Raw genomic sequence first — 55,793 nt, forward strand, 5'->3', positions numbered from 1 at the left:
GGCCGTGCGCCCGCCGCCCGGCTGCATCGCGAACTCCGTCACGACACCACCCGGCTGGACCGCCGTCACCCGGATCCCCTGGCGGAACAACTCCCGGTCCAGACCCTGAGCCAGCCCCATCTGCGCATGCTTCGTCGCCGCGTAGACCGCCTCGTTGCCACGCGCAGTCGTCCCCGCCACCGAGCTCACGATGACCACATCCCCACTCCCCTGCGGCAGCATCCGGCGCACCGCCGCCCGCACCGGCCACACCGTCCCCGCCACATTGGTGTCCAACATCACGTCCAGCGTCTCATCGTCATGATCCAGGATGCTGCCGTAATACCCGATCCCCGCATTCGCGATCAGCCCGTCCACCCTCCCGAACCGATCCACAGCCGTCCGAACCAGATTCTCCGCATCAGCGGGAACCCTGACGTCCGTACGGACCGCGACGGCGACATCCTCACCGAGCTCCGCGACCAGCACCTCCAACGCCTCCACCCGGCGCGCGCCGAGCACGACCCGCGCCCCTCTGCTCACCAACGCCCTCGCCGTGGCCTGCCCGATTCCCGCACTCGCGCCGGTGACGACGGCGACATATCCATCCTGCATGACTACTCCCTCACTTCTTCGTGGACTCGGGGCACGCGATGTGCGGCGGCCCCGTGGCTCAGGCCGCCTCGACGACGACCGCGATGCCCTGGCCCATGCCGATGCACAGGGCCGCGAGCCCCCAGCGTCCGCCGGTGCGACGCAGGTTGTGCACGAGCGTGGTGAGCAGGCGCGAGCCCGAGCTGCCCAGCGCGTGCCCGAGGGCGATCGCGCCGCCCGAGACGTTGACGATCTCGGGATCGAGCTCCGGCCACAGCTGCAGGCAGGCCAGCGACTGCGAGGCAAAGGCCTCGTTCAGCTCGACGAGGTCCACGTCGCCCCAGCCGATGCCTGCTCGAGCGAGCGCGGTGTTCGCGGCCTCCACCGGACCGATGCCGAAGATGTCGGGGTCGATGCCGGACACTCCGCGACCGGCGATGCGCGCGAGCGGGTCACGCCCGATCGACGCGGCCGCGCGCTCGGATCCCAGGAGCACGGCCGAGGCGCCGTCGTTGAGCGGCGAGGAGTTGCCGCCGGTGACCGAGCCGTCCTTCTTGAAGGCCGGCTTCAGCCGTGCAAGACGCTCCGGCGACGTGTCCGGCCGGATCGGCTCGTCCCTCTCCAGGGTGACACCATCGAGGTCGATGACCTCCCCGTCGAAGAAGCCGGCCGCCCAGGCCGCCTCGGCCTTGCGATGACTCGCCAGCGCGAAGGCATCCTGAGCCTCCCGGCCGATGCTGTAGCGCTCCGCGAGGATCTCGGCGCTGTCCCCGAGAGAGATCTGCCATTCGCCGGGCATCTTCGGATTGGGGAAGCGCCACCCGAGCGAGGTGGAGTACATCGTCGGGCTGCTGTGCGGGAACGCCCGTGACGGCTTCTCCACCACCCAGGGCGCGCGCGTCATCGACTCGACGCCGCCGCCGATCGCGACCTCCGCATCGCCCGTGGCGATGGCGCGGCTCGCCTGCACGACGGCCTCGAGGCCGGAGCCGCACAGCCTGTTGACCGTGGACCCGGGGACCGAGGTCGGGAAGCCGGCCAGCAGCACGCCCATCCTGGCGACGTTGCGGTTCTCCTCGCCGGCGCCGTTGGCGTTGCCGAGGATCACGTCGTCGACGCGCGCGACGTCCAGCTGCGGCGAGCGCTCGGCCACCGCCGAGAGGACCGCGGCGGCCATGTCGTCCGGACGGACCTCGGACAGGGCGCCGCCGAAGCGCCCCGTCCTGGTCCGCAGAGCGTCGTAGACGAAGACGTCCGTGAGCTCGCCCATGATGTCAGCCCTGGACGACGGCCGCGGCGTCGCCGACGGTCAGCTCGGTGCCATCAGGGTCCTCGACCCAGACCTTCAGCTCGTAGCGCACCCCGTCCTCCGTCTCGACGCGGTCCGTCACGACCGCCTTCGGGGTGAGGGGAACGTCCAGGAGCGTCGGCTTGACGTACCGCGTGCGCAGACGGCCGCGGGAGACGTAGTGCTCGCCGAACTCTCGGCCCAGCAGGGCGTTGAGCCAGTTCGTGGAGTGCATGCCGTCCGCGATCGCGGCGGGCAGGCCCTGGCTGCGGGCGTACTCGTGATCCGTGTGGATGTTCTTCTGGATCTCGTGCGGCGCACCGGTCGCGGCTGAGAAGATCCCGATGCTGTACCAGCCGGCCCGCTGCAGCGAGATGGGCCGGGTCGGGCCGGTGAGGACGTCGCCGACCTCGAATGTGGGGGTGCTCATGCTTTCTTCGCCTCCGCGATCGGCTTGTAGGACAGCAGGGTCAGGTCGTTGTACGTGGTCACGAGGCGCCCGTCCGAGGTCTCGACCGTGAGCTCGTAGTGCAGGTACTCCCCGCCGCGACGGGTGTACTTGTCGACGATGCGCCCGCTGACGACGAGCTCCTCGCCGACATAGGCGGGGCTGTGCTGCTGGGCGTGGTACTCGTAGTGGATGCGCGCGTCGTCGGTGTGCTGGCCGGAGATGCGCTTCTCCTCGGTGCAGTTCGCCTCGAGGATGCGCATCTTGTCGGCGTGGATCATCGTCGGCGGGCGCAGCTGCCGGTCGAACGGCGCGGCGGCCGAGTAGTACCACTCGACGGCGTCCTCGTTGGCGTGCGCGTATTCCGCGCAGATGAACTCGGTGAGCACGTAGCGGATGGGCTCGAAGACGTCGCCCGCCTCCAGATCCGCGATGGTTTTTCCTAGCATCTCCCTCTCTCTTCTCCTTGTTCTCACGAGCCGGCGGCGGGGGCGGACACCCGGAGGGGTGCGCCTGTCGCCGCCTGGAGCTCTTCGATGGTGATCCCCGGCGCGATCTCGCCGACGACCAGTCCGTCCTCGGTGACGGCGATCACCGCCCTGTCGGTCACGATGTGGTCGACCCCCCTCGCGACCGTGAGCGGATAGTCGCACCGTTCGACGATCTTGGGGTTTCCGTCGCGGTCGACGTGGCGCATCATGACGATGACCTGACGCGCTCCCACGGCGAGGTCCATGGCGCCGCCGACGCCGGCGACCCGTGCGCCGGGAGCCTTCCAGTTCGCCAGGTCGCCCTGCTGCGAGACCTGGAAGGCTCCGAGCACCGTGGCGTCGAGCCTGCCCCCGCGCGCGATCGCGAACGAGATGTCGTGGGCGACGACGGCCGCGCCTTCGATCAGGGCCACGGGCGCGCTCGCGGCGTCGATGACGTCCGCGTCCGGCGCCTCGTCCTCATCGAGGGCACGGTAGCCGATGATGCCGTTCTCGCAGTGGAACACGATCCCCTGCTCGGGGGTCACGGCGGCCGCGACGCTGCCCGGCATCCCGATCCCGAGGTTGACGTATCCGTAGTCGGGCAGGAGCGCGGCGACGCGCGCGGCCTGCTCCTGGACGCTCCAGCCGCTCATCGTGCGCCTCCCTGCACCACGGCGTCGACGAAGATGCCCGGCAGATGGACGTCGTCCGGAGCGATGGCGCCGACCGGGACGATCTCGTCCGCCTGGACCACGGTGCGCCGGCCCGCCATCGCCATGATGGGGCTGAAGGCACGGCTGGCGTAACGGAAGCGCAGGTTGCCCGCGGCGTCCGCCTGCGCGGCGCGGATGATCGCGAGATCGCCGTGCAGGGCGCTCTCGTACACGTGCTCACGGCCCTCGATCACTCTGGTCTCGCGATCGCCGGCGAGCTCCGTGCCCGCCCCCGTCGGCGTGAAGAAGCCGCCGATCCCCGCGCCTGCGGCGCGCAGGCGCTCGGCCAGGGTGCCCTGCGGCACGATCTCGAGCTCGAGCTCGCCGTTGTCGTACCTCTCACGGAACGCGGTCGCTCCAGGGCTGACGGGATAGGTCGCGATCGCCTTGGACACCACGCCGGCGGCGAAGAGGTCGCCGATGTCGCCGGGGATGCCGACGCCGCAGTTGTTCGAGACGACGGTGATCCCGGGCTCGGCGTGCGCGGCGACGTAGGGGATGAGCTGCGTCGGGATGCCGATGCGCCCCCATCCGCCGACGAGGACCGTCGCTCCCGCGGGGATCGCGCCGACCGCGGCGACGAGGGATTCGGCGATCTTGTTCCGGCCGGTGAAGTCGGTCACCTGCGCCTCCCTGTGCCTCGTAGCAGCGGGGGCATCGACGTCATCATCGACCTCTCTCGTCTTAAATGTTTGCGATGCGAACAAGCGTACACTATCCGCGCACAAATAGTTGCACGCGATCCCGGGGGCTGTCAAGAAGACGCTTGCGCCGAGCCGTCCCCGCCCCGAGAGGGCGGGCTCCCGGAGCGTCCGGAACGGGCGAGGCTCTCATCGCTCACGCTCCGAACGGAGCGTGAGCGATGAGAGCGAGGTCATGGCTCGGGATCACCGCGCACCCCAGCCCCTCGATCCGTCGAGCGCTCGCAGCCCACTCCGCCGGGCTGTGGATCAGGGCGGGAGGCGTGTGCCCGCCCGCGCCGTCGCCCTCCCAGTCCTCGAAGCGATTCACCGTGTCGCCGGCGATGAGGAAGCGTCCTGCACGGGTCTCCACCAGCACGCCCTGCGACCCCGGCGAATGCCCCGGCAGCGCGATGAGCGATATCCCGGGAGCGAGATCGTGATCGCCGTCGACGGCGCGGATGCGGTCCCAGGCGTCCAGCCACGCGGGCCGGATCCCGGGAAGCTTTTCGTAGAAGGGCAGATGGCTCTCGATCGGCGAGACCGCATGGGCGACCTCTGCACGCTGGACATAGATCGTGGCCGCGGGGAAGAGGTCGTTCCCGGAGCAGTGGTCCCAGTGCAGGTGGGTGTTCACGACGATCCGGACGTCTTCAGGCTCCACCCCGTGCGCACGGAGAACGGCGAGCGGCTCCATCTCGGGCGGTCGGTGCAGCAGTCGCCTCTGCCGAGCGCGAGCCGCAGCGGGGTCCAGGGTCCCGGTGTCGACGAGGACCGGCGATGCGCCCCCCTCGATGAGGAACATGAACATCGCGGAGAGATACTCCGGCTCGCCCGGCCCCCTGCGCCGGTCGAGAGGACCGCCGAAGAGGCCGACGCACAGGGGACGGATCACGAGGGGTGGGAGCGCGTGGATCATGCCGTCAGCCTCGCACCCCTCGCGGTCACTGTGCCCGCCCAGTCCGCTATCCCCCGCCAGGCGATCGCCCGCGTGCCCGCCATGTTGTGGCAGTGGGCGGAGCGCGGGAGCACCGCGAACTCGACCCGCGGCGATGCGGGGTACGCGCCCGGCTCGTCCGAATCCGGAAGCCGGAGATCCCGCTCGCCGGCGACCAGGTGCACCGGCACGTCGATGGAGGCCGCGTGCGCCGCCGCGATCCCCGGCTCGTTCATCGATCCGGCGCACGGCGGGAACTCCACCGCCGCGAGATCATCGGCCTCGATGACATCGGGCGGCACGTCGCCCCAGTGGTACCAGTAGTGCTGGACCGAGCCCCTGCTCACCCTGGCGTAGCCGGGGTGACGGGGCGGCGGAGGCTCCGGCGCCAGCATCCGCGGCTCCGGCGGCAGCCCCGTCAGCGCGCTCATCCGCGCAGAGGTCGGCATGCTCACGGCGCTCCAGCCCATCATCGCGATGCCGTCGAAGTCGGCGAACAGCGACTGCTGGATCGTCAGCAGCCCGCCGCCCATGGAGTGCGCGATCCCGATGAGGGCGAGCCCGGCCTGCGCCGGCAGTTCCTGCGCCAGCGTTCCGTTCGCGATCCGGGCGGCGAGCTCGCGCACGACACGGGAGTTCGCCGCGGCGAGATCGACCGGGCGGATGCGCTCCGGGCGTTCCGGGTGGCTGCTGCCGCCCACGCCCAGATGGTCGCAGCGCACCACGAGGAATCCCTCATCGACGAGGGCCTCGGCCATGCTGTACCCCGTACGGCCGGGGAAGCTCAGATCGAAGTAGTCCCTGGAGTAGCCGCCGCCCGGATAGCAGAACAGGGCTGCGCGCGGCGGCACGACCGGGACGTGCACCGTCACGGCGCACTCCAGGTCGGCGCCGAGCGCGAAATCCGCTCCGAGCCCTACCCGGAGATCCCTCGGCTTCGTGCCGACGGACCACCGGGCGGGCGTCCGATATCCGGTCATGATGTCCTGACGGCGCTCCGGCTCATCGGGCCGCCGGCACGTCCTCCGAGATGTCCTCGAGGCTGCGGCCCTTCGTCTCAGGAGCCATGAAGATCGACACGAGCAGCCCGAGACCGGCGAGAGTCACGAAGAGCCAGAGAGCGTTGCCCAGTCCCCACGCGGCGATCAGCGTCGGGAAGACGAGCACGCCGAGGATGGAGCCGATCCGGCTGACCGCCGTTCCCAGCCCGACCGCCCTCGCGCGCAGCGCGGTCGGGAAGAGCTCGCTGGGGTAGAGGAGGTTGAGCGTGCCAGGGCCGACCTGCCCGCCGATCATCGTCACGCCGACGAGGACGATGACGATACCGAGCGGCGCCTGACCGCCGAGGAGGGTGAGGATCAGCAGGGCGACCAGCATGACGGCGAAGCCGGTGATGATGCCGGTGCGCCGGCCCCAGATCTCGACGAGATAGGCGCCGAGGAGCGCGCCGCAGACACCGAGCAGCGCGATGAGCCCCGAGCCGACATAGGTCAGCACCTGGTCGGTGCCGGCGATCGACTGGACGATCTGCGGTGAGAAGAGGGAGATGCCGTAATACGCGGCGCCGAACAGGAACCAGAAGGAGCACACGAAGATCGTCCGCCGGAGGAAGCGACCGGAGAAGAGCCTGCTCCACGGCTCCTTGGGCGTCGTCGGCGGGACGATGGTCGCGGGATCGATCTCCTCGCCCGTGATCTCCCGCATGATCCGCGCGGCATCCTCCGTCCGCCCCTGCTGGACCAGCCAGCGAGGCGACTCGGGGATGGTGCGCCGGAGGTAGGCGACGATCAGGGCGAGTCCCGCCCCGACGAGGAGCATCCAGCGCCAGGCGTCTCCGCCGGTCCCCATCAGGACGATGGCGGTGATGTAGGCGGCGACGTTGCCCAGGTTGGTGGCCGCGCTCATGCCGACGACCAGCCGGCCGCGATCGCTCTTGCCCGCGAACTCGGCGGTGAGCACCGCTGCGATCGCGTAGTCCGCTCCGATGCACATTCCCAGCAGCACGCGGCCGCCCACGAGCTGCCACACCTCCTGGGAGGCCGCCGTCAGCACGGCGAAGGCGACGAAGCCGACGAGAACGATCGTGTACATCTTCTTCCGGCCGAGGCGGTCGGTCAGCCAGCCGCCGACGAGCGCACCGAGGAACATGCCGATCAGGGCCGAGGCGTTGACGAGGCCCAGCAGCGGTCCCTCCAGGCTGAAGTGGCTGGCGATCAGCAGGCCGGCCGCCGCGATGATCGTGAGGTCGAACCCGTCGAGGAACAGACCCATGCTGGAGAGGACGGCGACCTTCCGCCGGAACCCCTTGAGCTTCGGCGCGTCGAGTCCGGCGCCGACTCCGGCGCTCACGCGCCGACCCGCCTGGACTGCGGTGGCCTCATGCCACGACAAGAGATCATCATTGACATCCTCCTTGATGTTCGCTGTGCGCACGAATGTGCGCTGACTGTAATCAGCGTAGCGGATCGGGACCTTCAGGGGAATGTCCTGCCGCGCCGACGACATCGCGGGGAGCCGAGGCGCGACCGCCCTCGGGTCGGCGCCGGTGCCACCCCGTCCTCACCTGGACGGCCTGCGCGAGCCTCAGCAGCAGGTGCTCCCGCCACGGCGCGGCGGTGAGCTGAGCCCCCACCGGCATCCCCGAGACCGGATGGAACCCGCAGGGGATGGAGAGGGTGGGCCCGCTGAACATCGCCCAGACGTGCGCGAACCGATCGATGTCCCCCGCCTCCTCCACAGCCAGCGGGACATCGCACGGCATCGTCGGGGTCAGCACGACGTCGACCGTGTCGAGAAGCGTCTCGATCCGCCGCTGCCAGCCATGCCGCCAGGAGATCGCACGCACCACATCGGCCGCCCCCACTCCCGCACCGCGACGGAGCCGTTCGGGCGTACCGGAGACGAGAAGGTCGTCATCCTCGCCCGCCAGCCTTCCAGCGTGCACGACGGCCGACTCCGCGAACAGGATGCTGGACAGATGCCGCCTGGCCTCCTCCGCACCTCCGATCTCCACGGGCACGATCGTGCAGCCGGCCTCGTCGAGGATGGGCAAGAGTCCGGCCAGCGCCTCGGCGGCCCCGGCATCCACCCGATCCGCGAAGTACCCCGTGGCGAGGCCGATCCTCATCCCTGCGACCCCGCGGGACAGCCCGGGGGCGAGCGGCACCCGCGGTCCGTCGACGCTCAGCGGATCCCGGCGATCGAAGCGGTCGATCGCATCGAACACGCGCGCCAGCGTCCCGGCGTCCCTCGCCAGCGGTCCGACGGTGTCGAGAGACGGGCTCAGAGGCAGGATGCCCCGCACCGAGATCCGCCCGCGCGTCGGGCGCAGACCGAGCACGCCGTTGGCCGCGGCGGGCACCCGGATCGATCCGCCGGTGTCGGTCGCGAGGCTGGCATCGACCATCCCCGTCGCCACCGCCGCGCCCGATCCGCCGCTGGAGCCGCCGGGGATGCGACGGGGATCCCACGGATTGCGGCAGGCGCCCCACGGCGTGTTCTGCGTCGTTCCCCCCAGCGCGAACTCGCCCATGTTGAGCTTCGCGACGATGATCCCGTCCTCCGCGCGGATCCGCTCGACGGCGAAGGCGTCCACCGCCGGCACGTTGCCCGCGAAGACGCGGGACCCGGCGGTGGTCCGGATGCCGGCCGTGTCGATGTTGTCCTTGACGCCGATCGTCATGCCCCGGAGCGCACCGGCACGATCGGGATCGCGGTCGAGAGCCGCCGCGGACGCGGACGCGCTCGACTCGGCACGGGTCACGACGGCATTCAGGTCCGCCCCCTCGACCATGCGCCGGAACCGCTCGCGCACCCGCGTCGCGATGAGCTCCTCCTCCAGGTGTTCGCCCATCCTTCACAGGCCGACGGCGGCGAGGAACGGGATGGGCGAGGGCGGAAGCGTCACCCCGAGTCCCTGCACGAAGAGGAGATGCGCGCCGACGCTGACGGCGAGCGACACGAGGACGTTCACCCACCACCGTCCCCGCGTCCTGCCGACGGTGAAGGTCAGGAACAGCATGAAGGCGAGACTCGAGATCACGTAGCCGAGAGGGATCAGGAGCACGACGAAGGCGATGAGCGCCAGCAGGAACCGCGCGCTGCGCAGCCATCCGCGCGGATCCAGATCCTGCTCGATCTGCGCCGACAGCGGCGCGCGCAGCTCGGAGATCCCCCAGGCGATCGCGAGGACGACGAGGAGCAGACCCACCCAGCGCGGGAAGAAGCCGGGGCCGGGCGCTCCCGTCCTGTCGAGATAGCCCAGACCTTCCGCTGCGATCACCAGGTATCCGCCGACTCCTGCGAGGAGCGCCGCGAAGATCGCCCTGAGCGCCTTCACCCACCCTCTGCCCTGCTGATCCACAGCATCCACGGCAGCCGCCTGCGTCTCACTCATCTTCTCTCCTCCGTTCGGAGCGCCCGTCGCGACTGCGACTCAGCCGAGCTGGTCGATGATCGGCTCGAACCGGTCATAGGCCGCCTGGGCGTACTCCTTGGCTTCGGCCCCCGTCCGGAATTGGATCAGTTCAGCGGTCGCCGCCATCCGCTCGAACACCGTCTCGTCCTCGAGCGCGACGCGCACCGCATCCTCCAGGGTGCTCCGGATGTTCTCCGGCGTCCCGGGCGGGAGCAGGAGCGACGACGGATTGACCGTCGAATAGCCGTAGAGCTCCTCGGAGGTGGGAACGCCCATCTCCTCCAGGAGGGGCCATGATCCGGACTCGATGAGCAGCGGCCGAAGCTCACCGGTCTCGATGTACTGCACGGTGGTGGCCGCGGAGTTCTGTCCCATGTCGCCGTCGCCCGCGAGGAGCCGGAGCACCGCCTCCGCACCGCCGTCGGTCGCCAGCGGGCGGTAGTCGAGCCCGCCGACGGCGTCGCTGAGCATCGCCGTGCCGATGTCGGGCAGGCCGAAGCCGCCACTGGTGATGTCCACGAGGTCCGTGCCGCTCGTGCCCGCCTCGACGAGGTCCTCGATGGTCTCGTACGGACTGTCCGCGCGGACGAAACGCGCCGCGACCGACTCGTGGGTGGAGCCGATGAACTCCATGTCGAAGATGTCGTAGCCGAGCTCGGTGGTGTGCGGGACGATCGTCTGGATGGAGCCGGAGGCCATCGCGATGGTGTATCCGTCCGGGGCCGCGTTGTACACGGACTGCACGCCGACGGCTCCGACTCCGCCCGCCATGTTCTCGACGACCACGGGCACACCGAGGGTGTCCTCCATGTGATCTGCGAGGATCCGGCCGATGGTGTCCGTTGCGCCGCCGGCGCCATAGGGGATGACCAGCGTGATCGGCTCCGTCGGCTCCCACGGCCCGTCGTCCCCCTCCGGCGCCGGAGCCGGCGAGGCGTTGCCGGCGCAGCCGGCCATCAGGAGGGTCGTCGCGGTGCCGATGGCCGCGAGCTTGAGCAGGTGCTTCATGTGCGTCTTCTCTCTCGTCACTGAGGGATGCGGTCCGCCTGGCGTGCCGCGGATCGGAACAGCTTCGTGGAGACCGGTGCGATGAGCCGGCTCCACAGGGGGAACGTGACCACGAGCAGGGCGATCACGAGAAAGGTCGTCGAGATGGGCCCGCGGAAGAACACGGCGGGGTCGCCGCCGGAGTACTGGATGGACTGCCGGAGCGACTTCTCCAGCAGCGGCCCGAGGATGAGCGTCAGAGCGATGGGGACGATCGGGAAGTCGATGAGCTTCGCGAAGTACCCGAACAGGCCGAAGGCGATGAGGACTCCGATGTCCCAGAGGCTCTTGTTGACCGAGTACGAGCCGATCACCATGAACGCGATGATCAGCGGGAAGAGGAGGTTGTAGGGGATCCGCACGATCTGCACCCAGATCCGGATGAGCGGGAGGTTCATGATCAGGAGGATCGCGTTGCCGACGAAGAGGCTCGCGATGATGCCCCAGACCAGCACCGGGTTCGACTCGAAGAGCTTCGGTCCAGGCGTGAGCCCGTTGATGAGGAAGGCGCCCATGAGGACCGCGATCGTCGGCGAGGCCGGGATGCCGAGGGTGAACAGCGGGATCATCGCCGAGTTGGCATAGGCGTTGTTGGTCGTCTCCGGCCCCGCGACCCCCTGGATCGCGCCCTTGCCGAACGCCTCCGGATGCTTGGAGACCTTCTTCTCGAGCGCGTAGGACATCAGGGTCGGCGCGACGGTCCCGATGCCGGGGATGATCCCGAGGACGGAGCCGAGCACCGAACCGCGGGCGATCGCGCCGGACGACTCCTTCAGGTCCTGCCGCGTGACGCGAGCCGACGCCTTCGCGTGGGCGTATGCCGGGGCATACCGGAGATGGGCGTTGTACAGGATCTCGCCGAGCCCGAACAGCCCCATGATGATCGGGACGAAGTCGAGACCGCTCAGCAGTTCCAGATGGCCGAACGTGAGACGCGGCATGCCGGTGAAGAGGTCGGTCCCCGGGAGCACGAGGACAAGGCCGACGGCGCCGGAGACGAGGCTCAGCAGCACCGATCGGCTTCCGAGGCCCACCAGCAGGCAGATCGCGAAGACGAGGAGGGCGAACATCTCCGGCGGACCGAACGAGAGCGCGAGGCCGGCGAGCGTGGGAGCTGCCAGCACGAGCAGGACGGTCGCGACCGTGCCCCCGATGAACGAGCCGATCGCGGCGATGCCGAGGGCGGATCCCGCCCGGCCCTGTTTCGCCATCTGATAGCCGTCGATCGCGGTGATGGCCGACGAGCCCTCGCCGGGGACGTTGAGGAGGACCGTCGTGATCGTCCCGCCGTACATCGCACCGTAGTAGATCGCCGCGAGCATGATGATCGAGCCCGTCGCGTCGAGGTAGAAGCTCAGCGGCAGCAGGATCGAGATGCCGGCGATCGGTCCCACTCCGGGAAGGATGCCCACCATCATGCCGAGCGCGCATCCGACGAGGGCGAACAGCAGGTTCTGCGGTTGAAGCGCCGTGGAGAAGCCGTCCAGCAGCAATGCCCAGGTGTCCAACGCGCCTCCTCATCGAGTCAAACGTTCGGATAGCGAACGTTTGTGCGCTTTACATTCAATCAGCGCCTCTGGGGACTGTCAACCCTCAGAGGCGCGCGAACCGGATCGGCTCGCGCGCGGCAGGGCGGATCACCGACGCGATCGTCCAGGGACGGACCCGACGACGAAAGCGAGGGGTGCGCGCTCTGCGACGGAACGCGCCCCCCGCGGCGCGACGGAACGCTCGGTCCCGCGGCGGGGCATCCGTCCGGGAGCACGGCGAGCGCGGCGGACGATCGGCGCATCAGCGGACGGACGGCCTCACGGCATCCGCACCCGCCTCATGACCGGTCGACGACCCTGAAGTCCTCCTCGATCGCCTGCGCATGCCGCTGCAGCGGCTCGAGGAAGCGCTCGACGACCTCGTCCGCGGTGACGGTGACGGCGGGAGCGGACAGGTTCATCGCCGCGACCGTCTTGCCCTGGGCGTCGCGGATCGGGACGGCGATGGCGCGCAGTCCGAGCTCCAGCTCCTGATCGACCATCGCCCAGCCGGCCTCCCTGACCTCCGCGATGACGCCGCGGAGGGCGGCTCGGTCGACGACGGTCGAGGCGGTGTGCGCGATGAGGGCGGCCCTGTCCAGGAACTCGTCCAGCTCGGCCTCGTCGAGGCCGGCCAGCAGCACGCGGCCCATCGACGTGGACGCCGCGGGAAGCCGGGTGCCGACGTTGATGTTCACCGACATGATCCGCCTCGTCATGACCCGGGCGACATAGATGATGTCCTGATCGTCCAGCACGGAGACGGAGGAGGACAGCTGCACCTCGGCGACCACCTGCTCCAGGTGCGGCATCGCGACCTCGGGAAGGCCGAGTGACGAGAGATAGGCGTATCCGAGCTCGAGCACGCGAGGGCGAAGCGAGAAGTGCTTGCGATCGCTGCGGACATACCCGAGGCGCTGGAGGGTGAGGAGGAAACGCCGAGCCGCGGCGCGGGTCAGATCGGTGCGCTGCGCCACCTCGCTCAGGGTGAGATGAGGATTGTCGACGTCGAAGGCGCGAATCACGCTGAGCCCCCGCTCGAGCGACTGGACGAAGTCGGTCGACTTTGGTTCCATGCGATCTCTCCTCATCCGGCCGGCATCGGCCGCGCGATCCTGCCCCCGACACTACGGCACGACGGGGAACGTCCGCGTCAGCAGCACGCGGGGAGCCCGCCGCCCCCGGCCCTCAGAGCGATCGCGCGAACTCGCCGAGCTCCCGGTTGAACCTCTCGGGGAACTCCAGGAAGGGCGAGTGCCCTGCACCGTCGTAGAGCGATATCCGACAGTCCGCGACGTTACGCCGGATGTACTCCGCGGCGGCCGGCAGCGCGACGTCGTCCTGCGCGCCCTGGGTCGACAGCACCGGGACCGTCAGGGCGCGCAGCTCCGGCGTGTTGTCGCTGTCGGGACGGGTCGTCATCGCCCACCGTACGAAGGGCGTCACCGTCATGTTGAACGCGAGGATCTCCTCCACCCGATCCGTGCTCAGGGGGACGGCGGTGCAGGCGCGGACGAAACCGCGCATCGCGGCGATGTTCTCGCCGAGGTCATCCGAGACCGCGCCGTCGTAGTAGTCGAAGAAGCCGCCGCCGATGAGACCGGCCTCGCCGCCGGATGCTCCCATGATGACCGCCCAGTCCACGAAGTTGACGCCCGCGATCGCCGCATCCCCGTAGCGACGCAGATAGTCGCCGATCACGAAACCGCCGTACGACCAGCCGACGAGGACCGGCGGTGCGCTCGTGAACGCCCCGATCACGCCATCCAGGTCCTGCGCCCAGATCTCGCTCGCCCGATAGACCTCCGGATCGCCGAGAGGCGCGTCCGAGGTCCCGTGCCCGCGCAGATCGACCGCGATCAGCGAGAACTCATCCGCCAGCTGCGGGTCGCGGATCTGCTCGATCCAGGAGAGATGGCTCTGCGACCAGCCGTGCACGAAGACGATCGGACGCCCGTCCGGGTTCCCGGAGACGTCGGCGTGCAGCCGCAGCCCGTCATGGCTGCGGACGTACTGCGCCGTCATCGCGAGGCGTCCTCGCGGACCAGGGCGAGCGGACGGACCGGCGCCCCTGTCGCACCCACGAGCGGCAGCGGGGAGAGGACGAAGGCGAACTCCGCCACGCCGGCGGCGGCGATCGTCTCCAGGTCCATGGTCTCGATGATGTGGATGCCCTCGTCGACGATGAGCAGCTTGTGCGCGGGGAGCCCGCCGGCCGAGGAGGGCCCCAGGTGCTCGAAGGCGATCGTGTCCGAGCCGACGGCCCGGGGCCGACGATCCGCGAGCCATCGCGCACCGGGGACTCCGACACCGGGCATCCCCGACTCGCCGCCTTCGAAGAGGGCCCTGTCGTCGAAGACCGCGCCCCATCCCGTGCGGACGAGGACGACGTCACCCTGCCCGATCTCGACGCCTGCGCGCGCGAGAGCCGCGTCCAGATCCTCCGGACGCACCTCGTCGTCACCGTCCAGGCGCTCTCTGCCGAGCGCGCGCGGGATGTCCAGGAGCACTCCCCTGCACACCCAGGGGCCGACCTCCTCGGCGCCGTGACGCACGAATCGCCCGCCCTGCATCGCGTCCGACACCGCGATCCCGCCGTGGAGCATCCCCTCGAAGGAGATGTGCGACAGCGCATCGATGTGGGTGCCGACATGCCCGCCGGTGAAGAGGATCTCGTTCGCGCCGGTGGACCCGTCCGCCCTCATCAGGTCTCCATGACGACGGCTCACGCTCATCCGGAACTGCGGGTGGTCGGGGGACTGCGGAATGCCGTTCGCCAGAGGACGGCCGAGGTCGTAGATCTCGACGCCCTTCGTGATCGCCTCGATGAACGCGTCACTGCTCATGTGCAGTCCTTTCGCTGTGCGGAGTCGTCCCGGTCACGATGACACCAGTCTCCGGCGGATGTTGGCGTCGAGCAGGAGGGCGCCGAGGACGACCAGCCCCTGCACGATGTAGATGAGGTAGTTGGCGAGGGCCATGAGGTTCAACCCGTTCTGCACCGCGGCCAGGAGGATCGCCCCGCAGAACGCTCCCCACACCGACCCACGACCGCCGAGGAGGCTGATGCCGCCGATCACCGCCGCGCCGATGCCGGAGAGCAGGAGCGACCCCGTGCCGGTGGTGCTGTCCGCGCCGGAGGTGTACGAGGCGAGGGCGAGGCCTGCCAGGCCCGCGAGCCCCCCGGCGACGAGGAACCCCGTCCATCGGACGAGGCCGGTGCGGATGCCGTTCTCCCGCGCAGCCTTCGGGTTCCCCCCGACGGCGTAGAGGTGACGTCCTCCCACGGTCTGGGTGAGGACGAACCACACCACGACGATGAGGATGACGAGGATCGCGAACTGCAGCGGGAACCCGCCGGACTGCTCCAGGTAGAGCGCCACGACGACACCGGCCAGCAGAGCGACGACCGGGGCGATGAGGCGCAGCAGCAGATGCGGGAGGGCCTCGGCGTGATGGCGCCAGCGTGAGACCGCCTGGTACGCCAGCAGTGCGGTGAGCAGCACGACGATCGTGAGGGCGACCCACAGCGGCAGCTTCGCGAACGCGAGGTTCGACAGTGGAGAGGTGGGCAGCGCGACGCGGGAGCTCGGTCCGAGCAGGGCGAGCTGGACGCCGTAGAAGACGAGGTAGCCGGCGAGGGTCAGCACGAAGGACCGGATCTTGCCCAGCACCACGATCAGGCCCTGCAGGGCTCCGACCGCGACGCCGGCGACGACGAAGACGAGGAGTCCCGCCTGCCAGGACCAGCCGAGGTTCGCCATCGACGACACCCCGAGCGCAGCCGTGAATCCCGCGACGGACCCGAGTGAGAGGTCGATCTCGCCCATCAGGATCATGATCGCCGAGGCGATGGCGATGAGCGCGAGCGGAACCATCTCGACGAGCAGGTTGGAGATGTTCTGCGCCCGCAGGAAGTACCCGGTGGCGAGCTGGAAGAACAGCACGACGACGATCAGCGCGAGGATCATCGGAGCCTGCGGCAGCCGCAGCACCCTGACGAAGGGGTTCGTCCTGTCCGCCCGGCGCCGCGGCTCGACGCCGGAAGCGGCGACGGCGGTCACGACCGCGCCCCTTCCGCGCCCATGATCGCCGCGACGACCTCTTCCTCTGTGACCGTGCTGGTCTCGTAGATCGCCCTCAGGCGACCGAGCCTCATGACCGCCACCTGATCGCTCACTTCGAACACCTCCCTCAGATTGTGCGAGATCACCATGACGGCGGTCCCCTCCTCCCGCAGGCGGGCGATGAGATTGAGCACCTGCCTCGACTGCTCGACCCCGAGCGCCGCGGTCGGCTCGTCGAGGATCACCACCTTCGCCTCCTCGAGGACGGCCCTGGCGATCGCGATGCTCTGCCGCTGCCCGCCGGAGAGCGACTCGACCTTGGCGTGGATGTCCTGGATGGTCGTCGTGCCGAGCCGCCGCAGGGACCCGCTGGCCAGCCGCTCCATCCGCGTGCGATCCAGCACGGGAGTCGGGATGCCGAAGGCGTGGATCCTCAGCTCGGAGCAGAGGTACATGTTCTCGATGATGCTGAGGCTCTCGACCAGGGCGAGATCCTGGAAGACGGACTGGATGCCGTGCCTGCGCGCCGCGCGGGGGTCGCGGAACTCCACGTCCTGGCCGTCCACGCGCAGCACGCCGTGATCGGGCTGGATGACGCCTGTCATGCACTTCACGAACGTGGACTTCCCGGCGCCGTTGTCGCCCACCAGTGCCGTCACGACGCCGGGACGAAGGGCGAGGGTGACCTCCTCCAGAGCGGTGATCCCTCCGAAGCTCTTCGCGATTCCTCTCGCTTCGAACACCGGCGGGCGATCGAGTACGGATTCGGTCACCTTCGACCCTTCTTCCTGTTGTCGGTTCTCGGTTCTGCGGGACGGGGGCTGCGCCGGCTCAGGAGCAGAAGTCCCCGCCCTCCTCCGGCGACAGGCCGTCGCACACCTCGTCCTTCGTGACGTTGCCGAACTCGATCGGAAGATCGATGCTCTCGGGCGTCACGAGGTGGAAGGGGATGTTCACGAAGGGGATCTCGGGCGTCTTGTAGGAGTACGTGCCGTCGAACACCGGCGGCTCCTCGCCGGCGAGCGTGTAGGCGATGATCTGCGCCGCGGCGTCGGCCTGGTCGTCGAAGGAGCGGGCGACGGTCGCCGTGAGCGTGCCCCGCAGCATGTTCTGCAGACCGGACTGCAGGCCGTCCAGGCCGATCACCTTGACGGTCCCGGCCTTGCCGACGTTCTCGAGCGCGTTGATGACGCCGACGCTCATGTCGTCGTTCGCCACGATGAAGGCGGCGATGTCCGGGTGCGCGACGAGCGCCGCCGCGGCGATCTTCTGCGCGTTGGCCGGATCGAAGTTGACCGCTCCGTCGTCGACCACGACGTCGATGGTGCCGTCGTCGATCGCCGACTGCAGTCCCTCGATCACGCCCTGCCGCTCCCGCTGCGCGTAGACGGTCGCGAGGTCGCCGCTGATGACGCCGATCTCCGCCCCTTCGGGGAGGTTGTCCAGCGCCCACTCGGCCTGGATCTGGCCGACGGCGAGGTCGCCATCGCCCACGAGACCCACGACATCCTCCGCGGGGACGTCCTGCGGCGGGTTCAGGTAGAGGCCGACGGGCACATCGTTCTGCTTCGCGGCATTGAGGATGGCCGTCGGCGTGACCTCCACGGGCGTGATCAGCAGGAAGTCGAGCCCCTTCACGAGGGCCGCGTTGACCTGCTGCAGCTGCGTGGCCGCGTTGCCCTTGGGGTCGTACGCCTCCAGCGTCACGTTGGGCGCGTACTCGGCGAGGTGCTTCTCGATGTTGGGGATGTCGTACTTGTACCAGCGCGTGACGTCGCCGTTGTACATCGCGAAGCCGACGGTCGCCTCCCCGTCGAAGACCACGCCTTCCCCGCTCGCGCCTCCCCCGTCTCCCGAGGGAGCCTCTTCCTCTGGAGCGGTGCCGGCGCAGGCGGCCAGGACGACCGCGATCGTCGCCAGGCCCGCCCCCAGCATGAGCCTGCGGGCGTTCCGGGGCTTTCCGGAGTGTGCTGTGAACATGTGGACTCCTTCGTCAATGAACATTATGTGCACACAAGTGCGTTACGCGAACAAACTGTGGCACCGCGTCGATCCGTTGTCAAGGCCGGACGCAGAACCGGTCAGCGAGCGGCGGTCGGGGTGTCGGCGACGATCGATCTCGCGACCAGATCCGCGAACTCCGCGGGGCTGAGACCCAGTTCTCCGACGAGGACCTCCTCGTTGTGCTCCCCGAAGCACGGGGCGGCACGGCGCACCCGATGCGGAACGCCGTCGATGTGCACGGGGAGGATCGGATACCGATGCGTTCCGGCCTCGCGGTGCGTCACCGCCTGGATGACGCCGCGGCTGTCGAGATAGGTGCTGCGGGCGAGGTCGCCGGCCTTGAGCACCGCGGCGGCCGGCACTCCGGCGTCCTGGAGGATCTGCGCCGCCGTGCTCTTGTCGAGTCCGGCGGCCCATCCACCGACGACCGCGTCGATCTCGTCGACCGCCGCCCTCCTCGCCGCGAGGGACGACAGTCGAGGAAGGTCTGCGAGATCCCCGCCGACCGCACGCCACAGCGCCGCGAACTCCTCCTCGTCGAAGGCGGCGACGGCGAGCCACTCGTCGTCGCCCGCCGTCCGGTAGGCGCGATGGGGCGCGGCATCCGCACGCCAGTTGCCCCGCGGCACGGGCTGCCGCCCGGTGACGACGGCGGCGATGATCTCCTCGCCGATCCAGTGCATGGCCGCATCGCGCTGGGCGATCTCGACGTGCTGGCCCCGGCCGGTGGCCTGCCTGGCGACGAGGGCGGTCACGACCGCAGCGGCGCCATGGAGTCCCCCGATCGGATCGTTGTACGCCGGTCCCGTCACGGTCGGCCGCCCGTCGCCGTAGCCCACGAGCCCCGCGATCCCCGCCATGAGCTCCATGCTCGGCCCGTACGCGATCCAGGAGGCCATCGGCCCCGTCGAGCCGTAGGCGGGCATCTCGAGGAGGATCGTGCGGGGATCGGCCGCGCGCAGCGCCTCCCATCCGAGGCCCATCCGGTCGAGAGCGCCGGTGCTGAAGTTCGCCATCACGATGTCGTGCTGTGCGGCGAGACGCTGCGCGATGTCCCGCCCCTCCGACGATTTGAGGTCCAGGACGATGCCCCGCTTGTCCTGGTTCTGCGTGTTGAACTGGAAATGACGATCGTAGGGCCGCGCATCGGGCTCGAAGTCCGGGTACCGGTCCAGGTCGCCGCCGCGGGCCGCACCGCGCCAGTCGTCGATGCGACCCGGACCCTCGACCTTCAGAACATCGGCGCCGAGCGCGCCCAGCAGCCGGGCCGCCATCGGACCCGCCCACGCGCTGGAGAGATCCAGCACCCGGACGCCGGACAGCGGGGCTCCGGGCTCGCCGCCCTCTCGGGCGAAGCCTCGGCCGGCGCGCTGCCGCGCGAGGGGCTGCGGATCGCCACCGCCGATCTCCGGCGCCGAGCGCCCCCTGACCTGTTCGGTCTCTCCGAAGGAGAACATCGGGCCCAGCTGCGGAAGCGCTCCGGTGTCGGCGTCGTCCCAGAAGCCCCGTTGCACCAGCTGCGGCGACTCGCGAAGCAGGGGAAGCGGCATCGACCGGGCGACGACGGCACGCGCCTCCTGCCCCCGCTCGACGAGGTCGTCGACCAGGCTGTCGGAGAGCCGATCCTCGAGGACCTGCCGGAACAGCGGCCAGTTCTCCCGGCGATCCTCATGGCGTGCGAACCGCGGATCGGCGATGAGATCCTCGACGCCGAGCGCGGTGCACGTCGCCTCCCACCTGCTCACGTTCACGAAGAGGCCGAGGTAGCCGTCCTTGACCTTCACCACGGCGCGCTGGGTCTCCTTGGCATCCCGACCCAACTCGGAGCCGTTGTACTCGTAGTGCGCGATGCGGCAGAAGTTCATGCTCGCCGCGATCTCTGCGACGGCGACGTCCACGAGGTGGTCGCCGTCACCGCCGCCGTAGAGCGTCGCGAGGCCCGTCGTGTACGCGGCGGTGCCCGCGGCGTACGACGCGCGGTGTCCCACGCCGTAGAGCGGCTCGGCGCCGGGATCCCCGTTCTCGTGCATCGTGCCGGACAGCGCCTGGTAGACGAGCTCCTCGCCCCTCCAACCGGAGAGCTCGTTCTCCGCGCCGAACGGACTGATACGGATCACGACGCGTCGATCCGCGGCGCTCGGCGCCAGCGGCCGGTCGTCCTCGACGATCACGACGTCCGCGTTCGCGAGGAGCTCCTCGAGGCCTTCCGCATCCTCGAGGATGCTGTGCTTGCCGAGCGCGAGATGCCAGAACAGGGTCGATCTCTCCACGCCGTCCGCTCCCGTGACCCGTGGCCCGGTGCGGCGGAGCCGATGCCCCTCGTGCGGTTCGACGAGCGCGACCGTCGCGCCGTTGTCCGCGAACAGCCGACTGCAGAACTGACCGGCCACCGAGGTGGTCAGGTCGACCACGACGATGCCTCCGAGGGCGGCGCCACCAGTCCGCGACTCCACGTCCACCACGAGTTCTCCTTCTCTCTTCTCCTGCTCCGCCGGCCCGCGCCCTGCGACCAAGGCGCGGCACTGGCGCCTTCGATGCGCCGTGAGCGAGGGTACGCCGCGTCGTGCCGGGTCCCGCGGACCCGGCACGACGGCCGATGCGATCCTTACAGCCCCAGCGCCTCGTTGATCTCGGCACGGACGTCGTCCGTCAGATCCGGGAAGTAGTCGGCGATCAGCGCCAGCCCGTCCGGGACGATGGGGCAGTCCGGGATGTCGTCGTAGGCGACCGGGAAGTTGTCGCCCGCCATGCAGGTGATCTGAGCCGCCTCCTTGGACATCATGAAGTTCAGGAACAGCGCACCGGCGTTGGGAGAGCCGCCGGCCGAGTCGGGGATCGCCCAGATGTGCGAGGTTCCGATCACCGGGTCGGTGGTCTGACGCTCGATGGGAGCGCCCTGCGTGACCGCGGCCGTGGTGAGCTCCTTCACCGAGGGGAAGACGACGGGCACCTCGCCGGCGGCGACCTGCTGAGCGGCGGTCGCCGAGCTCTCGAACATGCCGCCGACGTTGTCCGCGAACTGCGTGAGCAGCTCGTCGCCGAACTCATCGCGGATGAACATCGCCCAGCCCATGAAGGACGCCGAGGAGTTCGGGTTCGCCATCAGCGCGTCCCCGAGTCCGTCCCAGTTCGCCAGCTCCTCCCAGTCGGTGGGGACATCGCTCGCCTGGTCCGAGTTGTAGGCGACGATGAACTCGTTCGCCTGCTGGTGGACGTAGGTGCCGTCGCCGCCGATGAAGCGATCCGGCCAGACCTCGACGTTCGGGACGATGTCCGGCGTGATCGTGCGGAACCACTCCGGGTTGTCGTCGTAGAGCACGTTGTCGACCAGCTGCATGACGTCGGCCGTCGGGCTCCCGGCCTCCATCTCCGAGGCGACGCGCGCCGTGAGGGGTCCGGAGTCGAGCCGGATCATGTTGACGACGATCTCCGGGTACTCGGCCTGGAACTCGTCGACGAGGGCGTTGCGGACGGTCTCGTTGCCGATGCTCGTGTAGACGGTGACCTGGCCCTCCTGCTTCGCGGCCTCGACGACGGCGTCGAAGTCCGCGGGCGGGGCGGCGTCGTCGCCTCCGGGCTCCTCGGCGCCGCCGCAGCCGCTGAGGGCGAGCGTGCCGATCAGGCCCATCGCCGCGATCGCGGTGGCCATTCTCCTGCGTGGGATTCTCATATCACTCCTTAGTGTTCGAATCGTGCTGTGGTGGTGCTGGTCGGGCTCGCGCTCAGTTGCGACGCGCGTATCGCGGACGTCCGAGCCAGAGGAGGATCCCGACCACGACGGAGGCGATCACCGTCATCAGGACCGAGAGCACCGCGACGTTCGTGAACGACCCCTGCTCCCAGTAGTCCCTCAGCTGCAGGCCCACGACCGGCGTGCGCGGTGTCGACAGGAGCACGGCGAGGGAGAGCTCACCCGTCATGAGGACGAAGAGCAGCGCCCAGGTGGCGAAGATGCCGGGGATCATGAGCGGGAGGACGACAGTGCGTACCGTGCGCCAGCGCGTGGCGCCGTTGACCTCGGCCGCCTCGGTGAGCGAGCCGTGGATCTGCGCCCGGGAGCTCTCCAGGTTGATCACGGCGTGCGGCAGGAAGACGATGAGATAGGCGATCACCAGGATCCACACCGTGGAGCCGAGGGAGAACGGCGGGCCGGCGAACGCGAGGATGAACGCCACGCCGAGGACCGTGCTGGAGACGACGCCGGCGATCTTCGCCACGCCGTCGACGGCCGCCGACACGAACCGGTTCTTCGTCGCCTCCCGGAACAGCAGGATCGCCATCCCGGAGATGATCGTGGCGATGCCGACCAGGATGCCGAGCACGAGGCTGTTGAGCAGCGACTGCTGCGCGACGCGGTTCCCCAGCACCGAGGCGTAGTTGGCGAGGGTGTACTCGGCGCCGAGGATCGACGGGTTCCAGTACGTCTGGAAGCTGACGAGCACCAGGGCGAGGACGGGGAGGACGGAGGAGGCGATGACGTATCCGATCACCATCGCCCGTGCCAGCCACTTCCAGCCGCCCAGGCGCGTCTTCGACGCTCCCTCGGTGCGCTCCCCCACCCTGGTGAAGCGCCCGCCGCTCAGCACCCGCTGCTGCGCGATCCACAGGAGCACCAGCGCGATGAACATGAACAGGCTCAGTCCGAGCGCGGTGTCGAGGTCGGCGGGGTACACCTGGGTGACGGCACGGACGAGGCGCACGGAGACGATGTCGATGTCGGCCCTGGTCGCGATGACGACGGGGACGGAGTACAGCGCGAAGGCGACGATCGCGACCACGACGAACGCACCGGCCACGGCCGGGGCCACGCTGCGCAGCGCGATGTTGAAGAAGACGCGGACGCTGCCGGCGCCGTTCACCCTCGCCGCCTCCTCGCGGGACAGGTCGATGGTGCGGAAGGCGGCGCTGATCGGCAGATAGGCATAGGGCACGAGCGTCAGCGTGTACACGAACACGAGCCCCGGGGCCGAGTAGATGTCGAGCTGAGCGCTCTCCGGGAGCCACGGCATCAGGCCGTTGAGGAACCCCGTCTTGGGCGCGGCGAGCATCACCCATCCGATGGCCATGGCCACGGAGGGGAGGAACAGCGGGATGAGCGGCAGGACGCCGCCGATGCTGCCCAGCGTCGCGTCGGTCCGCTCGTTGATCCAGGCGAGGAGCGTCGCCACGATGACCGCGCAGACGGAGGCGACGACGGTGACCCCGACGGTGTCCCTCAGCAGCGTGGGGAACCATGGCTGGTTCACGAGCTCGACGATCCCGCTCGCGCCCGTCTCCTGGACTCCGCGGACGATCATCCGCACCAGCGGGTAGACGACGAGGAACGCCACCAGCGCGGTGAGGGCGAGGACGATCCCGGGGAAGAAGGGCAGGCTGCGCGTCTCGGCCAGGCGCGAGCTCTTGCCCTGCGCCACGGCGTCGAGCGCGGTCAGCGCCCCGCCGGCGCTCTGGGACTTCTCCGACATGGCGGTCAGCTCGCGATCAGTCGGACGGCGGACCGCGGGACGGAGAGCCGCACCCGATCGCCGGGCGCGAAGGCCGCGAGCGAGTCGAGGCCGGGGAGCCACGCCTGCACGTCCCGCCCCGACGCGGTGGACACGACGAATTCGCTGTGCGGTCCTGCATAGACGGCGCTCGCGACAGTGCCCTCGATGCCGAAGCATCCGTCCTCCACCGGGGCGGCGCTCGAGGTGATCCTCGCATTCTCGGGACGCCACATCAGCGCGACGGCGGCACCGTCCAGCTCAGGGGCGAGCGGCTCGTCGAGCGCGATCTCCCCCACGGCGGCGGCGCGGATCGTCGTGGCGGTCTCCGTCGCCGACACCACCTCGGCGTCGATGATGTTGGCGGATCCGAGGAACTCCGCTGCGAAGCGCGAGGACGGCCGGGCGTACAGCTCGGTCGGGGCCGCGAACTCCTCGATCCTGCCCGAGTTCATGACGGCGACGCGGTCGCCGAGCGCCATCGCCTCGGCCTGGTCGTGCGTCACGTAGAGCGCGGCGAACCCGAGCTCGCGGTGAAGCCGGCTGATCTCGGCGCGCAGCTGGATGCGCACCTTCGCGTCCACGTTCGACAGCGGCTCGTCGAAGAGGACGAGAGCGGGCTCCGCGACGAGGGTCCGCGCCAGCGCGACGCGCTGCTGCTGACCGCCGGAGACCTGGGATGCATACTGCTTGCCGAGATGCGGGAGTCCGACGAGCTCGAGGTATTCGAGCGCCTTCGCGCGCGCGGCCGCGCGACTCACCCCCATGACCCGCAAGGGGTATGCCACGTTGTCGACGAGGGTCATGTGGGGCCACAGCGCATAGGTCTGGAACATCATGTTGATGTCGCGCTTGTTCGGGGGGAGCGCGATGCCCGCGGCGCGGTCGTAGACCTTGCGCCCGTCGAGATGCATGAGTCCCTCGTCGGGGAACTCCAGGCCTGCGACGCAGCGCAGCAGCGTCGTCTTCCCGCAGCCGGAAGGGCCGAGCAGCACGATCATCTCGCCGTTCCCGATGGTCAGCGACACGTCGTCGAGGGCATCCACCCATTGCCCGTCCGCGCGCTGGAACCGCTTCCGCACATTCGCCACCTCGAGGGGTGCCGCGTTGCCGACGTTCTGCTCGGCCACCGCTGACTGACTGCTCACTTGTTCACCTCGGTGTGATTGTTCGCTATACGTACATACGTTCTTATGCCGTTTCGAAGCAAGAGACTAGCACGCGGCGCCCCGCGCCGCGACACATGATCGGGGCAATGTTCTTGATATGTACATTCGTGCGCTAGATGAACTAGCCTGTTCGGCAGTGATGAGACTCTTCCGCGCGCTGACGATCCGCAACTACCGTGTGATGTTCTTCGGGTCCTTCATCGCGCACACCGGGACGTGGATGCACCGCGTCGCCCAGGACTGGCTCGTCGTCGAGCTGAGCGATGGATCGCCGGAGGCGCTGGGCCTCGTCGCAGCCGTCCAGTTCCTCCCCCTGCCGCTCGTCGGGCTCTTCGCCGGCCTCCTCGTCGACCGCGTCGACAAGCGGTACGTGCTCGCGGCCGCGGTCGCCGTCCAGTTGCTGGTGACCATCGCGATCAGCGTCCTGGTGCTGACCGCGACCATGACGCTGGCAGCGCTCGCCGCGCTCTCCTTCGTCTTCGGGGTCGCGACGGCCTTCGAGCTGCCGAGCCGCCAGTCGTTCGTGACCGAGCTGGTCCCGAATCCCCTCGTCTCCAACGCCGTGTCGCTGAACTCGCTGAGCTTCAACATCGGCCGGTCTGTGGGACCGGCGGTCGCCGGCTTCCTGCTCGCGACCGTGTGGAACGAGGTCGGTCCGCTGTATCTCGTCTTCTGCGCGAGCACGCTGGCCACCTTCGTCAGCCTCCTCCTGCTGCGCGCGCGCGACTTCGTGGACAGGGTGGTCGCACCCCGCGGGAGCAGCATCGGACAGGCGCTTCGCTACGTACGGGAACGACCCGACCTGTCGCTCGCGGTCGTCGTCATCCTCTTCGCCGGGCTGTTCTGCCTGAACTTCCAGGTGCTCATCGCCATGCTCGCCCGGCACGACCTCGCCATCGGCGCCGGCACGTTCGGTGTCCTGAGCTCCGTGCTCGCGGTCGGCGCGATGGCCGGGGCGGTGACCGCGGCGTCCCTCCCCCGCCCTCGACTCCGGCTGCTCACCATCAGCTCGGCCGTGCTCGGGATGCTCGTCGCCACCGCTGCCCTCTCGCCCACTCCGCTGGTCCTCGGGATCGTCCTGGTACCGCTGGGCTTCACCGCGCTCCTGGTGCTCACCTCGTCCAACGCGGTGATGCAGCTCGCTGCGCCGCCCACGATGCGCGGGCGGTTGATGAGCGTCTACGTCGTCGTGATGTTCTCCGGCACGCCGCTGGGCGCTCCTGTCGTCGGCTACCTCGGCGGACTGATCGGCGCACGATGGGCGATCGCCTCCGGCGGCATCGCCCTGACGATCGCGACGATCGTCGCCGCGCTCGTCTGCCTGAAGCGCCTCGAACGCCGCCCGCCGACGACGGAGACCGACTGACGGCGGGACTCACCCCGACACGCAGCGAACCAGAGCCGCATCGCACCACGAGGAGACCTCATGCACACGGAGAAGACGAACGACGGGCCGGACGTCGTGCGATGGGGGATCCTCGGCACGGGGAGGATCGCCCGCGAGGAGCTGGCGCCCGCCATCCGCGAAGCCGAGAAGGCACGTCTCATCGCCATCGGCAGCCGCAGCGGCGCATCCGCGACGACCTTCGCCGACGGGTTCCGGCTCCCCCGTGCCCACGGCGACTACCGTGATCTCCTTGCCGACCCCGAGGTGGACGCCGTGTTCATCGCCGTGCCGAACGCCATGCACGAGGAGTGGACGATCGCCGCGCTCGAGGCCGGCAAGCACGTCCTCTGCGAGAAGCCCCTCGGGATGTCCGCGGACGAGGTGCGGAGGATGGCCGAGGCCGCCCGACGAAGCGACCGCGTGCTCATGGAAGGATTCATGTGGCGCTTCCATCCTCGGATCCAGCGCGTCATGGAGCTGCTGGCAGACGGAGCGATCGGCGAGGTCAGGCTGATCCGGGTGACCTACGCGCTGCGCAATCCGATCCTGGACGACGCGGCACTCGCCGCCGCCAGCATCCGCCTCAGGCCCGATCTCGGCGGGGGCGCTCTCGCCGATCTCGGAAGCTACTGCGCGGATGCGCTGCGTCTCTTCGCCGGGGCGGATCCGGTCCGCGTGCGCAGCAGCGCATCGGCACCCGGCGGGCATCCGGTCGAGACGAGCGTCACGGGAGAGATCGACTTCGCCAACGGCGCGACCGGGCAGCTGTACGCCTCCATGGAGACTCCCGCGGGCGCGCATCTCGAGATCTTCGGCACCGCCGGCAGCATCCGGATGTCGCCCGCCTTCCGCCTCCGCGAATCGGGAGGCGACGTCGCCATCAGGCTCCGCACGTCGGCCGGGAAGAGCGTGGAGACGCTCCCTTTCCAGAACCAGTACCGCCTCGAGGTGGAGCACTTCGGACGCGTCGTGCGCGGTGACGAGGCGCCGCGCATCCCACTCGACGACTCGCTCGGCACCGCGCGGCTCACCGACGCGATCCGCCGCTCCTGGACCGAGGGGACGATCGAGCTCGGGCCCCGCTGACCCACCGTCGCGCCGGTCCCAGGCGCCGCACGCGAGGGGCCGACGCCGCGACAGAGGCGGTCCGCAGGCCTGCCGGGACCGCCTCAGCTGCGGACCGCCTCCAGCGCGACAGAGAGGCGGTCGACGGTCCCGTCGACGTCGCCGAGCTTGTCGAGGCCGAACAGTCCCACGCGGAACGTGGAGAATGCCGCCCCCTCCCCGCAGTGCAGCGGCACCCCGGCGGCGACCTGCAGGCCGGCGGCCTTGAACGCCGCTCCGGATCTCAGCGCGGCGTCGTCCGTGTGCACGACGACGACGCCCGGGGCGGCGAAATCGGGAGCCGCGACCGAGGAGAGTCCCTGCTCGGCGAGCAGGGAGCGGACCTGCGAGCCCAGCTCGAGCTGGGCCGTCCGGAGCGCCCCGAAGCCGCGGTCGCGGGTCTCGACCATGGCCGCGAGATTGTGCGCGAGCGGATCGGTGGGCATCGTGGCGTGGTATGCGGGCCGGCCCGCACGGTACTCGTCCGCGATCGCGAGCCAGGCGCGGAGGTCGAGGGAGAAGCTCGACGTCGGGCGGGTGCGGACCGCATCCGCGCCCGCCTCGCCGAGCATCACGAACCCGGCGCACGGAGAGCCGCTCCATCCCTTCTGCGGCGCGCTGAGCAGGACGTCCACGCCGAGATCCTGCATGTCGACCCACATCGCGCCCGAGGCGATGCAGTCGAGCACGAGGAGCCCGCCGACCTCGTGCACGGCCTCGGCGAGCGCGCGCACGTAGTCATCGGGAAGGATCATGCCGGCGGCGGTCTCGACATGCGGCGCGAAGACCACCTCCGGCCGACGGCCGCGGATCGCCGCCGTGACCTCGCCGATCGGCGCGGGCGCCCAGGCCGCCTGGACCCCCTCCGATTCCGGACGCGCCGTGAGGACGGTGACGTCGTCGCTGATGCCGCCTGCCTCGAGGATCTGCGACCAGCGATACGAGAAGAGCCCGTTGCGCACGACGAGGGTGCGGCGGCCGCCGGTGAGCTGGCGGGCGACCGCTTCCATCGCGTAGGTGCCGCCGCCGGGCACGATCGCAGCGGTGTGGGCGCCATAGGCGCTCTCCAGGATCTCCAGCGTCTGCTGCATCACGCCGACGAAGCGGGCGGACATGTGGTTCAGGGAGCGATCGGTGAAGACGACGGAGTACTCCAGCAGGCCATCCGGATCGATCTCAGGGCGCGGCAGGGTCATGCGCCCCAGCATCCCATACGCGGACGCCGTCGGCGGAGCGCGCACCGGAAGCCGATTTCCGAAAGAATCGATCCATGGCTCAGTTCGACATGCCCCTCGACCGGCTCCGCTCCTACCGCCCCGAGCGGGAGGAGCCGCACGACTTCGACGACTTCTGGCGCGAGACGCTGTCCTTCTCGCGCGGCCACGGCGAGGCCCTCTTCGCCCGGGTCGACTCCCCGCTCACGAACCTCCTCGTCGAGGACGTCACCTTCCCCGGGTTCGCCGGGCACCCCGTCAAGGGATGGTTCCTCCGTCCCCAGGGCGAGATCCGCGGCACCGTCGTGCAGTTCATCGGCTACAGCGGCGGGCGCGGCGTCCCGGAGCAGTGGACCATGCTCCCCAGCGCCGGATACGCGCACTTCATCATGGACAGCCGCGGACAGGGATCGGGATCGAGCGCCTCGGCGACCGCGGATCCGGTGGGGACGGGCCCGCGCATCGCCGGCCAGATGTCCAGCGGCATCGAGGAGGCGCATTCGTACTACTACCGCCGGATCTTCACGGACGCCGCTCTCGCGGTGGACGCCGTGCGCAGCCACCCCGCCGTCGACGCCGCGAAGGTCGTGGTCTCCGGCATCAGCCAGGGCGGGGGGATCGCGGTCGCCGCGGCGGCCCTCAGCGAAGGTCTGGCCGGGGCGATGATCGACGTGCCGTTCCTCAGCCACTTCCGCAGGGCACTGCAGATCACGGACGCGAGCCCGTACAACGAACTGGCCCGCTACCTTCAGACCCGCCGCGGCGAGGAGGAGGACGTCTTCCGCGTGCTCAGCTACTTCGACGGCCTGAACTTCGCCGCCAGGGCGACGACGAGGGCGCTCTACTCGGTCGCCCTCTGCGACGCCGTGTGCCCGCCGTCGACCGTGTTCGCGCAGTTCAACCACTACGCCGGAGCCGGCAAGCAGATCGAGGTCTACCCGTACAACGGCCACGAAGGCGGGCAGTGGGTCCAGCAGCGCAGGCAGTTCGCCTTCCTGGACGAGCTCCTCGGCGCCGTCTGAGAGCCGGATCGTGACCGCCTCGCCATCCGCCCTGCCGGAGGAGCTGACGGAGTACTCGCTCCCGGAGCTGCTCACGCCGCCGCCCGCGCTCGCGGAGCCGGACGACTTCGACGCCTTCTGGCGGGACACGTTCTCCGAGCTCGGCGCCGGGCCCGTCGCCTGGCGGACCGTCTCGGCCGAGCCCCCGACGGCGACCCACCGCGTGGACCGGATCCTGTTCGCCTCGTCGACGGGCGAGCAGGTCGTCGCCTGGCTGGCGATCCCTCGGGGCGCCGTCGAGCGCGGCCTCGTCGTCGGGCACGGCTACGGCGGGCGCATCGAACCGGACCTCGCCGTGCTCACCGCGGGGACCGCGGCGATCTACCCCGTCGCACCAGGGCAGGAGGCGAACCCGCCCGGTCGCTTCCCCGCCCTCGCCGCACGGCACGTCGTCGCCGGCATCCGGCGCCGCGAGACCTATGCGCACCGCTACTCTGCGGCGGACCTCTGGCGCGCCGCGACCGTGCTGATCGACGCCGTGCCGGAGACCGCCGCCGCCCTCGACTATGTCGGGGGCAGCTTCGGCGGAGGCATGGGAGCGCTCGCGCTCGGCTGGGACCACCGGTTCCGGCGGGCGTCCCTGGACGTGCCGAGCTTCGGCCACCACCCGATCCGGTTGAGTCGACGGGGCACGGGCAGCGGCGAGTCCGTCCGCCAGTACCTGCGCTCCCATCCCGAGGCCCGCCCCGTCCTCGACTACTTCGATGCGGCCATCGCCGCGCGGCGCATCCGCATCCCCGTGCATGTCGGCGCCGCAGTCCTGGATCCCGCCGTCGACCCGCGAGGGCAGTTCGCCGTGTTCCACTCGCTGGGCGGCCCGAAGCGTCTGACGGTGCGCGGATCCGGGCATCTGGAGGGCGCCGTCGAGGAGCTCTCCGCCGCGCAGTTCCTCACGAACACCCTCGACTTCTTCGCCCTGCCGGACGACCGGCTCGCCTGAGCCGTATCGATCAGGAATCGAGAAGCAGAGCCAGGCGGAGCATCCCTAGGCTGAGGGCACGTCCTGAGGAGGAGCATGATGTCCGACACGAAGAACTTCACCGCCGAGGAGCGCGAGGCCATGCAGGCCAAGGTGAAGGAGGCCAAGGCCGCCCGATCCCGTGCGAAGAGGACCCCCGAGCAGATCCGCGCGGAGGGGGAGGCCGAGGTCCTGGCCAAGATCGCGGAGCTGGCGGAGCCCGACAGGTCCCTCGCGGCGCGACTGCACGCGCTCGTGACCGAGAACGCCCCGCATCTCGTGCCCCGCACCTACTACGGGATGCCGGCGTGGGGGAAGGACGGCAAGGTGCTGTGCTTCTTCCAGCCCGCCACCAAGTTCAAGGTCCGCTACGCCACCTTCGGCTTCGAGACGATCGCGAACCTCGACGAGGGGACCGTGTGGCCGACCGCCTATGCGGTGACCGAGCTGACGGACGCCGATCTGGCGTTCCTCGCCGAGCGGGTCCGGCGCGCCGCCTCCTGAGACGTCGCGGGGTCGAGGCGATCGGTCTCCACGCGAGGTGCGACCTTCCGGCGCACCGAACACGGAAGAGTCGTGCACGGCCGATCCGTCCCACCCGGGATAATGGGCGTGCCGCCCGGAGGAGATCATGAACGCACACGACGCGCAGTCCCCCGCTCGGGCGACACTGGCCCAGGTCGCGGAGCGGGCCGGGGTGAGCCTGAAGACGGCCTCGCGCGCGCTCGGCGGCGAGTCCTACGTCAGCGACGAGACACGAGCGCGGGTCGTGGCCGCGGCATCCGCACTGGACTACCAGCGCAATGCGGCGGCGAGCCTGCTCGCCAGCGGACGGCTCGCCGCCTCCATCGGCCTCGTGACCGGAGACTTCACGAACCCGTTCTACTCCGCCCTCGCCCAGGCCATCGAGGACGAGATCCGCCTGCACGGCATCCATCTCTCCGTGGCGAACTCGCGGGAGTCGGCCGATCAGGAGTGGCGGCTGAGCCAGGACCTCGCCGATCGTCAGACGACGGCCCTCATCGTGGTCTCCGCGATGCCCGACCACTCCGGCTACGCGCAGCTCCAGGCGCGCGGGCTTCCGATCGTGTTCGTCGACCGCCCCGCCGAGAACCTCTCGGCGGACTCGGTCGTGTTCGACAACAGGTCGGGGGGGCGCATCGCCGCGCAGCATCTGAGGGATGCCGGCCACCGGCGGATCGCGTTCATCGGCGACTACAGCTGGCTGCCCACCTATCGCGAGCGTCTGAGCGGGATGGGAGACGTCCTGGACGCCGACGGCCCGGAATGGCGCTCGCTCCTGCGCACCGACGCGCACGATGCGGCCTCGGCCCGTGCCCAGACGGCGCAGCTGCTCGCGCAGGAGGATCCGCCGACCGCGATCGTGGCGGGCAACAACCGCATCCTGCTCGGCGTGAGGGAGCAGGTCGGCGCGCTCGCACCGGCGGACCGGCCCGCCGTGATCGGCTTCGACGACGTGGAGTGGGCCAGGATGCTGGGGATCACCGTGGTCACCGGGGACATCGAGGCGCTTGGCAGGCAGGCCGCGCGCCTCGCGATGGCCCGGCTGTCGGATCGCACGCGTCCCGCCGAGCGCGTGGTGCTCCCCATGCACCTCGTCCCCCGGGCGTCCACGGAGCGCTGACCCCCTCTTCCTCGCCGCCGTCTCCCGTCCCTGTCCGATATCCCGCCGCCCTGTCCTTGTCGGATCTCCAGGATCGATCTCGCCCCGCACGGCGGGTCGGCGCCCGACACGCCGCGTGCCCTCGCGACGACCTCCGTTTTCCGACGACATGCCGCCCGCGGGCATGGGGTAGGGTCGTCTTCATGACCAACCGTTGGTATGCGTATTTCGAGTCGGCTCTGGAGGAGCCGTCGCGACACTGACGCGCACCGACATCCTTCAGAGCCGACAAGCCAGAGCATTCGCTCTGGCTTTCGCCGTTTCGGCGGGCTCTGCGCGGGTCCGCCCCTCACCAGGACAGGACCCATGGACACCATCGACGCCACCGCCGACCTGCACGTCGCGGGCTTCACCACCCTCCCCTCGCCCGGCGAGGTCGCGGCCGAGCTCCCGGTCGGCGATGAACGAGCGACCCTCGTCTCCCGCACGCGCGACGAGGTCCGCGCGATCATGACCGGTGAGGACGACCGGCTGCTCGTCATCGCCGGCCCGTGCTCGATCCACGACGTGGAGGCGGGACTCGAGTACGCCGGACGCCTGACCCTCGAGGCGGAGCGCCACCGCGACGATCTGCTCATCCTCATGCGCACCTACTTCGAGAAGCCGCGCACCACGGTCGGCTGGAAGGGGCTCATCAACGACCCGCACCTCGACGGCAGCCACGACATCGCGGCCGGCCTCCGGATGGCGCGGGCGTTCCTGCGGGACGTCACGGCACTGGGGATGCCGTGCGCCACGGAGTTCCTCGAACCGATCAGCCCGCAGTACACCGCCGACCTCGTCACGTGGGGGGCCATCGGGGCGCGCACGACCGAGAGCCAGATCCATCGGCAGCTCGCGTCCGGCCTCTCGATGCCCATCGGGTTCAAGAACGGCACGGACGGCGGCCTGCAGGTGGCGCTGGATGCCGCATCGGCCGCCTCCGCGCCGCAGGCGTTCCTCGGCATCGGCGCCGACGGCAGGGCGAGCCTGGTCACCACGACCGGCAACCCGGACACCTCGGTCATCCTGCGCGGCGGCTCGGACGGGCCGAACTACGCCGCGGACCATGTGGAGCGGGCGGCGGAGCGGCTGGCGGCCGCCGGCCTCGCGGCCCGGCTCGTCGTCGACGCGAGCCACGGCAACAGCGGCAAGGATCATCTGCGCCAGGCGGAGGTGGCTCGGGAGCTGGCCGCGCAGATCGCCGCCGACGGCCGCGCCGTCGCCGGGGTCATGCTGGAGAGCAACCTCGTCCCGGGCGCGCAGCGGCTCGACGTCGCTCAGGGACCGGGCGGGCTCGTGTACGGACAGAGCGTCACGGACGCGTGCATGGGATGGGATGCCTCCGCCACCGCGCTGGCCGAGCTCGCGGAGGGTGTGCGCAGGCGACGCACGGCCCGGCGCTAGGTCCCCGACGACCGTTCCGGAGGCTTTCGCATGATCGGGAGGCGCAGATGGGCGCCTTCCTCCTCCCGATCGCGCGATCTCCTCCCGTTCGGAAGTGCGGCGAACGCGGGGCGCGACCCGTTCGAGGAGGCAGAACGCGGGGCGGACGGTCACGCAGAGCGGACGTTCAGCAGCTGCCAGCCCTCCGGGACCTTGGCGTGCAGCGCGTCCATGTCGTCCGCCTGGATCTCGGTGACGTGATCCCGGCGGGCGAACGTCCCGACCGCCTTGAGGACGGCGGCGCCCTTGATCATCTCGACCGGCGCGGAGATGAGGTCGAACCCCTCGGGACGGTGCCCGGCCAGCTGGATCTGCACGTCGGCGAGGTCGGTGGCCTCGATCGCGACGGAGGTGGTTTCCACGGGACGCATGAGACCGATCAGCACCCTCCGATCCTACGAGGGCGCGACGCCCCATCCCGGGAGGCGAGGCCCTCAGGAGCGTTCGCGTCCGGCGACGATGGCGACGAACGCGGACCCGATCGCCCCGGCCACGGAGGAGGACTCGCCGAGGTAGCCGTTCACCATCGCCCCGTCGCGCACGATCATGAGCTGGCGCGCGGCGGAGCCGACGTCCTCTGCGCGCGCCTCGGCGGCGATGTCCGCGAACTCCTCGAGCATCCATCGACGGTGCGCGTCGACCGCGAGCCGGACCGGATCCTCCTCGTCCGAGAACTCCGCCGCCGCGTTGATGAAGGCGCACCCCCGGAAGCCCGGCGTGCAGCTCGCGGCGCCGATCCCCTCGGCGAGCGCGCGCAGCGAGCCCACCGGATCGCCGGCGCGACGCACGCTCTGCATCCAGGCGCGCTCCGTGGCCGCCTGCTCCTGGAGATAGGCGACGACGAGGTCGCTCTTCGTGCGGAAGTGACGGTAGAAGGTGACCTTCGTGATGCCGACCTGCTCGATGACGCGATCGGCGCTCGTGGCGCGGATGCCGTGGGCGTAGAACAGCTCGTTCGCCGCGGCGAGGATGCGCGCGCGCGTCGCCGACCCCGAAGTGCTGCGGGTAGCGGACGCGGTGGTCTCGGCGTGCATGGACTCTGCTCCGATCGTCGGGCTGGTTGCGCCAGCGCTGAAAACAGTCTAGGTTCCTCTATGTAGACGTACTAGTAACTCTACATCACGACATCCAAGGAGACACCATGTCCGCACCCCTGTACACCACGACGGCGACCTCGACCGGCGACGGCCGCGCCGGAGGCCGCGCCGTGACCGACGACGGCCTGCTCGACGTCACCCTCGCCATCCCCGCCTCGATGGGAGGTCCCGGCGGCGCGACCAATCCGGAGCAGCTGTTCGCGGCCGGATGGTCGTCCTGCTTCCACTCGGCGCTCAAGCTCGTCGCCTCGCAGCGGAAGATCCGGCTGACCGACTCCGCCGTCGCCGCCGAGGTCTCGATCGTCCCGAACCAGGCGGGCGGCTTCGCTCTCGAAGCCGCCCTGCACGTGCACGTCGGCAGCGGCCTCGACCTCGAGACTGCCGAGGGCCTGACGTCCGCCGCACACGAGGTGTGCCCCTACTCGGTCGCCACCCGCGGCAACGTGCCCGTGACCCTCGAGACCACCGTCTCCTGACGCGGCCAGCACAGAGAAGAGAGAACACATCATGACCTCGTCCGAGACGATCCCCTCGTCCACCTACCGCAGGGCGCTCCGCCGCCTCTACTTCATCCGCTTCGCCTTCGCCGTCGTCTGGGCCGGACTCGTGTTCGCCACCGCGTCCATGGGCGGCCCGCTCCTGACCGTGCTGCTGGTGATCTACCCGCTGTTCGACGCAGGCGCCGTGCTCTGGCAGCTGCGCGCCGATCCCGATTCGAGCCGCTCGAAGGCCTCGGAGTGGATCAACGTCGTCGTCAGCATCGCCGTCGCGATCGCGCTCGGCATCGCGTCGACGGTCTCGATCGCCGCGGTGCTCGTCGTGTGGGGCGTCTGGGCCATCGGCTCCGGCATCCCGCAGTTGATCACCGCCATCCGCAACCGTCGCTCCGGCGGCCAGGTGCCCCAGATGCTCAGCGGCGGGATCTCGGTGCTCGCCGGATCCGCCTTCCTGGTCCAAGGGCTGCAGGGCGCCGGGGAGATCACCGGGCCGGCGGGCTACGCGACCCTGGGCGGTGTCTTCTTCCTGATCTCCGCGATCCGGTTGAGCCTCGTGCTGCGGAAGAGGACGGCATGACCACCGACGAGACGAGGGAGCACGACTACGACCTCATCGTGATCGGCGGCGGACCCGTCGGCGAGAACGTCGCGGACTACGCGACCAAGCGCGGCGTCCGGGTGGCCATCGTGGAGTCCGAGCTGGTCGGAGGCGAATGCTCGTACTGGGCGTGCATGCCCTCCAAGGCGCTCCTGCGCAGCGGGCACGCCATCGGCGCGGCGCGGCGCCTCGCCGGCGCGCGGGAGGCGGTGACGGGTGCGATCGACGCCGCCGCCGTCCTCAGCCGCCGGACGGGGTTCACCGACGGCTGGAAGGACGACGGACAGGTCGCCTGGCTCGACTCCGCCGGCATCGACCTGATCCGAGGCCGCGGCCGCCTCGTCGGAGCCCACCGGGTGCAGGTCGGGGAGCGCGTCTTCTCGGCGAAGGCGGTCGTCCTGGCGACCGGCTCCGTCCCCACACTGCCAGGGATCCCCGGCCTCGTCGACGCCGCGCCCTGGGGGACGCGGGAGGCCACGGCCGCGGACCACGTCCCCGGGCGGCTCATCGTCCTCGGCGGCGGCGTGGCGGGGACGGAGCTCGCCTTCGCGTTCTCCTCGCTCGGTTCGCAGGTCACCGTGCTCTCGCGCGGCCGGCTGCTGGATCGCGAAGAGCCCTTTGTCGGAGAGCACCTCGCCGCCGCGCTCGCGGAGGAGGGCGTCGACGTCCGCATCGGCGCATCGCCCGCGCGGGTCGACCGTGACGAGAAGGGGATCGTCACGGTCGTTCTCGACGACGGTTCGGAGCTGCATGCGGAGGAGCTGCTGGTCTCCACGGGACGGCGTCCGAACACCGACGGCCTGGACCTCGAGGACGTCGGCCTCGAGGGACCGCTGACGGTGGACGACACGATGCTCGCCGAGGGCACGGACTGGCTCTACGCTGTCGGCGACGTGAACGGGCGGGCGCTGCTCACGCACCAGGGCAAGTACCAGGCGCGCGCGGCGGGCGAGGCGATCGCCGCGCGGCACAACGGGTCGATCGTCGACGGCGGGCTGTGGGGACAGCACGCGGCCTCGGCCGATCACGGTGCGGTGCCCCGCGTCGTGTTCTCCGACCCGGAGGTCGCCGCCGTGGGACTCACGGAGTCCGCGGCGCGCGAACAGGGGATCGACGTCCGGGCCGTGGAATACGACCTCGGATGGGTCGCCGGGGCGAAGCTCCACGCCGACGGGTACACGGGACGCGCCAAGCTCGTCGTCGACGAGGCCCGCGGCGTGATCGTCGGCGCCACGTTCGTCGGCCAGGACGTCGCCGAGCTCCTGCACTCGGCGACCATCGCGATCGTCGGCGAGGTGTCGATGGACCGGCTCTGGCATGCCGTGCCCGCGTATCCGACGATCAGCGAGATCTGGCTCCGGCTCCTCGAGGCCTACGGCCGTCCGAGCTGAGGTTCACGGGCAGGAGGGGGGACGGCCCCGGGCGCATGCAGGCGGCCCGGGGCCGTCCCTCGTAACCCGGTCCGATCCGAGGCGCCGGGCGTTCAGTCCCACACCAGGAACAGGATGCGGTGATCGACCGGCACCTCGGGGATCGCGCAGAGCCCGTCCAGTTCCTCCGGACCTCGTCCCTTGGAGACCACTCCGTCGCTGCGCAGCTCCTCCGCGCCGACACGCGACTCCAGCTCCGCGACCGATGCCTTCGTGCAGATCGCGATGGACTCAGCCCACACCCGGCCGTCTGGCTCATCGACTGCCGTGTCGAAGTGCAGTTCGACACGGACCCACGCGACGTCGGCATCCTCCTCCAAGAGGCGCAGACGCACCGCGATCTCGGCGAGCGGCGGACGACCGAGCCCCCACTGGTTCGGGGCGAGCGAATCCTCCTCGGCGTTGTCGTCGAAGAATTCGGAGAGCGTGAGCAGCGGGAGCCTGTCGCCCTGCATCCGCTCGGCGATCCGGCCGGTGGTGATCATGATCCGACCCTATGCCGATGCGGGTCGGGCCCTTCTCCCCTCGTCGCCGTGTGCGCCGGGAGAAGGACGGCTCCCGGGAGAGGACGGCGTCACTCATGCGACGCGCTCACGCAGCGGCGCCGGGTCGCCGTCGGCTGGACGGCGATCGCCCGGAACCCCGTCCTCATCGACGGCGGCGAAGCGGCGATCGCGCCTGCCGCGCTCAGTCGCGGACGGCCACGAACCTGCCGACGACGCCGCCCCGCTCGAGCTGCGCGACCGCTTCCCCGATCTCCTCGAAGCCGATGGGGTTGAGGATGGAGGAGGCCTTGCCTGCGGCGATCAGATCGAGCACGGCGGCGCAGTCCTCGTGGGTGCCGGCCGAGGATCCCAGGACGGTCAGCTCCTTGAACACGATGTTCTGGGCGGAGATGTCGGCGCGCTCCTTGCCGAGCCCGACCTGGACGACGATGCCCTTCGGGGCGATCACGTCGATGGCGCCGGCGAGCGTCGTGCCGAATCCGGCGTAGTCGACGATCACGTCGAGTCCGGCCTCCGCGAACTCCGTGATGTCCTTGGCGACGGCCGCGGCGCCGTACTCCTTGGCGGCGCTCCAGACGGCCTCGTTGATCTCGGCGACGTGGACCTCGGCGCCCAGTCCGACGGCGAACTGGATCGCGAGCGAGCCGAGGCCCCCGGCACCGATGATGCCGAGCTTGGTGCCACGGCCGACCTTTCCGAGCTTGAGCGCGTGATAGGCCGTCATGCCGGCATCGGTCGCGGGTGCCGCCTGCTCGAAGGGCACTGCAGCGGGCAGCGGGAGCACCCAGTCGGCGCCGACCTTGACCTTCTCCGCGAAGCCGCCGTCGATCGCCTGGCCGGGCCCGCCGAACGCGGTCGGCACGCCGACCCGGTCGCCGACCGCGACGCCGGTGACCCCCTCGCCGACTTCCGAGATCACTCCGGCGATCTCATGACCCAGCGTGATGGGCGTGAAGCCGAGGATTCCGGTCAGCGTGCCGTCGAGGAACCCGACATCGCTGTGGCACAGGCTCGCGGCCTTGACGTCGATGACGACCTCGCCGGGGCCCGCCTCGGGCTCCGGCACGTCGGTGAGCACGAGCGGCTCGTGAGCGGCGGTGAGGCGCCAGGCTTTCATGGTCGTTCTCCTTCGATCTCGGGCTCGCCGCGTCTCGGCGAGACGTAGGTGCCGCTGGCGGGAATCAGCCAGTTGCTGTAGACGAGACCGATCGCGCGCTCCAGCCGGGAGCGGTCGCGCGGCTCGGGCTCGGCCAGCCATGTGGCGATGGCTCCCACCACACCGAATCCGACGAAGGCGGCGAGATAGCGCCGCTCATCCGGGTCGCCCGGGTCGCCGAGATGGTCGATGACATGCGCCAAGGCGGTGCGGGTGTGCTCGCTGAGCGCCGTGTACAACGCCGAGTTGATCCGGCCGTCGCCGCGGTCTGCGTAGATCGCCGCGTGCCGCTCGACGTGGTCGACCAGGCGGGCATTGAGCTGCGCGCCGACGACGGCCAGCGTTCCCGGCGCCTCATCGAGCGTCCGCTCGACAGCCTCGCGCAACGGATCGAGCTCCTCGCTCAGGAGACCGATGAGCAGCTCGGTCGGCGAAGCCGCGTGCGCGTAGAAGGTGGTGCGCTCTATGCCGGCGGCGCGGGTCAGCTCGGCGACGCTGATCGACGCGACGTCCTTCACGGCGGCGAGGCCGAGGATCGCCTCGCGCAGCCTTCTCCGCGTCGCCTCGATCCGTGCATCGACCACGTCTTCGACGATAGGCGTCGCGGGGAAGATAATCAACACCTGTTACTTAACTGGCGGCTCCCTCACGACCACCATCGACCCCGCACCGGAGTCGGCGGCCAAGTCCCCTCAGCCCGCGTTCACAACCTCACGGCGAAGAACAACTAGCTCGCGCGCGCGATGAGCTCCGCCGTCGCCGCCCAGAGTCGCGCCTCCCGCACGCGGTCGACGGCGAAGGGCTCCACATCCCTCTCCTTCGTCTTCACGACGAAGGCGCCGTCGCGAAGAGCGGACCACTGCGGGTCGAGCGCCACCGATGCGAGAAGCGGGCCCGATGTCCGCGGCGACGACGCACCCGGCATGCTGCCCACCACGCCCATGATCCGCCGGACGCCGGCCGGCATCTCACGGGAGAGGCCGGTGGACGGCATCCAACCGGGTTCGAAGACCGAGACGTTCACGCCCTCGGGCGCCCGACGCTGGAGTTCGTGTGCGTAGTAGAGGACCGCGAGCTTCGAATTCGAGTAGGCGACGCCCGCGGTCCGGAGGTCGTGCGGCGCCGCCTCCGGCGCCGCGAGCTCGAGCGGATCCCGCCACTGCGACGGGGCGACGCCGAGCATCCGCCGCCACACGTTCTCGTAGTACGTGTTCGAGCCGATGAGCACGATGCGCGCCGGAGCCTCGAAGGTGTCGAGGAGATCCTGGATGAGCGCCGCATGGGCGAGATGGTTGACGGCGAACGTGCGCTCGTATCCATCCGCGGTCACCGCACCCGTGACGCTGCCGGTCACGCCGGCGTTGGCGATGAGCGCGCGGAGAGGCCGAACCCCGCCGTCGGCGACGAGCTCGCGCGCCCGAGACGCTGCGGCTCTGACCTCGGAGATGCTCCCGAGATCGGCGCCGAGCGCGAAGGCGTTCGCTCCCTCCGCCCGCGTCTCGGCGAGGACGGAGTCGAGCGCGCTTCCCGGCCGTCCGAGCAGCAGCAGATCCGGACGGTCTGCGACGGGACGGCGGGCCATGGCCATGGTCGCCTCGCGGCCGAGACTGCCGGTGGGGCCGGTGATGAGGACGGTGCCTGGAATCGTTGCGGTCATGCGTCCAGCCTCGATCCCGCGCCGGGAGACAGCCAGTCGTCGGCTTGTCGTAGGAATGCCAGGGCCAGGACACGCCGACCGCCTGCGGCGCAGAATGGAGTCATGACGGACGCAGATCTCGGACAGTCGGTGCGCCGCTGGCGCGACCGGGTGAGACCGGATGCGGTCGGGGTGCCCGCCGGCGGGCGACGGCGGGCGGCCGGACTGCGGCGGGAAGAGCTGGCGGCTCTGTCCGGCATCTCCGTCGACTATCTGACGCGGATCGAGCAGGGGCGCGCCACGTCGCCGTCCATCCAGGTGATCGAGGCGCTCGCTCGTGCCCTGCGGCTCGGCGACGCCGAACGAGAGCTGATGTTCCTCCTCGCCGGCCAGTCCGTCCCGGGCGCCGGTGTCGTCTCCCACCGCATCCCGCCGAGCGTGCAGCGCCTGCTCGACCGGCTCACCGGCAATCCGATCGTCGTCTACGACGCGATGTGGAACATCATCACCGCCAACCCCGCGTACGAGGCGATCAGCGGATCGGGTTCGTGGCGTGGGATCGAGCGCAACGGCGTCTGGCGCAACGTCGTCGGCCCCGGCCCTCTCGCCGCTCTCAGCGAGAGCGAACGCGAGCAGCAGACGATCGGGATCGTCGCCGATCTTCGCCTCACGGCGGCGAGGTATCCGCATGATCCGCGCGTCCGCAAGCTGATCGCCGACCTCGACCGTGCGAGCCCCCGCTTCGCCGAGCTCTGGAACTCCCCCGATCTCGTCCGTCCCCCGGAACGCAGCCGTCGCAAGTTCGTCGAGCACGCCGGCGCCGGGCGGATCGCCCTCGACTGCGACACGCTCATCGTCGCCGAGGAGGATCTCCGCATCATGATCTATTCGGCCGAGCCGGGAAGCGAGGATGCGGAACGCCTCTCGCTCGCCATCGTCCTCGGCACTCAGACGGTCGTCGACGAGACGGCGTAGCCTGCGGCGCGGAGGCGGGGGCTACTCCGTGGAATCACTCGGCGATGGGGCCTAGACGAGGCGAGCGCCGTATCGGCTCTTCGACGGGGGTGCCGTGTGCCGCCTCGGAAGTGGTACAAGAGCACTAACTAAACTGTACGTACAGTACATTCCTCGTGATCGAGAACCGTGCACAAGATCGCCGAGGTCTTCTTCGGCGAGTTTCTCTTTGGAGACGACCGCACAGACGTGCGTTCCCTTCACCGCCTCCTTCGGCAGGGAGTCGACGTCGGTGGAGGTGAGCACGATCCGTGTGGGGATCCCGGCTCGGAGCAGTCGCCGGGCAAGCCCGATGCCGTCACCGTCGGGCAGGTGGAGATCGACCAGCGCGAACTCGGGCGGGCACGCGACGAAGGCCACGATGGCGCTCTCCACGTCAACTGCGTGCAGGGGAGTCGCTGTCTCGGCCGATGCCGCTGAAGAGGTTCTCGATGAGCCCGTCGGCGAAGGCCGCATCGACGGGCTCATCGGGGACGAGCAGCCGATGGTAGACCGCTCCCCAGAGCTGATCGACGAGGATGTCCACGCGGACTCCCGCACGGATCTGTCCGGCCTCCTGTGCCCGACCCAGTCGGATGACGGCGAGTTCTCGTCGCCCCGAGGAGTACAGCCGGCGGTACTCGGAGGCGAGGACGGGATCGGTCTGGGACCGGCCGATCAACTCGATGAGGAGCCGCCCTGCCGGTGTCGTGGTCATCAAGTCGACGAAATGGTGGAGCTGCGTGGTGATATCGGCACGGATATCGCCGGTGTCGGGGAACGCGAGGGTGTCCTCGACGGCATGGAAGTAGCCGTCGAGCGCCAGAGCACCGACGGAGGGCCACCACTTGTACAGCGTCGTCTTGCTGACCGCCGACGCGCGTGCGATGCGCTCGAAGGTCAGATCGGCGAGGCCCTCCTGCAGGAGCATCTCCCCGACGGTGCGCAGGACGTCGGAGCGCACTTCGTCCGCTGGTCTTCGACCGCGACCGCGATTGCGCTGCGGGGCGAGGGGACTCGATGGGGGAAGAGCGGTCGACATGAGGTGCGGGTTCCTGGGTAGCGGCGCCGGGGCGCTCGTGTGAACAGTCTAGGGAAGGGTGTCCGCTCGCGCCTCAGCTGATCGTGAGCCGAGCGATGAGGCCGTCGCGGAGCTCGAAGCGCATCGGCCCTGTGCCGTTGTAGCCGTCTCCCGACACCGTGAGGGTGACGACGTGCACATCGCCGTCGGTCTCGGCGGAGACGAGGTCGAAGTGGGCGTTCACGCCGATGTTGTCCGTGCGATCCCACGCGCGGACGCCGTTGCGACCGTGGAACTCGCGCCCCCAGTCATCGAGCGTGGCATCGGAGGTGAAGGCGTCCGCGAACGCCTCGGAGTCCCCGGCGTTCGTGGCGTCGATGAAGGTGCGGATGGCTGCGGGAAGGGCGATGTCGGTCATGTCTGCGTTTCCTGTCTCTGAGGGGCCGACGCCCGGACGGCGACGGTGGAGCGGATGGCGCTGGCCGGAGAGGATGACGTGCGCCCTCTCCGGCCTGCGGGTGTCACCGGGCGACGCTGAGCAGATCGGCCAGGTCGACGCGCGCGAGGAACTCGCGGCGGATGCGGTCGGCGACCTCGGAGACCTCCGCGGATCCGTCGTTCGCCGGGTCGATGTGCACCCGATACGGACGCTCGCCCTCGGGGAGGGCGACGATGCGGGCGATCTCGTCGGAGACCAGCGACGCGTCCGCACCCTCGGGGGCGAGGGCGGCCAGCTTGCCGGCGACCTGCTCGATCAGACCCGGATACTTCGCCTCGTACTCGGTCTCGACCGCGGCATCGACCGGATGACCGGAGTGCGCGAAATGGTTGGTGCCGCTCGTGAAGGATCCGGGGACGACGATGCTCGTCTCCACGCCCCAGCGAGCCAGCTCGGCGGCGTACGAGACAGCGAGGGAATCCATACCGGCCTTCGCGGCGAAGTACGGAGCGAGGTACGGCGGCGTGCCGCCTTTGACGCTCGAGCTCGAGACCCACAGCACGAGGCCCTTGCCGGCGTTGCGCAGGTGCGGGAGCGCCGCACGGTTGACCCGTTGGGTGGAGAGCACGTTGACGTTGTAGAGCTCGGCGAGCTGCTCGGGCGTGAAGGCCTCGGCGGGGCCCGTGACCATGTGTCCGGCGTTGTGGATCAGGACGTCGATCCGGCCGTGTTCGGCGATCACCTGGGCGATGGCGGCGTCGACGGACTCCTGGGAGTTGACATCCATCTCGACGACGCGCAGGTCGACGTCGTTCTCGGTGGCGTAGTCGGTCGCGGCCTGGACCTGGGCCGCATTGCGACCGGCGGTCTCCCGCATCCCTGCGTAGACGGTGTTCCCGGTCCTCGCGAGGGCACGGGCCGTGAGGGCCCCGAAGCCGCTCGAGGCACCCGTGATGACGACGATTCTGCTCATGATCTGGTTCTCCTGAGACTTTGCTGTTGCTCGTGGCTGGCCTGGTCGTGCGTACGCGCGTTGGCGGGTCAGATCATGCCGCCGTTGACGTAGACGGTCTGGCCGTTGACCCAGCGGGCGGGGCCGGCGAGGAAGGCGGTGACCTCGGCGATGTCCTCGGGGGTGCCGAGGCGCTCGATCGGGTTCATCTTCGCCATCCGGTCGATGGTCTCCTCGTCCTTGCCCTCGAGGAACAGCGGCGTCGCCGTGGGACCGGGCGCCACGGCGTTCACGGTGATGTCCTTGCCGCGCAGTTCCTTCGCCAGGATCAGGTTGATCGCGTCGACCGCGCCCTTGGAGGCGGCATAGGCGGCGTAGCCGGGGAGGGCGAGCTTCTTCACGGAGGTGGAGAAGTTGATGATCGCGCCGCCCGAGCGCACGCGGTTGGCGGCGAGCTGCGAGATCACGAAGGCGCCGCGGATATTCGTGCGGTGCATCCGATCGAGGTCGTCGAGGCTCAGGGTCGCGACCGGCGAGAGGATCATGATCCCCGCGGTGTTGATCACGACGTCGATGCCGCCGAAGGCCTCCTCCGTCCGATCGAACGCCGCCGCCATCGCGACCTCGTCCGCGACATCGCCGCCGACCACGATCGCCTGGCCGCCCGCAGCGGTGATCGTCGCGACGACGGCATCGGCCTTCGCCTTGTTGCCGGCGTAGTGCACGGCGAGGGCGTAGCCGTCGGCGGCGAGCCGTTCGACGACAGCCTGGCCGATCCCTCCGCTGCCGCCTGTGACGAGGGCGACGCGACCGGTGGTCGAGATGGTGCTCATGGGAGTTCCTCCAAAGGAGTTAATGTGAACGATTCGTCCATATAATCATGAAATGGACGATTTGTCTATATCTCCTCGCGGCGGAGAGGCGCCCTCGCCTCGACACTCGCGACGACCGGCAGGGGCTCTACGCGCTAGGCCGTTCCCGGTATCAGCAGGCCGGTCTCGTAGGCGACGATCACCAGTTGGGCACGGTCGTGGGCGTGCAGCTTGGTCATGATCCGATTGACATGGGTCTTCGCGGTGTGCGGGGAGATGAACAGCTCGTCTGCGATGTCCTGATTGCTGCGCCCGCGGGCGACCATGAGGAGAACCTCACGCTCCCGAACCGTGAGCTGATCCAACACCGCGTTCACGTCTCTGTCAGGGGCACGGACGACGTGGCGGGCGATGAGGGCCCTGGTGGCCGTCGCGGAAAGCAGCGAGTCGCCGGCATGGACCGCGCGAACGGCGCGGACGATATCGTCGGGCTCGGCTCCCTTGCCGATGAAACCGCTCGCGCCGGCACGCATCGCGGTGACGACGTATTCATCCTCCTCGAAGGTGGTCAGGATGAGCACCTTGGCGCGAGCGGTGGCCGGATCACCACAGATCGCGGCGGTCGCCGCGATCCCGTCCCGCTCGGGCATCCGGATGTCCATCACCACGACGTCCGGGGTCCGCTCCGCGGTCAGCGCGATCGCCTCGCGGCCATCCCGCGCCTGTCCGACCACGGTGATGCCGCCCTGATTCTCGAGGATGTCCGTCACCGCCTGCCGGATGAGAGCCTGATCGTCCGCGACGAGCACGCGGATCATCGGCTCGCCTCCTTCGCGAGCGGGATGCGGGCGGTCAGCTTCCACCCGCCGGGCGTCGACCCGGCCTCCAGCGAGCCGCGGACGACCGCGATGCGCTCGCGCAATCCGGTCAGCCCGAAACCGGAGGGGGGTCCGGCGTCCCTCTCCGGCTGATCCCCCACCGGATTCGTGATGATCACAGTAACCTCCTCGGCGACGACGATCAGGACGTGAGCACGGTGCTCTGCGCCGTGCTTATGGGCATTGGTGAGAGCCTCCTGAACGACCCGGTAGACGACTCGTCCCGGCGCACCGTCCACGGCGACGAGGTCTCCCTCGGTGCGGAGCGTCGCCTCCATACCCACCGTCCGGAACTGCGCCAGCAGATCGTCGAGCCGGTCGACACCGGGCTGCGGCGCGGTGTCCGGGTCATCATCGGAGCGCAGCATCGCCAGGAGGTCCCCGATCTCGCCGAGCACCGCCCGGCCGGCCGCGCGGATCGTGGCCAGCGCCTGCTCGACCTTCTCGGGACGGATGTCGATCGCGGACGAGGCGACGCCGGCATTGAGGTTGATGACAGCGATCTGGTGGGCGACGGTGTCATGCAGGTCACGGGCTATCTTCAAGCGCTCCTCGGTGACCCGCCGCCGCGCCTCGGCCTCCCGAGTCTGCTCGGCGCGCTCTGCACGCTCCATGATCGCGAGCACGTACTCCCGTCGTGAACGCAGCCCGTCGCCTGCAGCGGCAGCGAAGGCGACCACGAGCCCGAACTGCAGCACTCGCGGGTCGAAGACGCTGCCCCACACCGCCGGCAGGCTCAGAAGCACGATGCCGGGCACGACGCACGCCGCCACGATCAACGCGCGCCGTCGCGGACCGCGGACGGTGACCTGGAACATCGCCGCAGAGACCGCGAGCCCCGCTCCCGGCGAGAGTGTCCCGGTGAACGCGGCCGCCGCGAACACCGCCAAGAGCGCCAGCAGCACGGCGATCGGCCAACGACGTCGCCAGGGCAGAACGACGATCGGAATCAGGGACAGCACCCACCCTGCCGTGCCGGTCGGGGCGAACTCCCTGACCGGGGATGGGGCGAACGGAGCCGCAACGATGACCACGGTCAGCAGCACATCCGAAAGCCACCAGGGCGCACGCGGCTGCACCCCAGCGGGAGGGGCGGCGGCGCCGAACGGGGTCCTCATCCATCCAGTGTGCCGGGCGGCGGCGGACGACGGATCAACCGGACGTGGCATGTACGGATACCGCGATCGCGGTATGCGAGTGTCCGCGCCGGCGGGACGCGGGGCCGCGGTTCGCGCTGGAGGCTGGAATCGTCCATCCGTCACGCCTGCGGTCTCCGCAGCGCACAGCAGGGAGAACCCCGTCATGAGTACCCCGATCCTCCAGGTCAAGGACGTGCACAAGTCCTACGGTCGAGGCCAGAGCCGCTTCGATGCGCTCAAGGGGGTGAGCTTCGACATCGCCGAGGGCGAGTCCGTCGCGATCGTCGGGAAGTCAGGGTCCGGGAAGTCCACCCTGATGCATGTCCTCGCGCTCCTCGACGCCCCCAGCGAGGGGTCCGTCACGCTGGAGGGAGTCGACACGTCGACCTTGCGCGGGCGACGGCTGAACAGGACCAGGAACAAGACCTTCGGGTTCGTGTTCCAGCAGTTCTTCCTCACGGGGAAGGACACGGTGCTGGAGAACGTGGTCCTGCCGATGAAGATCGCCGGTACCGGCCGCGCAGAACGTCGACGCCGCGGCCTCGCCGCCCTCGAGCAGCTGGACCTCGCCGACAAGGCGAAGAACAGGGCCCTCGCCCTCTCCGGTGGTCAGAAGCAGCGGGTCGTGATCGCCCGCGCCCTGGTGAACAACCCGCGCATCATCTTCGCCGACGAACCCACCGGAAATCTCGACACGAGCACCGGCGGCATCGTCGAGGACATCCTGTTCACCCTCAACCGGGAACACGGAATCACCCTGATCGTCGTGACCCACGACGAAGACCTCGCCGCGCGATGCGACCGACGCATCCTCATCCGCGACGGCCTGATCGTGGAAGACGCCCGCAAGGAGGTGGCCGCATGAACGCTCTCGACCTGATCGGTACCGCCGTCGGCAACACCTTCCGCTCCAGGACCCGCACGATCCTGACGATCCTCGCGATCTTCGTCGGAGCATTCACCCTCACTCTGACCAGCGGTCTCGGCACCGGGATCAACAACTACATCGACGACACCGTCTCGGGCGTCGGAGCATCCGACGCCATGACTGTCACCCGGGCCGCCGAAGACGCCACGGACCCGCTCGCCGGAGGCTCAGAGCCCCGCGAGTACGATCCGGACGCGGTCTCCACCGGCATCCCCGGTATGACCGTCACCGCACTCACCCCCGACGACATCGAGACGATCGAGAACGTCGACGGCGTGCTGTCCGTCGATGCCATCCGCACCATCAGCCCGGACTTCATCCAGTTCGACAGCGGCACGAAGTACGTCGCGTCCGTGGGCAGCCTCGTCCCCGGGCAGACCACCGTCCTCGCCGCCGGCGCAGAACCGGACCATGACGCCACCGACCTGCAGGTCGCGCTCCCCGACGCCTATGTCGACCCGCTCGGCTTCTCCGACGCGGACGACGCGCTCGGGCAGACGGTGACCATCGCCATCACCGACGCCGAACGCACCCAGCACACCTTCGAAGCCACCGTCACCGGTGTCACCGAAGAAGCACTTGCCAGCCCCACCGGCTCCAGCATCCTCACCAACGACGCCCTCACCGACGCCCTCTTCGCCGCACAATCCACCGGGCTCCCCGAAGACCAAGCCGACCGGTACTCGTCCGCAACCGCCTGGTTCGACCCGGATGCCACCGACGAGGAGATTCAGGTCATCAAGGATGCGCTTGCCGATGAGGGCTTCACCGGGACCACGATCGCCGACCAGCTCGGCATGATCACCACCGTGATCGACGCCATCGTTCTCGTCCTCAACGCGTTCGCGATCATCGCCCTTCTCGCCGCGGCGTTCGGGATCGTGAACACGCTCTACATGTCCGTGCAGGAACGCACCCGCGAGATCGGGCTCATGAAAGCGATGGGAATGGGATCAGGACGCGTGTTCAGCCTCTTCAGCCTCGAAGCCGCGTTCCTCGGCTTCCTCGGAGCCGCCCTCGGAGCAGGCGCCGCAATGCTCGCCGGCACGGGCATCAGCGCAGCTCTCTCCGGCGGATTGCTCGCCGATCTCCCCGGCCTCACCCTGATCGCGTTCGATCCGGTCTCCATCGCCGGCACCATTCTGCTGATCATGGTCATCGCCTTCGTCGCCGGCACCTTCCCCGCCGCGAGGGCGGCGAAAGCCGATCCGGTGGAATCCCTTCGATACGAGTAGACGATCCGGGGAGGGACCGCCGCATCAGCTCGTCGGTGGATCCGCTGGCGCGGCGGTCCATTCCCGGATGGTCTGAATGATCTCGGGAGCGTCGGGCGGCGTGGTCGGGCGGAATCGCTTGATGCGACCGTCGGCGTGCACGAGGAACTTCTCGAAGTTCCAGGTCACACGTCCGGCCTTGCCCTCGCTGTCCGGCGTCTGAGTGAGCGCACGATAGAGCGGATGAGCTCCCTTGCCGTTGAGCTTGACCTTCTCGGTCATGGGGAATGTCACGCCCCAGGTGGCGGAGCAGTACTCCGCGATCGCCTGGGCATCGCCGCGCTCCTGAAGGAACTGGTTGCTGGGGAAGCCGATCACCGTGAACCCTCGATCGCCGTATTCTCGCTGCAGGGCCTCCAGCTGCTCGTATTGCGGCGCGAGCCCGCAACGGGAGGCGACGTTCACCACGAGGACGACCCGGCCGTCGCGGAGTTCGCCGAAAGTGGTCGGCTCCCCGCGCAGGGTCGTGATCTCGATCTGATCCAGATTCATTTCCCTGTTCCTTCCCTCTGCCCGGCGAGGATGCTCGGGCGACGGTATCCGACGACGGATTCGCGCAGCGCGTGAAGACGTCCGACGAGATCGTGGGCGTGCGCGCGGTCGAGGCCGATGGCCTCGGCGAGGCACGCCTCCAACCAGCCCAGCTCTTCGGCGATCTGTCGGCTTGCCTCGGTGGCCGTGACGCGAACACGGCGGTGGTCCTCCGGGTCGGCCCCGCGCTGAACGAGGCCGGCGGCCTCGAGGCGCTTGAGCAGCCCGGCCACGGTGCTGGAGTCCAGCATCAGCACCTCGGCTATGCGCCCAGGGGTGGCCTCGCTCCCCTCCCAGAGCACGCCGAGGACCATGAGCTGCTGGTAGGTCAGCCCCCAGGGGCTGAGCAGGTCTCGATACAGCTGCACCGTCGCATTCATCGCCGAGTACAGGGCCAGGCAGACCGCCTCGCTCATGCGGCTGTCGTGAAGCTCCGTCGTGGTCATGGACCCATCCTTGTCCGATTTTATCTTGCATGCAAGACTTATCCCGCGAAGACCTCATCGACGATCGCCGAGCCGGGAGGACCGATGGACATTGAACAGGTGCACCCTCAGCTGCAGGGTATGGCGCGGAACGCTCCGAAGCTCGACGTCGGGAGCCGGTTCATGCGCGCCGTCGCGCGGCTCGGGTCGCGCTATCTGCTGCCGCGCGCCCACGTGCCCGGTGTTGTCGTCCGCGATGTCCGAGAGGGCGACGCGCGGCTGCGCCTGTACACGCCCGAGGGGGCGACGGGGGCCGCGCTGCTGTGGATCCACGGCGGCGGCATGGTCATCGGCGCACCACGGCAGGACGACCGGTTCTGCGCCGAGACGGCGGCGAGGCTCGGGATCACGATCGCCTCGGCCGACTACCGTCTCGCTCCGGAGCATCCCTACCCGACCCCGGTCGAGGACTGCCGCGCGGTATGGGAGTGGCTGCTTCGCAACGTCGCCGCGCTCGGCATCGATCCCGACCGCATCGCCGTCGGCGGCGGGAGCGCCGGAGCCGGGCTCGCCGCCGCGCTCGTCCATGCTCTCCACGACAACGGGGAAACTCAACCCATCGCGCAGTGGCTGCTCTACCCGATGATCGACGACCGCACCGCTGCGGACAGCGCGCTGGACGGTATCGATCACTACGTGTGGAACAACGTCAGCAACCGCATCGGCTGGACCGCATACCTCCGCGGCATCGCCGAGCCGGGCAGCGACGCCGTCCCCGCTGAAGCCGCGCCCGCACGCCGAGAAGACCTCACCGGACTCCCGCCCACCTGGGTCGGCGTCGGCGACATCGACCTCTTCCACCGTGAGGACACCGTGTACGCCCGCCGCCTCCGCGACGCCGGCGTACCGGTCCAACTGGATGTCCTCGCCGGTGCCCCGCACGGCTTCGAAAGCCTCGCACCTGAGGCACCCGTGGTCCGCGAATTCGTCGACACCGCCCGCGAATGGCTCGCTGACGCCACCCGATCGCGTGCCTGAGAAGAAAGATGACCGCGACATGGCGGTCGACACAGGATTCCGGTCCGGTGGAGGCTACGCGAAGAAGTTCAAACACCGGGACGACTCCAAAACGCCTGGTCAGAGAGGTGCGACGTGTCCGTCGAGGACGCTTGGCCCAGGGTCCAAGACGAGAATCAGAGGACCAGCGTGGCCTGGTAGCTGAGTACCGGACCCGTCGCGAACTGACGTCTGAGGAACTGAAGGTCATCGTGTCGCGGTTCCGTGAGGGTGTGCCGATGAAGGACATTGCGGCCGATCTGGAGATCGACCGACGCAAGGTCCGAAAGGTGCTCTACGAGGCAGGGGCGGCGCAACCCAGAACACAACTCACACTCGCCCAGCTAGCGGATGCGGCCCGCATGTATGAGGACGGCGCATCACTCGCACGAGTCGGCCAGAGGTGGGGAGTCTCCGCGGGCACGATGCGGACGAGACTCCAGACCGCGGGTGTGACTATTCGACCTGGTATCGGCGGGCGTTCCCGTCGACGTGCCTCAGCTACTGCGGTCGAATCGCTACGCGAGTCTCGACCTGGGTCTTGACCTGATTGTAGACGTCCACATTTACGGTCGGAGCGACCCAGAGGGAAAGTGCGACGGCGAAATCGACCTGCTCTCCAGCAAGTCCACCAGCCTGCTCGTAACATTTCACTCGAACGCGCATATCTGAGCCTTGACCAGAAGCGAACGCACTGCGAAGCTCCCACGATTGATGCTGAACGGTCGCAGCACCGCGCGTAGTGGTGTCCGCAGAGAGTCCGCTCGGTGTACCGAGTTTAGGTATCGCTCCAGCGGGCTTGACGAAGGAGAGTGATGCACGTCGGTATTAGCGGTGACGCCAATTGACGGGAGTCAGCCACGCGAGGGTGGCGTCAATGCGCTTCGTTTCAAGCAGGCTTAGCCCATCCGGAAGCGGGAAAAGAAGTTCCTGCTCTTGCGCGGCACCGATCGACCCGACAAACAGCACAACCGCCTCGTTGGTTGCACACCCGTCGGCGTAGTCACGTTGAACAACCCCGTTACCCAATGTTGACTCGCGAGAAAATGGCTGTACGTCGAGGTCGGGCGGAAACGCAGTGCCATGAACCAGTAGGGCCTTGATTGCGGATGCTCGCTGCCGTCGAGTGAGGGTGCGCCCGACGGTGATTTCGTCGACGAGATCGTGAATGCGGGCCGCCTGACGTGTGACCAGCGCTGCGGCAGGACTGGTTCCTGCGATAAAGGCTTCCTTGTTCTGCGTCGGAGTCGCTACGCGGATGCCCGGCCCGAGAGCGGAGAGGCCAGAGAATGCGAGGGTGTCTTGGGGCTGCGGTGTGTCACGGAAGATCACTCGGCCACCGTTGGCGACGAGATCGGGTTTGATGCTCCTTCGATATCCGCTTCCTGTCGCGGAGATCGGACTGAGGCTGATAAGACCGTCCGCTGGGTCCAGCGCGTACCCGCGCGGATCGGTTCCGGAGGCGTCGTCGTGGATGGCGCCGACGCTGAGTGCGTTGACGGATTCAGCTGGAGCTATCGGTCGCCGGTTGTTCTGGTCGCGATCTTGAGCCTCCAGAATGGCTTGGCGACGCTCGCCGCCGGTGAGATTGGTGATCTCATGGGAGTTGCGTGGGGTCAGGCGGAGGTTGGGGTGGTTCCCGACTGATACGACGATGAGGACGCCATACTCGTAGCTGAGCCAGTCAATGATGCGAGCCCACGACGAGAGGACCGAATCGAACGGAGACGCCGGATCGCCGATCGAGAGGTTGACCACGGCCACTTGCGACCCGGCTGGACCTTCGGTTCCCTCACCATCGAAGAGTTCTCGGAAGACGCGCCACATCAGATCGGGGACGAGCTCTGTCCCAGGTAGTTCCTCGCTGCGGTCGATCGTTTCGCTAGACGGCGTAAGTACGGGGCGGACAAGCACGGGCCGCGACAGTGAGGGCTCGTTTGCTCCACGGTCGCCCCAGACGGTTGCCGACGTCATCCAGGTGCCATGCTTCAGCTCGTCGACCGTTGATGCGTTGCCGAGGAGGTCGTCTGGATCATGAACGATGACACGATCCCGGAGCAGAGGGTGATTTGCAGCGGGTGCACCGTCAAGCAGGCACACGACCGGATCCCCGGCTGGCAACGGGCTGTCCGCGACGGCTGCGGAATCAGTTGCTGGGCCGCTGATCGGAAGTGCTTGACCAGTCACCCGCAGGTACATGATGTTCGCGGAGCGAACCAGGTTCACGGCTTCGAAGTTGCCGCGCGCAAGTTCCAACAGGACAGAGGTCGGTACGGTGCACTTGATACCGTGGTATCCGATCTGCTCGATCACCGCCGAGGTATGGACCTGCCCCCCGGCCTGTTCGACCAAGGTGGTCACGTCGCGTTGACTGGCCAGACGTCTCTGCGCCGAGGCCCGGTACCACAGCTCGATCTCGATTGGATGCGGCTGATCGGTGATGCGTCCGGCGAAGTGCTCCTCCCAGTCGAGCATCTTCAGGCGGTCCTGAGGACCCCAAGGTCGTACGTCTTTGAGATGAGCGAACAAGTCCCTCAGCGGCGAGTACCCGTAAGGCACTGTCTGGTCACGCTTCCAGGTTCTCCACAGCGTCAGCAGATTCGAGAGCGCGCTCTGGTTTAGGCACACAGCGTGCAAACAAGACCCGATGAAGGGGTTCCGCGGCTGATCACTTATTAGCTGAAACTCGTCGGTCGGTTCGATTGCACCCTCGGACTCGACCAATATCTCAAGTCCAAGTTTCTGAGCAACCGACGTGAGGTCGATCTGTTCATCAAGGGCCTCGAATACCAGCACCAACTGCGGGTCAGCGGCTTGGATGGACTCCGCCAACTGAACCTGATCTCCGAACGCTGAAACTGCTTCGTCGAAACGCGTCTGGAGTCGCGCTGCACGTTCCTCAGGATTGGCGAAGGTGGCCCGCGAACCGCCCCCAGAGCGAGGCCGGATCGCACTCGGTGGTGCGATGGTGCCCAAGATGACTGGTCTCGACGTTGAGACCCCGTCTGCCGTTGGCGTCATTGTTCACTGATGTCGGCTCGCACTGACCACTGCTTGAGCAACTGCTGAGTCACTGCCACTGAGTCGGGTTCAGGACCGGAAAGAATCGACCGACGTTGGACGTCGAGGGCAAACTCTTCCAGCTCTGCATAGCTGACAGCACTGAGACGATCCGCGATCGTGCGAGCGGACAGACCAAACTCGACTCCTGTACGTGCGGACCATGCTTGTAGCCACTCGACCTTTCCGGCTCTGGTCGGGTTCGGCAACGTGAGTCTCAGTTGCATTCGCCGCCATACGGCCCGATCGAGGAGTTCCGCATGATTGGTTGCTGCAATGACAATCACATGGCTCGGAAGCTTGTCGACTTGGAGCAGGAGCGAACTGACGACACGTTTGATCTCGCCTGTTTCGTGCGTGTCGCCGCGCTCTTTCGCTACCACGTCGAACTCGTCAAAAAAGAGCACGCACGGCCGCACGCGCACCGCGGCGAAGAGTGTTTCCATGCGTGACGCGGTCTCTCCGAGGAAACTGCCGATCAATCCCTCGTAACGGACGCTGAGCAGCGGTACGGCCAGTTCTGTTGCAATCGCCTCTGCGAGCGACGTCTTCCCGCCTCCCGGGGGTCCAACGAACAGTAAGCGGTGACGTGGCTCGACTCCATGACTACGAAGGAGATCCCGTCGGTGGTGTTCTTCTACAAGCTGACTGACCGCTTGACGAACCTCGGTCGGGAGCACCAGGTCGGTGACGCGCCGCTCTGGCTCTTGCTCATAGAAGAGACCATTCGACGCTTCGTTGCGACTCAACGAGGTGACATTGGCGCTCGTACTGGCGCGTCGCCTAGTCAGAGCGTCAGCGAGCTGTGAAGCAAGAACGCCGTGCTTCTTGTTCTCCTCCTCAGCAATCAGTGCCTCGGCCGCGCGGCGGAACGCCAGGTCATCGCCGCCTGCACCGGACTGGACGAGCGCTAGGAGCAGGTCGGCGCGGGCCATGCGTCCTCCGATCGTTGCAGTGGGTGTTCTCTATCCTCTCAGACCCGAGGTCTGCGCTATCAACGCGACACGATCAGTCGAGGACTCTGACGCTCCTTCCAGCACGAGACCCCGTGACTCCGATCCGTCGAGTTGCGAGGGACTTCACCTTTCGATCCCCTCTCGGCTGGTTCCCGGTGACTCCACTGGCGACGCTTCACGAGACATCTTCTGGGCACGCAGGATCGCTGCCGCTGCTCGTTCACGGTCAAGGCGCTGCAACTGGGTGCTCGGTGAGCTCCCGAGCACTTGCGGTCCGGCGATGTCGTAGCGGTCTCGATAGGCGGCGACAGTGGCGACACAGGAGCGCCACGCCGCGCGCTCCCTGAGAGTACGGGGCTGGGGGCCGAGGCTTCGGGTCCAGGGCGCCTGCTCTGTGATCGCCGCGTCGGCGAGCGCAGAAACCCGACGTTCGATCAGCTCTTTCAGTTCCCTCAGAGCTTGGGCCATGTCAGCGGGCATGAAGCCGCCGGCTTCGGGTACGAGTCCCGCGATGAGGCGACTGCGGGCACGTCGCCTGGTGCCACCGGAGCGCATCTCGGCAAGACGGCTGACGCGATTGCGGAGAGTGGCGGCGAGGTCTGACGCCTGATCCGTGCCACCTGCGGCGACTACGCGTGAGATGAGCTGCTCGGCATTGTGGCCGTTTGCCTCGGCCCGGCGCAGTTCGGCGATGAGCGACCCGAAGCTCTCCGAGGCGATCACATCGTCAAGCCAGGCGCGGTCCAAA

General features: G+C 69.0%; 57 protein-coding genes (2 of these 57 only partly in view). 15 read left to right on the top strand and 42 right to left on the bottom strand.

Annotated features, from left to right (window positions below):
* From ACYVGQ_RS03810 to ACYVGQ_RS03920, 23 genes are all read right to left on the bottom strand, one after another.
* Nucleotides 1–594: the 5' portion of an SDR family oxidoreductase gene (locus ACYVGQ_RS03810; RefSeq protein WP_460783195.1), read on the bottom strand. It extends 129 nt beyond the left edge of the window; the window shows 594 of its 723 coding nt (coding positions 1–594); the start codon lies at nt 592–594; its stop codon lies off the left edge, out of view.
* A 58-nt stretch (nt 595–652) separates the two neighbouring features.
* Nucleotides 653–1,843 carry a thiolase family protein gene (locus ACYVGQ_RS03815; protein WP_460783196.1) on the bottom strand — a complete coding sequence of 397 codons (1,191 nt, stop codon included), beginning with the start codon at nt 1,841–1,843 and terminating at the stop codon, nt 653–655.
* A 4-nt stretch (nt 1,844–1,847) separates the two neighbouring features.
* A complete protein-coding gene (locus ACYVGQ_RS03820; protein WP_460783197.1) occupies nt 1,848–2,291 on the bottom strand; it encodes a MaoC family dehydratase in 444 nt (147 codons plus the stop codon).
* Nucleotides 2,288–2,758, bottom strand: coding sequence for an FAS1-like dehydratase domain-containing protein (locus tag ACYVGQ_RS03825; RefSeq protein ID WP_460783198.1), 471 nt, complete (start codon nt 2,756–2,758; stop codon nt 2,288–2,290). The genes ACYVGQ_RS03820 and ACYVGQ_RS03825 overlap by 4 nt, the downstream gene beginning before the upstream one ends.
* A 23-nt stretch (nt 2,759–2,781) precedes the next feature.
* Complete coding sequence (locus tag ACYVGQ_RS03830) at nt 2,782–3,435, bottom strand: 3-oxoacid CoA-transferase subunit B (RefSeq protein ID WP_460783199.1); 654 nt, start codon at nt 3,433–3,435, stop codon at nt 2,782–2,784.
* Entirely contained in the window at nt 3,432–4,118 is a 687-nt protein-coding gene (locus ACYVGQ_RS03835; RefSeq protein ID WP_460783201.1) for a CoA transferase subunit A, read from the bottom strand. Before ACYVGQ_RS03835 ends, ACYVGQ_RS03830 begins: the two co-directional genes overlap by 4 nt.
* A 214-nt stretch (nt 4,119–4,332) precedes the next feature.
* On the bottom strand, nt 4,333–5,094 hold the full coding sequence (locus ACYVGQ_RS03840) for an N-acyl homoserine lactonase family protein (RefSeq protein WP_460783202.1): 762 nt from the start codon (nt 5,092–5,094) through the stop codon (nt 4,333–4,335).
* On the bottom strand, nt 5,091–6,092 hold the full coding sequence (locus ACYVGQ_RS03845; RefSeq protein WP_460783203.1) for an alpha/beta fold hydrolase: 1,002 nt from the start codon (nt 6,090–6,092) through the stop codon (nt 5,091–5,093). Before ACYVGQ_RS03845 ends, ACYVGQ_RS03840 begins: the two co-directional genes overlap by 4 nt.
* A gap of 22 nt (nt 6,093–6,114) precedes the next feature.
* Nucleotides 6,115–7,461 (bottom strand): MFS transporter, encoded by a 1,347-nt coding sequence (locus tag ACYVGQ_RS03850; protein WP_460783205.1) that lies wholly within the window; start codon nt 7,459–7,461, stop codon nt 6,115–6,117.
* Nucleotides 7,462–7,564: 103 nt separating this feature from the next.
* Nucleotides 7,565–8,965 (bottom strand): amidase, encoded by a 1,401-nt coding sequence (locus ACYVGQ_RS03855; RefSeq protein ID WP_460783206.1) that lies wholly within the window; start codon nt 8,963–8,965, stop codon nt 7,565–7,567.
* 3 nt (nt 8,966–8,968) lie between these two features.
* Entirely contained in the window at nt 8,969–9,508 is a 540-nt protein-coding gene (locus ACYVGQ_RS03860) for a tripartite tricarboxylate transporter TctB family protein (protein ID WP_460783207.1), read from the bottom strand.
* A gap of 39 nt (nt 9,509–9,547) precedes the next feature.
* Nucleotides 9,548–10,537 carry a Bug family tripartite tricarboxylate transporter substrate binding protein gene (locus tag ACYVGQ_RS03865; protein WP_460783208.1) on the bottom strand — a complete coding sequence of 330 codons (990 nt, stop codon included), beginning with the start codon at nt 10,535–10,537 and terminating at the stop codon, nt 9,548–9,550.
* Between the two features lie 17 nt (nt 10,538–10,554).
* Nucleotides 10,555–12,084: a tripartite tricarboxylate transporter permease gene (locus ACYVGQ_RS03870; protein ID WP_460783209.1), complete on the bottom strand. Its 1,530-nt coding sequence runs from the start codon at nt 12,082–12,084 to the stop codon at nt 10,555–10,557.
* Between the two features lie 320 nt (nt 12,085–12,404).
* Complete coding sequence (locus tag ACYVGQ_RS03875; protein WP_460783210.1) at nt 12,405–13,181, bottom strand: IclR family transcriptional regulator domain-containing protein; 777 nt, start codon at nt 13,179–13,181, stop codon at nt 12,405–12,407.
* A gap of 112 nt (nt 13,182–13,293) precedes the next feature.
* Nucleotides 13,294–14,130, bottom strand: a complete 837-nt coding sequence (locus tag ACYVGQ_RS03880; RefSeq protein WP_460783211.1) for an alpha/beta fold hydrolase — start codon at nt 14,128–14,130, stop codon at nt 13,294–13,296.
* The gene (locus ACYVGQ_RS03885; protein ID WP_460783212.1) at nt 14,127–14,951 is read right to left on the bottom strand and encodes a cyclase family protein; all 825 of its coding nucleotides are present in this window, start codon (nt 14,949–14,951) and stop codon (nt 14,127–14,129) included. The genes ACYVGQ_RS03880 and ACYVGQ_RS03885 overlap by 4 nt, the downstream gene beginning before the upstream one ends.
* A gap of 33 nt (nt 14,952–14,984) precedes the next feature.
* Nucleotides 14,985–16,169: an ABC transporter permease subunit gene (locus tag ACYVGQ_RS03890; RefSeq protein ID WP_460783213.1), complete on the bottom strand. Its 1,185-nt coding sequence runs from the start codon at nt 16,167–16,169 to the stop codon at nt 14,985–14,987.
* Entirely contained in the window at nt 16,166–16,945 is a 780-nt protein-coding gene (locus ACYVGQ_RS03895) for an ATP-binding cassette domain-containing protein (RefSeq protein WP_460783214.1), read from the bottom strand. Before ACYVGQ_RS03895 ends, ACYVGQ_RS03890 begins: the two co-directional genes overlap by 4 nt.
* Before the next feature lie 58 nt (nt 16,946–17,003).
* Nucleotides 17,004–18,152, bottom strand: coding sequence for a sugar ABC transporter substrate-binding protein (locus ACYVGQ_RS03900; protein ID WP_460783215.1), 1,149 nt, complete (start codon nt 18,150–18,152; stop codon nt 17,004–17,006).
* A 101-nt stretch (nt 18,153–18,253) separates the two neighbouring features.
* Nucleotides 18,254–20,638 (bottom strand): CaiB/BaiF CoA-transferase family protein, encoded by a 2,385-nt coding sequence (locus tag ACYVGQ_RS03905; protein WP_460783216.1) that lies wholly within the window; start codon nt 20,636–20,638, stop codon nt 18,254–18,256.
* A 143-nt stretch (nt 20,639–20,781) separates the two neighbouring features.
* A complete protein-coding gene (locus tag ACYVGQ_RS03910) occupies nt 20,782–21,825 on the bottom strand; it encodes an ABC transporter substrate-binding protein (RefSeq protein ID WP_460783217.1) in 1,044 nt (347 codons plus the stop codon).
* A 73-nt stretch (nt 21,826–21,898) separates the two neighbouring features.
* On the bottom strand, nt 21,899–23,641 hold the full coding sequence (locus ACYVGQ_RS03915; protein WP_460783218.1) for an ABC transporter permease: 1,743 nt from the start codon (nt 23,639–23,641) through the stop codon (nt 21,899–21,901).
* A 5-nt stretch (nt 23,642–23,646) separates the two neighbouring features.
* Nucleotides 23,647–24,807: an ABC transporter ATP-binding protein gene (locus ACYVGQ_RS03920; RefSeq protein WP_460783219.1), complete on the bottom strand. Its 1,161-nt coding sequence runs from the start codon at nt 24,805–24,807 to the stop codon at nt 23,647–23,649.
* A gap of 160 nt (nt 24,808–24,967) precedes the next feature.
* On the opposite strand from ACYVGQ_RS03920, the gene ACYVGQ_RS03925 reads away from it, so the two are divergent.
* A complete protein-coding gene (locus ACYVGQ_RS03925) occupies nt 24,968–26,194 on the top strand; it encodes an MFS transporter (protein ID WP_460783220.1) in 1,227 nt (408 codons plus the stop codon).
* 60 nt (nt 26,195–26,254) lie between these two features.
* Nucleotides 26,255–27,301: a Gfo/Idh/MocA family protein gene (locus ACYVGQ_RS03930; RefSeq protein WP_460783221.1), complete on the top strand. Its 1,047-nt coding sequence runs from the start codon at nt 26,255–26,257 to the stop codon at nt 27,299–27,301.
* Between the two features lie 83 nt (nt 27,302–27,384).
* Here the strand turns inward: ACYVGQ_RS03930 and ACYVGQ_RS03935 are convergent, their stop codons facing one another.
* A complete protein-coding gene (locus ACYVGQ_RS03935; protein ID WP_460783222.1) occupies nt 27,385–28,515 on the bottom strand; it encodes an aminotransferase class V-fold PLP-dependent enzyme in 1,131 nt (376 codons plus the stop codon).
* Between the two features lie 74 nt (nt 28,516–28,589).
* Here ACYVGQ_RS03935 and ACYVGQ_RS03940 point away from each other — a divergent pair, with 74 nt between their 5' ends.
* From ACYVGQ_RS03940 to ACYVGQ_RS03960, 5 genes are all read left to right on the top strand, one after another.
* Complete coding sequence (locus tag ACYVGQ_RS03940) at nt 28,590–29,555, top strand: acetylxylan esterase (protein WP_460783223.1); 966 nt, start codon at nt 28,590–28,592, stop codon at nt 29,553–29,555.
* Between the two features lie 10 nt (nt 29,556–29,565).
* Nucleotides 29,566–30,534: an acetylxylan esterase gene (locus ACYVGQ_RS03945; protein ID WP_460783224.1), complete on the top strand. Its 969-nt coding sequence runs from the start codon at nt 29,566–29,568 to the stop codon at nt 30,532–30,534.
* 75 nt (nt 30,535–30,609) lie between these two features.
* Nucleotides 30,610–31,056, top strand: a complete 447-nt coding sequence (locus tag ACYVGQ_RS03950) for an iron chaperone (protein WP_460783225.1) — start codon at nt 30,610–30,612, stop codon at nt 31,054–31,056.
* Nucleotides 31,057–31,183: 127 nt separating this feature from the next.
* Nucleotides 31,184–32,197, top strand: a complete 1,014-nt coding sequence (locus ACYVGQ_RS03955; RefSeq protein ID WP_460783227.1) for a LacI family DNA-binding transcriptional regulator — start codon at nt 31,184–31,186, stop codon at nt 32,195–32,197.
* A 345-nt stretch (nt 32,198–32,542) separates the two neighbouring features.
* Nucleotides 32,543–33,622 carry a 3-deoxy-7-phosphoheptulonate synthase gene (locus ACYVGQ_RS03960; protein WP_460783228.1) on the top strand — a complete coding sequence of 360 codons (1,080 nt, stop codon included), beginning with the start codon at nt 32,543–32,545 and terminating at the stop codon, nt 33,620–33,622.
* 149 nt (nt 33,623–33,771) lie between these two features.
* On the opposite strand, the gene ACYVGQ_RS03965 is transcribed toward ACYVGQ_RS03960, so the two are convergent.
* Nucleotides 33,772–34,023 (bottom strand): hypothetical protein, encoded by a 252-nt coding sequence (locus tag ACYVGQ_RS03965; RefSeq protein WP_460783229.1) that lies wholly within the window; start codon nt 34,021–34,023, stop codon nt 33,772–33,774.
* A gap of 72 nt (nt 34,024–34,095) precedes the next feature.
* Nucleotides 34,096–34,695 carry a TetR/AcrR family transcriptional regulator gene (locus ACYVGQ_RS03970; RefSeq protein WP_460783230.1) on the bottom strand — a complete coding sequence of 200 codons (600 nt, stop codon included), beginning with the start codon at nt 34,693–34,695 and terminating at the stop codon, nt 34,096–34,098.
* A gap of 107 nt (nt 34,696–34,802) precedes the next feature.
* Between ACYVGQ_RS03970 and ACYVGQ_RS03975 the strand changes: the two genes are divergently transcribed.
* From ACYVGQ_RS03975 to ACYVGQ_RS03985, 3 genes are read left to right on the top strand one after another with little or no spacing between them, the layout of a single operon-like run.
* Nucleotides 34,803–35,234 (top strand): organic hydroperoxide resistance protein, encoded by a 432-nt coding sequence (locus ACYVGQ_RS03975; RefSeq protein ID WP_460783231.1) that lies wholly within the window; start codon nt 34,803–34,805, stop codon nt 35,232–35,234.
* A 31-nt stretch (nt 35,235–35,265) separates the two neighbouring features.
* Nucleotides 35,266–35,832 (top strand): DUF308 domain-containing protein, encoded by a 567-nt coding sequence (locus ACYVGQ_RS03980; protein WP_460783232.1) that lies wholly within the window; start codon nt 35,266–35,268, stop codon nt 35,830–35,832.
* Nucleotides 35,829–37,244: a dihydrolipoyl dehydrogenase family protein gene (locus ACYVGQ_RS03985; RefSeq protein WP_460783233.1), complete on the top strand. Its 1,416-nt coding sequence runs from the start codon at nt 35,829–35,831 to the stop codon at nt 37,242–37,244. The genes ACYVGQ_RS03980 and ACYVGQ_RS03985 overlap by 4 nt, the downstream gene beginning before the upstream one ends.
* Before the next feature lie 92 nt (nt 37,245–37,336).
* Here ACYVGQ_RS03985 and ACYVGQ_RS03990 read toward each other — a convergent pair whose 3' ends face one another.
* The 4 genes from ACYVGQ_RS03990 to ACYVGQ_RS04005 form a co-directional block, all read right to left on the bottom strand.
* On the bottom strand, nt 37,337–37,768 hold the full coding sequence (locus tag ACYVGQ_RS03990) for a hypothetical protein (RefSeq protein WP_460783234.1): 432 nt from the start codon (nt 37,766–37,768) through the stop codon (nt 37,337–37,339).
* A 202-nt stretch (nt 37,769–37,970) separates the two neighbouring features.
* Nucleotides 37,971–38,906 (bottom strand): alcohol dehydrogenase catalytic domain-containing protein, encoded by a 936-nt coding sequence (locus ACYVGQ_RS03995; RefSeq protein WP_460783235.1) that lies wholly within the window; start codon nt 38,904–38,906, stop codon nt 37,971–37,973.
* Nucleotides 38,903–39,529, bottom strand: coding sequence for a TetR/AcrR family transcriptional regulator (locus ACYVGQ_RS04000; RefSeq protein WP_460783236.1), 627 nt, complete (start codon nt 39,527–39,529; stop codon nt 38,903–38,905). Before ACYVGQ_RS04000 ends, ACYVGQ_RS03995 begins: the two co-directional genes overlap by 4 nt.
* 143 nt (nt 39,530–39,672) lie before the next feature.
* On the bottom strand, nt 39,673–40,602 hold the full coding sequence (locus ACYVGQ_RS04005) for an SDR family NAD(P)-dependent oxidoreductase (RefSeq protein ID WP_460783237.1): 930 nt from the start codon (nt 40,600–40,602) through the stop codon (nt 39,673–39,675).
* Nucleotides 40,603–40,704: 102 nt separating this feature from the next.
* Here ACYVGQ_RS04005 and ACYVGQ_RS04010 point away from each other — a divergent pair, with 102 nt between their 5' ends.
* On the top strand, nt 40,705–41,556 hold the full coding sequence (locus ACYVGQ_RS04010) for a helix-turn-helix transcriptional regulator (RefSeq protein ID WP_460783238.1): 852 nt from the start codon (nt 40,705–40,707) through the stop codon (nt 41,554–41,556).
* Nucleotides 41,557–41,607: 51 nt separating this feature from the next.
* Here ACYVGQ_RS04010 and ACYVGQ_RS04015 read toward each other — a convergent pair whose 3' ends face one another.
* From ACYVGQ_RS04015 to ACYVGQ_RS04045, 7 genes are all read right to left on the bottom strand, one after another.
* On the bottom strand, nt 41,608–41,970 hold the full coding sequence (locus tag ACYVGQ_RS04015; protein WP_460783239.1) for a response regulator: 363 nt from the start codon (nt 41,968–41,970) through the stop codon (nt 41,608–41,610).
* A 1-nt stretch (nt 41,971) separates the two neighbouring features.
* Nucleotides 41,972–42,538: a TetR-like C-terminal domain-containing protein gene (locus ACYVGQ_RS04020; RefSeq protein WP_460783240.1), complete on the bottom strand. Its 567-nt coding sequence runs from the start codon at nt 42,536–42,538 to the stop codon at nt 41,972–41,974.
* A 151-nt stretch (nt 42,539–42,689) separates the two neighbouring features.
* A complete protein-coding gene (locus tag ACYVGQ_RS04025; protein WP_460783242.1) occupies nt 42,690–43,013 on the bottom strand; it encodes a nuclear transport factor 2 family protein in 324 nt (107 codons plus the stop codon).
* A 103-nt stretch (nt 43,014–43,116) separates the two neighbouring features.
* Nucleotides 43,117–44,007, bottom strand: coding sequence for an SDR family oxidoreductase (locus ACYVGQ_RS04030; RefSeq protein ID WP_460783243.1), 891 nt, complete (start codon nt 44,005–44,007; stop codon nt 43,117–43,119).
* Nucleotides 44,008–44,075: 68 nt separating this feature from the next.
* Nucleotides 44,076–44,819, bottom strand: a complete 744-nt coding sequence (locus ACYVGQ_RS04035) for an SDR family oxidoreductase (RefSeq protein ID WP_460783244.1) — start codon at nt 44,817–44,819, stop codon at nt 44,076–44,078.
* Between the two features lie 134 nt (nt 44,820–44,953).
* Complete coding sequence (locus tag ACYVGQ_RS04040) at nt 44,954–45,616, bottom strand: response regulator (RefSeq protein ID WP_460783245.1); 663 nt, start codon at nt 45,614–45,616, stop codon at nt 44,954–44,956.
* Complete coding sequence (locus ACYVGQ_RS04045; RefSeq protein ID WP_460783246.1) at nt 45,613–46,794, bottom strand: sensor histidine kinase; 1,182 nt, start codon at nt 46,792–46,794, stop codon at nt 45,613–45,615. The genes ACYVGQ_RS04040 and ACYVGQ_RS04045 overlap by 4 nt, the downstream gene beginning before the upstream one ends.
* Before the next feature lie 184 nt (nt 46,795–46,978).
* Between ACYVGQ_RS04045 and ACYVGQ_RS04050 the strand changes: the two genes are divergently transcribed.
* Nucleotides 46,979–47,680, top strand: a complete 702-nt coding sequence (locus tag ACYVGQ_RS04050; protein WP_460783247.1) for an ABC transporter ATP-binding protein — start codon at nt 46,979–46,981, stop codon at nt 47,678–47,680.
* The gene (locus ACYVGQ_RS04055; protein ID WP_460783249.1) at nt 47,677–48,978 is read left to right on the top strand and encodes an ABC transporter permease; all 1,302 of its coding nucleotides are present in this window, start codon (nt 47,677–47,679) and stop codon (nt 48,976–48,978) included. The genes ACYVGQ_RS04050 and ACYVGQ_RS04055 overlap by 4 nt, the downstream gene beginning before the upstream one ends.
* Nucleotides 48,979–49,002: 24 nt before the next feature.
* Here ACYVGQ_RS04055 and ACYVGQ_RS04060 read toward each other — a convergent pair whose 3' ends face one another.
* Together ACYVGQ_RS04060 and ACYVGQ_RS04065 are read right to left on the bottom strand one after the other, a co-directional pair.
* Nucleotides 49,003–49,509: a glutathione peroxidase gene (locus ACYVGQ_RS04060; protein ID WP_460783250.1), complete on the bottom strand. Its 507-nt coding sequence runs from the start codon at nt 49,507–49,509 to the stop codon at nt 49,003–49,005.
* On the bottom strand, nt 49,506–49,994 hold the full coding sequence (locus ACYVGQ_RS04065; RefSeq protein WP_460783251.1) for a MarR family winged helix-turn-helix transcriptional regulator: 489 nt from the start codon (nt 49,992–49,994) through the stop codon (nt 49,506–49,508). Before ACYVGQ_RS04065 ends, ACYVGQ_RS04060 begins: the two co-directional genes overlap by 4 nt.
* An 84-nt stretch (nt 49,995–50,078) precedes the next feature.
* On the opposite strand from ACYVGQ_RS04065, the gene ACYVGQ_RS04070 reads away from it, so the two are divergent.
* Both ACYVGQ_RS04070 and ACYVGQ_RS04075 read left to right on the top strand, forming a co-directional pair.
* The gene (locus ACYVGQ_RS04070) at nt 50,079–51,011 is read left to right on the top strand and encodes an alpha/beta hydrolase (protein WP_460783252.1); all 933 of its coding nucleotides are present in this window, start codon (nt 50,079–50,081) and stop codon (nt 51,009–51,011) included.
* A gap of 257 nt (nt 51,012–51,268) precedes the next feature.
* The gene (locus ACYVGQ_RS04075) at nt 51,269–51,574 is read left to right on the top strand and encodes a hypothetical protein (protein ID WP_460783253.1); all 306 of its coding nucleotides are present in this window, start codon (nt 51,269–51,271) and stop codon (nt 51,572–51,574) included.
* Nucleotides 51,575–51,857: 283 nt separating this feature from the next.
* Here ACYVGQ_RS04075 and ACYVGQ_RS04080 read toward each other — a convergent pair whose 3' ends face one another.
* From ACYVGQ_RS04080 to mobF, 3 genes are all read right to left on the bottom strand, one after another.
* Complete coding sequence (locus tag ACYVGQ_RS04080) at nt 51,858–54,005, bottom strand: S8 family peptidase (protein ID WP_460783254.1); 2,148 nt, start codon at nt 54,003–54,005, stop codon at nt 51,858–51,860.
* Nucleotides 54,006–54,046: 41 nt separating this feature from the next.
* Nucleotides 54,047–55,024 carry an AAA family ATPase gene (locus ACYVGQ_RS04085; RefSeq protein WP_460783255.1) on the bottom strand — a complete coding sequence of 326 codons (978 nt, stop codon included), beginning with the start codon at nt 55,022–55,024 and terminating at the stop codon, nt 54,047–54,049.
* Between the two features lie 144 nt (nt 55,025–55,168).
* On the bottom strand, nt 55,169–55,793 hold the final stretch of the coding sequence (gene mobF, locus ACYVGQ_RS04090) for a MobF family relaxase (protein WP_460783918.1). It continues 2,888 nt past the right edge of the window; only the last 625 of its 3,513 coding nucleotides appear in the window; the start codon falls outside the window, past its right edge — the gene reads right to left on this strand; its stop codon occupies nt 55,169–55,171.

It is taken from the genome of Microbacterium tumbae (genome assembly GCF_054780175.1).

What these genes read in the sequence shown, in the direction of transcription:
- ACYVGQ_RS03815 (WP_460783196.1), bottom strand. Translation starts at nt 1,843, where the DNA reads ATGGGCGAGCTCACGGACGTCTTCGTCTACGACGCTCTGCGGACCAGG.
- ACYVGQ_RS03820 (WP_460783197.1), bottom strand. Translation starts at nt 2,291, where the DNA reads ATGAGCACCCCCACATTCGAGGTCGGCGACGTCCTCACCGGCCCGACC.
- ACYVGQ_RS03825 (WP_460783198.1), bottom strand. Translation starts at nt 2,758, where the DNA reads ATGCTAGGAAAAACCATCGCGGATCTGGAGGCGGGCGACGTCTTCGAG.
- ACYVGQ_RS03830 (WP_460783199.1), bottom strand. Translation starts at nt 3,435, where the DNA reads ATGAGCGGCTGGAGCGTCCAGGAGCAGGCCGCGCGCGTCGCCGCGCTC.
- ACYVGQ_RS03840 (WP_460783202.1), bottom strand. Translation starts at nt 5,094, where the DNA reads ATGATCCACGCGCTCCCACCCCTCGTGATCCGTCCCCTGTGCGTCGGC.
- ACYVGQ_RS03845 (WP_460783203.1), bottom strand. Translation starts at nt 6,092, where the DNA reads ATGACCGGATATCGGACGCCCGCCCGGTGGTCCGTCGGCACGAAGCCG.
- ACYVGQ_RS03855 (WP_460783206.1), bottom strand. Translation starts at nt 8,965, where the DNA reads ATGGGCGAACACCTGGAGGAGGAGCTCATCGCGACGCGGGTGCGCGAG.
- ACYVGQ_RS03860 (WP_460783207.1), bottom strand. Translation starts at nt 9,508, where the DNA reads ATGAGTGAGACGCAGGCGGCTGCCGTGGATGCTGTGGATCAGCAGGGC.
- ACYVGQ_RS03865 (WP_460783208.1), bottom strand. Translation starts at nt 10,537, where the DNA reads ATGAAGCACCTGCTCAAGCTCGCGGCCATCGGCACCGCGACGACCCTC.
- ACYVGQ_RS03875 (WP_460783210.1), bottom strand. Translation starts at nt 13,181, where the DNA reads ATGGAACCAAAGTCGACCGACTTCGTCCAGTCGCTCGAGCGGGGGCTC.
- ACYVGQ_RS03880 (WP_460783211.1), bottom strand. Translation starts at nt 14,130, where the DNA reads ATGACGGCGCAGTACGTCCGCAGCCATGACGGGCTGCGGCTGCACGCC.
- ACYVGQ_RS03885 (WP_460783212.1), bottom strand. Translation starts at nt 14,951, where the DNA reads ATGAGCAGTGACGCGTTCATCGAGGCGATCACGAAGGGCGTCGAGATC.
- ACYVGQ_RS03900 (WP_460783215.1), bottom strand. Translation starts at nt 18,152, where the DNA reads ATGTTCACAGCACACTCCGGAAAGCCCCGGAACGCCCGCAGGCTCATG.
- ACYVGQ_RS03910 (WP_460783217.1), bottom strand. Translation starts at nt 21,825, where the DNA reads ATGGCCACCGCGATCGCGGCGATGGGCCTGATCGGCACGCTCGCCCTC.
- ACYVGQ_RS03915 (WP_460783218.1), bottom strand. Translation starts at nt 23,641, where the DNA reads ATGTCGGAGAAGTCCCAGAGCGCCGGCGGGGCGCTGACCGCGCTCGAC.
- ACYVGQ_RS03925 (WP_460783220.1), top strand. Translation starts at nt 24,968, where the DNA reads ATGAGACTCTTCCGCGCGCTGACGATCCGCAACTACCGTGTGATGTTC.
- ACYVGQ_RS03930 (WP_460783221.1), top strand. Translation starts at nt 26,255, where the DNA reads ATGCACACGGAGAAGACGAACGACGGGCCGGACGTCGTGCGATGGGGG.
- ACYVGQ_RS03935 (WP_460783222.1), bottom strand. Translation starts at nt 28,515, where the DNA reads ATGACCCTGCCGCGCCCTGAGATCGATCCGGATGGCCTGCTGGAGTAC.
- ACYVGQ_RS03940 (WP_460783223.1), top strand. Translation starts at nt 28,590, where the DNA reads ATGGCTCAGTTCGACATGCCCCTCGACCGGCTCCGCTCCTACCGCCCC.
- ACYVGQ_RS03950 (WP_460783225.1), top strand. Translation starts at nt 30,610, where the DNA reads ATGATGTCCGACACGAAGAACTTCACCGCCGAGGAGCGCGAGGCCATG.
- ACYVGQ_RS03955 (WP_460783227.1), top strand. Translation starts at nt 31,184, where the DNA reads ATGAACGCACACGACGCGCAGTCCCCCGCTCGGGCGACACTGGCCCAG.
- ACYVGQ_RS03960 (WP_460783228.1), top strand. Translation starts at nt 32,543, where the DNA reads ATGGACACCATCGACGCCACCGCCGACCTGCACGTCGCGGGCTTCACC.
- ACYVGQ_RS03970 (WP_460783230.1), bottom strand. Translation starts at nt 34,695, where the DNA reads ATGCACGCCGAGACCACCGCGTCCGCTACCCGCAGCACTTCGGGGTCG.
- ACYVGQ_RS03975 (WP_460783231.1), top strand. Translation starts at nt 34,803, where the DNA reads ATGTCCGCACCCCTGTACACCACGACGGCGACCTCGACCGGCGACGGC.
- ACYVGQ_RS03980 (WP_460783232.1), top strand. Translation starts at nt 35,266, where the DNA reads ATGACCTCGTCCGAGACGATCCCCTCGTCCACCTACCGCAGGGCGCTC.
- ACYVGQ_RS03985 (WP_460783233.1), top strand. Translation starts at nt 35,829, where the DNA reads ATGACCACCGACGAGACGAGGGAGCACGACTACGACCTCATCGTGATC.
- ACYVGQ_RS03990 (WP_460783234.1), bottom strand. Translation starts at nt 37,768, where the DNA reads ATGATCACCACCGGCCGGATCGCCGAGCGGATGCAGGGCGACAGGCTC.
- ACYVGQ_RS03995 (WP_460783235.1), bottom strand. Translation starts at nt 38,906, where the DNA reads ATGAAAGCCTGGCGCCTCACCGCCGCTCACGAGCCGCTCGTGCTCACC.
- ACYVGQ_RS04005 (WP_460783237.1), bottom strand. Translation starts at nt 40,602, where the DNA reads ATGACCGCAACGATTCCAGGCACCGTCCTCATCACCGGCCCCACCGGC.
- ACYVGQ_RS04010 (WP_460783238.1), top strand. Translation starts at nt 40,705, where the DNA reads ATGACGGACGCAGATCTCGGACAGTCGGTGCGCCGCTGGCGCGACCGG.
- ACYVGQ_RS04025 (WP_460783242.1), bottom strand. Translation starts at nt 43,013, where the DNA reads ATGACCGACATCGCCCTTCCCGCAGCCATCCGCACCTTCATCGACGCC.
- ACYVGQ_RS04030 (WP_460783243.1), bottom strand. Translation starts at nt 44,007, where the DNA reads ATGAGCAGAATCGTCGTCATCACGGGTGCCTCGAGCGGCTTCGGGGCC.
- ACYVGQ_RS04035 (WP_460783244.1), bottom strand. Translation starts at nt 44,819, where the DNA reads ATGAGCACCATCTCGACCACCGGTCGCGTCGCCCTCGTCACAGGCGGC.
- ACYVGQ_RS04040 (WP_460783245.1), bottom strand. Translation starts at nt 45,616, where the DNA reads ATGATCCGCGTGCTCGTCGCGGACGATCAGGCTCTCATCCGGCAGGCG.
- ACYVGQ_RS04045 (WP_460783246.1), bottom strand. Translation starts at nt 46,794, where the DNA reads ATGAGGACCCCGTTCGGCGCCGCCGCCCCTCCCGCTGGGGTGCAGCCG.
- ACYVGQ_RS04050 (WP_460783247.1), top strand. Translation starts at nt 46,979, where the DNA reads ATGAGTACCCCGATCCTCCAGGTCAAGGACGTGCACAAGTCCTACGGT.
- ACYVGQ_RS04055 (WP_460783249.1), top strand. Translation starts at nt 47,677, where the DNA reads ATGAACGCTCTCGACCTGATCGGTACCGCCGTCGGCAACACCTTCCGC.
- ACYVGQ_RS04060 (WP_460783250.1), bottom strand. Translation starts at nt 49,509, where the DNA reads ATGAATCTGGATCAGATCGAGATCACGACCCTGCGCGGGGAGCCGACC.
- ACYVGQ_RS04065 (WP_460783251.1), bottom strand. Translation starts at nt 49,994, where the DNA reads ATGACCACGACGGAGCTTCACGACAGCCGCATGAGCGAGGCGGTCTGC.
- ACYVGQ_RS04070 (WP_460783252.1), top strand. Translation starts at nt 50,079, where the DNA reads ATGGACATTGAACAGGTGCACCCTCAGCTGCAGGGTATGGCGCGGAAC.
- ACYVGQ_RS04075 (WP_460783253.1), top strand. Translation starts at nt 51,269, where the DNA reads ATGAAGGACATTGCGGCCGATCTGGAGATCGACCGACGCAAGGTCCGA.
- ACYVGQ_RS04085 (WP_460783255.1), bottom strand. Translation starts at nt 55,024, where the DNA reads ATGGCCCGCGCCGACCTGCTCCTAGCGCTCGTCCAGTCCGGTGCAGGC.